This is a genomic window from Chryseobacterium kimseyorum (assembly GCF_025971945.1).
GTDB classification, from domain to species: domain Bacteria; phylum Bacteroidota; class Bacteroidia; order Flavobacteriales; family Weeksellaceae; genus Chryseobacterium; species Chryseobacterium kimseyorum.
In genome coordinates, this window is record NZ_JAPDHW010000011.1 from 1 (window position 1) to 57,671 (window position 57,671).

Sequence of the window (57,671 nt, forward strand, 5' to 3'; positions counted from 1 at the left end):
AAGAGAAGCATAAGCTTCTCTTTTTTAATAGTATTTAAGATAAATATTAACCTTCAAAATTCATTGTTAATGGTAATCTAAATCTGTAACGTACAGATTGACCATTGATTTTTGCAGGGGTCCATTTATTTTTAATTGACTTAATAGTTCTAACCGCTTCAGAATTAAAATCTGAGTTCTTACCGTTAGCTTTAATGTCTGTAATTGATCCATCTCTTTCTACTACGAAAGTGATTTCTGTTTTTACAGTACCTTCATCACCGTTCATCGCTGAACCGTCGAAGTTACCAGAAACTTTATTTCTGAATGCATTAATACCTCCAGGGAATTCTGCTGTCTGCTCAACCTCACTATAAACCTGAGTATCACTTACCTGAGGCTTAACTTCAGCTGTAGAAGCCTTAGTACCTGTAGATGGTGGCGGTGGTGGTGGAGTATATGCAGGAGCTTTCACCCCTTCCTGAGCTACTAAACCAGTTTGAGTTTCCAACTGCTTAGAAATTGGCGGCGGTGGAGTTTCAATTTTTGGAGCTTTCACCGGTTCCGGAACTACGTTCTGAATAACCTCAATCTTCTCTTCCTCTTTTGGAGGAGGTGGCGGTGGTGGTTCATCTGGCTTCACCTCTTCTATAATGGGATCATCTTCCAAAATTTCCACTAGATCTGCGCTAACCTCTTGTGGAGGTGGTTCATTCATCTTTTGGATAGTAAGATATATAAAAGGGCTTAAAGCAGCTAGTAAGAATAATGATGTACCAATGATAAAAGACTTGGTCAGTAATCTAGGATACTGAGTTCTGATATCATATGCACCATAACTTTTATTTCTATTTTCAAATACAATTTCATCTAATGAAAGATTCTGACTGTATACATTTTCATCTGCCATTGTAATTCAAATTTAATGGTTAAATTACTTTGTTGCAGGAGCAGCACCAGCTGGATTTCCTACTTTTCTGTCATAAATAGCTTTTTCCCAAGGCTTAAGATCAGTAACACCGTACTGTTCACTTTTGGTAATTGCCATTTCGTCAAGAATGTCTACAAAGTTCTTATACACTGCATCGTCAGTCGGTTTGATAATTACTGTAAATTTAGTTTTATCAGCCGCACCTCTCTTTGCTTGCTCAATGATCTTTCTTATTCCTTCTCTGTCAAAGCTAGTTTCATTAAGATTCTGATCAGTTAAAGATGTATTATCCTGCTGATGCCAAAAAATCTTATTGTCTTTACCTAATAATAAAGAGATTGAATTGGAAAGTTTAATTTCTGTTGGTGGTGGTTTCGGAGTATTTTCTTTCGGTTTCGCCGGAAGACCCAAATCCATAACATTCGGTTTAGAGAATGTGGTTGTGAACATAAAGAAGGTAATCAATAGAAAACCCAAGTCCACCATCGGAGTCATATCGACTCTGGTACTCTGTTTCTTGGAACGTACCTTGCCGCCTTTGGCGCCTTTTTCCTGTACTTGTACTTCTGCCATTTCTAAATGATATTATTCATTAGGTTTACCTTCTTGTGACGTTATCAACCAAAATTTAAGAAAATCGATATCTCTTAAACCCTCAAATAAACTTTTAACTTTAGGGTATCCAGTGGTAACGTCACCCTTAACTGCTAATTTGTAGTCAGGATTAACGCTTAAACTTTGTTCTACCCAGTCAACTAATTGTTTATTAGTACTATCCATAGGAATCCCAGTAGGACTCTTGAAATTCTTCTGCGCATCTTCCGGCAAATCAAGATAGCTTTTCAGCTGATTCATAGGAACCCCAATTGCCTGAACTCTTTGAAACGCAACTTTTTGTTTATTGTCAAAAGTAACACCGTACTTTTTTCCCATTTTATCTAAAAGCTGTACTCTCTCTGAACCGTTATCAACAGGCTGGAAATAAAATTTTCCGTCTGGTGTAGCGTTGATAGTCATTAAACTAGCATCAGGAAGTAATTTTTCTGAGATCGAAGATGGCGGCTTAATCTGCTCCACGTCAGGTTTTTTAAACTGAGTGGTCAATATAAAGAACGTAAGTAGTAGGAATGCAACGTCACACATTGCCGTCATATCCGTAACTACTCCATGTCTTTTTGGTTTGACTCTCGCCATTATTTTATTTATTTTTAATTAAACTTCTATTTTACAATGCAAATATCTTGCTACAAAATTCTTAGTTGAATTCTGCGAAAGACTGCTGGATGCTCATAGCGATCTCATCGATCTTGTAAGTCAATCCGTCAATTTTAGATGTAAAGAAGTTGTAAAGCATAATCGCAATTGCAGAAGTACCAATACCTAAAGCTGTGTTGATCAATGCTTCAGAGATACCTGTAGAAAGTGCAGCAGCATCAGGAGTACCACCTCCAGAACCTAATGCAAAGAACGCTTTGATCATCCCGATTACCGTTCCAAGTAGTGCGATCAATGTAGCAACTGTACCTAGAGTAGAAAGAATCATCATGTTTTTCTCAAGCATTGGCATTTCAAGAGTAGTAGCCTCTTCGATAGCTTTGTTCAAAGCAACCATTTTTTGCTCTTTGTTTAAAGTAGTGTCATTAGAAAGTGCCTTGTAAGTTGTAAGACCTTCTTTTACTACATTACCTACAGAACCTTCCTGTCTGTCACACTCTTCTAAAGCTTCGTCAACTCTGTTTTGGTTTAGTAAGCTTCTTACTTTTACTACGAAATTATCTAAGTTACCTTTTCCAGCAGCTTTGCTAAGAATAAAATATCTTTCGAAAGAGAAAACGATTACAGTGATCATGAAAGTAATCAAGATCGGTACAATGATTCCCCCTTTGTAGATAATTCCCAAAAACGACTCTGGGTGAATGTCTTTTCCTTCAACACTTGAAAAAGCAACAGAACCACTTCCTAGTTTGTCTGCATCTTTAAAGTTACCTGGGCTACCAAGAACAAATAAATAAATACAAATCCCTATAACTAATAGAATAGGAATAATTACAGCTGGATTAAGACCCCCTGCTTTTTTAGCAACTACTTGCTCATCATTTTTTGAAACATTCATTTCCATATTTAACTAAATTATATTGTTTAAAAATTTTAAAGTTGTAAAATAAAGGCAAAATTACTTAAAATGCAATAGTCTTAAATAAACATTTTGTCTTTTTTTGATAAAGAAAATTTACTACGATTCCGATATTGTAATTATATCTAAAAATTTTACTGATTTTTATCATAAACCGAAAATACTTTAAAAAATCATAAAAATTAACGGTTATTTTTTTTGAAATTACCAATGTTAAATTTAAATTAAATTACAATATTTACGATCTTTTTTGGTACTACAATAATCTTTTTAGGAGTATTACCATCCAAAATTTCTTTCATTTTCTCATTTTGAAGCACTAAAACCTCTACCTCCTGTGCAGAAAGTTGAGCCGAAAGAGAAATTTTAAATTTCATCTTACCATTCACACTTACCGGATAGTTAATTTCGTCTTCAATCAAATATTCTTCGTTAAGTTCCGGGAAGTTTTCAAATTCAATCGACTCGCTGTGACCAAGCAAATTCCATACCTCTTCACAGATGTGTGGAGCATACGGGGAAATGATAACGGCCAAAGGTTCTAAAATATTGCGTTTGTTGCATTTTATTTTCTGTAACTCGTTGACAGCAATCATAAATGATGAAACTGAAGTATTGAAAGAAAAATTTTCAATATCATAAACCACCTTCTTTATTAAGGTATGCAATATTTTGTATTCATCTTTTGTAGGCTCTTCATCAGAAACTTCGAAAACATCTCCATTGAAATATAAATTCCAGAATTTTTTCAGGAAACCGTAAACGCCACTTAGTCCCTGCGTATTCCAAGGCTTGGATTGTTCTAATGGCCCTAAGAACATTTCATACAATCTCAGACCGTCTGCTCCATACTCTTCGCAAATATCATCCGGGTTGACAACATTGTATTTTGACTTGGACATTTTTTCTACTTCACGGCCTGTGATGTATTTTCCATCTTCCAAAATAAATTCAGCGTCAGCATAATCCGGTCTCCAGGATTTGAAAGCTTCCGTATCTAATTCGTCAGATGTTCCTTTTAATAATGATACATCAACGTGAATAGCCTGCGTCTGATATTCCTTTGCCAAATTTTTAGAAACATATTGATTGGTTCCTTCTACTCTGTATGCAAAAGCACTCATCCCCAAAATCATTCCCTGGTTAATCAGCTTCTGGAAAGGCTCATCATTTTTTATGTATCCTCTGTCTTTTAAAAACATATTCCAAAAACGGGAATACAATAAGTGACCTGTTGCGTGCTCGCTACCACCGATGTATAAATCAACCTGTCCCCAATAATCTGATAATTCTTTTTTCGAAAAAACCTCATCGTTATTCGGATCCATGTATCTGAGGAAATACCATGAGCTTCCCGCCCAACCCGGCATTGTAGATAATTCTAAAGGAAATACAGTTTGATCATCAATTAAATCTGTAGCCACCACTTTTTGGTTTGCTTCATCCCACGCAAAAGTTTTTGAATTCCCCAGTGGCGGATCTCCATCTTCAGTCGGTAAATATTTTTCAACTTCAGGAAGTTCCAAAGGCAAGGCAGAAGATGGCAAAGTATAAGGCATTCCATCCTTATAATATACAGGAACCGGCTCGCCCCAATATCTCTGTCTCGAGAAAATAGCGTCACGCTGTCTGTAATTTGTTGTTCCGTGACCAATTTCTCTGTTTTCGATTTCAGAAATTATTTTTGATTTTGCATCATTGTAATTTAAACCATCTAAAAATTCAGAATTTACACAGACAGAATCTTTAGAATCAAAGGATTTCTCCTGAATGTCTTCTTCAGTTTCTACAACCTTTATAATTTCTAAATTAAATTTCTTTGCAAAACGGTGATCACGCTCGTCGTGTGCAGGAACAGCCATCACAGCTCCTGTCCCATAACCCATCAATACGTAATCTGAAATATAGATCGGCATCTTTTTTCCGCTAAACGGATTGACTGCATAAGTTCCGGTAAAAGCACCACTCACGTTTTTCACGTCAGCCATTCTATCACGTTCAGTTTTCTTTGAAGTTTCTTCAATATAAGAATCAACCTCAGCTTTCTGTTCCGGTGTTGTAATATTTTCTACCAAAGGATTTTCAGGAGCCAACACCATAAATGTTGCACCGAAAATAGTATCAGGTCTTGTTGTGAAAACCTCGATAATTTCTTCGTGATTTTCTACATTAAACTTAACCTGCGCTCCCTGAGATTTTCCAATCCAATATTCCTGAGAATCTTTTAAGGGTTGCGGCCAGTCTAATGTTTTAAGACCTTGTAATAATCTTTCAGAGTACGCAGAAATTCTCATGCTCCACTGCATCATTTTCTTCTGAAAAACAGGAAAACCTCCTCTTTCAGATTTCCCGTCTTTGATTTCGTCGTTAGCTAAAACGGTCCCTAAAGCAGGACACCAGTTCACCGTAGTTTCTGCTCTGTAAGAGAGACGGTAATTTAGTAAGATATCTTCTTTATCAATTTCTGAAGCAGTCTTCCATTCTTCTGCTGTGAAATTTAATTCATCGTTCTGATTGGCATGCAGACCTTCTGTCCCCTTTTCTTCAAAATGTTTGATTAAAGTTTCAATGGATTCTGCTTTGTTCGTATCTTTATTATACCAGGAATGAAATAATTCGATAAAGATCCACTGAGTCCACTTGTAATACGATGCGTCAGAGGTTCTCACTTCTCTGCTCCAGTCGAATGAGAAACCAATTTTTCTTAACTGCTCTTCGTATCTGGTAATATTCTGTTCGGTTGTCACTGCAGGATGCTGACCTGTTTGTATTGCATATTGCTCAGCCGGCAAACCAAAACTGTCATAGCCTACAGGATGCAGAACATTAAAGCCCTGATGTCTTTTATATCTCGCATAGATATCTGATGCAATATATCCTAATGGATGTCCTACATGTAGCCCTGCTCCCGAAGGATACGGAAACATGTCGAGCACGTAAAATTTAGGTTTATCTGTTTTATCGGAAGTCTTATAGGTCTGATTGTCTTCCCAATATTTCTGCCACTTTTTTTCTATCTGCTGATGGTCGTAGAACATTCTTTTAAGTATATATTATAATGATTTCACAAATTTAGTGTTTTTTATAAAAAAAATCTGGACTTAAATAACAGTCCAGAAGTAAATTTAACGTAAAAAATTAGAATTTCGATATCACGAGAATCATTTATAATTCTCAATCACGGTTTATTTTGAAATAATTACTTTGGAGGATAATATTTGACCATCATTATTAATATTTAAAATATAGTTTCCATTGGTAAGATTTCCAACATAGATATTGGCTTTTCCATTTAGAAATAATTTAGATTCAGAATATATTCTTCTGCCGGAAACATCAAATACAATAATTTCAGCTGTTTTATTAAAGTTTGAAATCTCAATGTTTATATAATCTGTGGCAGGATTTGGATAAATCTTAATCTGTTTTACAGATGCCGTTTCTGAAGTCCCCAAAGCAGCACAAACTGTTGAAGCAACACTGGTAGATTTTACCAAATTAACCTTGGTACCCGGAGTTACAAAACTTTGCAGTTCTGCAGAGGCAATCAACCCAGAATCTGCACCAAGCCAATCCTGCATTAGTGAGGCAAAGATCTGTCGGTAATCATATCTTCTCTGGCTTTGATTGTAGTAATAGCTTGTCGCATTTGTAAACAGTGGATGATCTCCCATAATACCGCCCGCAATATTTGTCCCAACAATAAAAAATGGTGCGAGATCTCCATGATCTGTTCCCAGGCTGGCGTTTTCTCTTACCTGTCTTCCAAATTCACTGAAAGAAACTGTCAGTATTTTATTGCCAATTCCAAGTGCTTCAATATCGGTCTGAAAGGCTGAAATTGAATTGGAAATATCTCCCAATAAATTAGCATGATTTCCCAACTGTGTACTTCCTGACTGAATTTGATTGACGTGCGTATCAAATCCTCCTAAATTTACCTGAAAAATCTTCGTTTTACTGCCACCTTTTATTAATCTGGCTACTACTTTCAGCTGTTTCCCCAAACTTGAATTTGGATAAGTGACTGTAGAGTTATTTCCCGCGTTAAAGACCTGCATCACACGATTGTAATAACTGTCCATACTTGTAGCAACGCCTTTTATGTAGTTCAGAAGATCATTATACTCCGAATTGGTAGGAATCGTGAGCGTATTAAAAAGTGTAGTCTGAAAACCTGTCAGATTATATTCAATATTCTTTTCTACTGTATGTTCGTAAAAAAGACAGGGATTTAAATTCCCCAGCTGAATTGCGAGCGGATCCGGACTTTGGGTTGTAGGATTGCCTGCAAGACCCGGATAAAGTCCGCCCAAGTATCTTCCAAAGATTCCATCTAAAAGATCCTGATTATTTGATCCGTCTTTCCCGGAAAACATTAAATTTTCTGATCTGAAATGTGAATAGTTAGGATTAGGATAGCCAACACCATTCATTAAAGTCAGCTTCCCGGAATCGTAAAGCGACTTAAAACCTGTCATTGACGGATGTAAACCCACCTGCTTGGTAGAAGCAACCGTGTTATCCAAATTAATATATGAGCCCGAACCGATATTGGCTATCTTAATATTGGGTCGAAGATTGGCATACGTATCATATTGACTTACGGGAATCACAGTATTTAATCCATCATTAGCTCCGGCCATCCGAAGAATTACCAATACTCTGTCATTGACTGCATCACAATTAACATTGAAATCCAGAAACTGATTTAAAAATCTTGTTGGCATTCCGTTGAGCAAAAAAGGTGTACCCACTCCTGCCAAAGACGCCATCTGTAAAAATTTTCTTCTGTTCATAATTACATTACTTGAAATTCTGGAGATTTTATAAGCGCTTTAACCAAACGATCAATTGGAATTTTTACATTGGCAGCCGTACCGGTATTAACGAAATTATTCCACTCACTGAGCCAGTTTGTAAGACTGAGACCTCCCAAAAACACAGTTTTAAAATGGTTTAATCGGTCTGCGGGAGGAGAATCTACAAAAAGGAGTTCACAAAAATTTAAAACCAGGACATCACCATTACCAGGATTTTGAAAATACCCGCTGTCTTTTACAAAATTAGGCAGATTTAATTTAAATAGAAATCCGTTTTGTGTATTGCCATTAATCAAAACATCGATAGAATTGTTGTATCTGATTCTCAGGGAAGATGTCGTAATCCAATTTTTATCATAATGTGGACTGCTTGAATATGCAGCGTACCCATTGACAGTCTGTGGTCTGAAGACCGGCATTCCCGTATTTTGAGAATAGTTGGCAAAAATTGCCAGATATCCGTGAAGCGCTTTTGGATTCGCAGCGTATGTAGGCATTGATAAATTTAACAGCGAAAACATATGGAAATAAAGTTCCAATGGATTTCTCACCAGAGAGCCAATCGTCTGATCCGCATAGATGGCATCTTCTTCATCATAAAAATGTTTACTGCACAGCAGTGTTTTTATAACAGGCAAAATTTGATAATTATTATTTTTTAATTGAGTTGCCAACGGTACAATAATATTATTCTCAATATCAGCTGTAATATTTCTTCCGACAAAATATCTGTACATTCTTCTGCAATACGCTTTAGCTGTTTCATCCTGATTGAAAACCATATTGATGAAATTCTGAAACTCTGTTTGGATAGCATCTACCGTCGTGCCGCCATTGATAACCGTGTTGAAAGCCGAACTGAAAGTTTTATTGGTTAAATCGTGTGTATTTACATTGATAAAACCCTGTGGAATCTTTGTAACGGGATCTACGTTATTAATTCTCGCCGTCTTATTAAGCTGTATTGATGAAGTAAGCGTAAAACCCGTAAGCACTTTAGCCGCCTGCTGCACATCAACCTCTGTATAATTTGTATAATTGCCGGTCGCAATTTGAGGACCTTTCAGAATGGTAAACAATTCTAAAAATTCACGGGCATAGTTTTGGTTTGGGCTGTTCTTCTGATTAACATTATTATTCAGGTAAGTAAGCATTCTTGGGTTGAGCGTAATCCGCATTGCAAGATCTTTTAAACTGCCATTGGCGTGATATCTTAAAAGTTCTTTGTAATCAAAATTTGTAAAAAAACTGGCATCATTATCTGTTACAAAAAGCAAGTGCAGCCAGTAAACAATCTTATACTGTGCAGATGGACTTTTCAGCGCCTGATACATCCACCAGTAATTATCATAAAGCACAGAATTTGCAGTATTTAAAGAATCGGTAATTGTAGGAACATAAAATGTAGGCACAATGGTTTCTCCATTATCGTTAAGAGGACTCGCGGGCGTAGGAGCATCAAAAATAAAAAGTTCTGTAATTGCCTGTTCAGGAGTTTTGAGCGCATACTCATTAATTCTTGCCTTCGTAATGTTGTACGTCATTCTGCGCAGGAGATGATAAGCATTCAGCGAACCTAAAGCTGTGGTTTTCGGTGTTAAACTGGACATGTGAATTGTATTACTCTATATCAAAATTAATGAATAATTTATAAGAAATACAGTTTTTACATAGCATAATTTCATACAATTATTAAAATATAATGGAAATACTGAATACCATTACGTTTTTTAATTACATAAATTTAATTCAGTAAAATATGCCGTCGCACTTATTTTATATAGCTAAAGCCATATCTTTACCATTGTCATGATACAATTTGAGTTTATTAAAAACAAAAAACTCCAGCAAGGCTGGAGTTTATAAAAATATATTTTAAATTATTTTCAACTTATGGGGCAACTCTTTTGAAAGTATAGGTTGTTGCTTTGTACAAATCCGGATCTGTATCATCCTCAATTTTTAAGTTTAACGTCTCAGCAGTAAGATCAACTATTTTCCCTTTTTCAGTTACTACGGTTCCCTGATACTTAATTTCGAAATTTTTCTCAGTTTTATTATAACTGTAGCTGAAGTTACGCTCAGAAATTGTTGAGCAAGTCAAAGGTGAACCTGCTTCGTCTTTATTTGTTCTTTTACCTGAATTATTTTCATTAAAAACCCAACGAGATTCCTGCTGACAAGTTGTGTATGTAATTTCGTCAGAAATCCCGACACCGTCAAGATCCACCTCAGTTCTTACTTCGGCTACGGGCTTCCACGTTCCTACAATCGGAAACTCCTGTACAGTCTCTTCGTCATCGTTACATGCGGTAGTAGCTACCATTAATGATAAACCTGCAAATAATAATGCTAATTTCTTCATAGATCAAATTTTTCAAGGCATAAAATTATGATTTTTTATTAAAATTCCACTATTTTTTTTGAATTTTGGAATCATAATTTACATTTTCTTAAAAATACCGCTTTTAAAGACCATTTCCAAAGCCTTATATTTGCAAAAAATACTGAATGCCTGAAGTTTCCATCATTACGCCGTGCTACAATTCTTCAAAATTTTTGGAAGAAACAATACTTTCTGTGCAAAATCAGACCTTTAAAGATTGGGAATGGCTGATAACCGATGACAAGTCTTCTGACAATTCGGTGGAAATTATTCAGAAACTGAATGATCCAAGAATTAAACTGACAGTTGCCGAAAAAAACGGAGGTGCAGGACACGCAAGAAATATTTCTTTAAAAAATGCCACCGGAAGATTTATTACATTTTTGGATGCAGATGATTTTTGGGAACCTGATTTTTTGGAGGAGATGGTTAATTTTATGAAAAAAGAAAATGCGGAAATTGCATACTCCAATTATGCACGATGCGATGAAAATTTAGTTCCTAAAATTGATGATTTTAAGGCAGATAAAGTTGTAACCTTTGATAATCTATTAAAAACCTGCAGATTATCTCTACTTTCATCAATGTACGATTCTAAGAGAGTTGGCGTAGAATATTTTCCTGAAGGAAGTAAAAGAGAAGATCATGTGATGTGGCTGAATTTGCTTAAGAAAATATCTGTGGGCAAACCACTTCCAAAGATGATGGCAAAATACCGAATGCATGCAACAAGCGTTTCACGAAAGAAGCAGAACATCGTAAAAGATCAGTATTTAGTCTACAAGGATTTCATGAAATTTTCAACCGTAAAATCTCTTTACTATACCGCCAACTGGGCGATCAATGGTTTTTTAAAATACTCTAAAATATTTAACTGATGGAATATTCAAAAGAATTTAAAGCTGCACTCAGCAATTTTTCGGCAATTGAAAAAGACCGTCTTATTTTCCGTTTGCTGAAAAAGGACAAATTACTGTCTAAAAAACTGTATTTTGAGCTGATAGACACTGAAACGACAGACCAAAAGCGAACTCAGATGGAAGAACAGATTGAGGAAAGAGTGCTTCTGGCTTCGAAATATATTGGAAATCCTAAATATTTTTTAGTTCTGATCAGAAAAATAAGTGCGGAAATAACAGAGCATGTGAAGATTACAACCGATAAATTTGGAGATATTTATCTGCAGCTGTTTTTGGTCAATCAAATTCTAGAAAACAACGACAAGCTTAACCATCAGAGATTTGACAATATTTATAAGCTTTATATTTATCTGATTAATAAACTTTTGAAAGCCATCATATCCATAAAAAAAATTGACGAAGATTACTGGATGGAACTGAATGAAATTTTAGAAAGTATAGAAACCAAAATCCACGAGAACAGGTATCTTGAAAAACTGTGTATCAATAACAGTTTTGACTTTGTTTGGCTTACGATTGATAAAATTCCGGACCACTTAGATTTAATGGTGAAAGATATTAAAAGCCAGGGATTTCTAAAGTGATAGAATTTTCTTTACGATTAATTCTGAAGAGTTAGGTTGTTCAGTTACAAAATTCCCAGCGTTGGCCGACATCGATGCTAATTCCTCTTCATTATTTAAAAGATTTAAAACAAATTCTGCAGCTTCATTTTCATGCTCAAAAGATTTTCCACCTCCGGCTGTAATTAAATTATCTGCTTCAGGGTTTTTCCGGTACTGATTTCCAAAAACTACGGGAGCACCAAATGTTGCTGCCTCGAGAATATTATGCAAGCCTGAATCGTGAAATCCACCGCCAACGACTGCAATGTCAGCATAAGAATAGAGTTTTGAAAGCAAACCAATGCTGTCGATGATAAGAGTGCGGGAGTTTGAGAGTTTGAGAGTTTGAGAATTTTTCAGGTCGCTGTAAAGAATTGCCTTTGGGAATATTTCTTTTAAATTATCTACTCTTTTTAAATCGTGAGGAGCGAGGATTAATTTTACCTTCTTATTTTTATCTGAAATTATCCTTGCTAATTTCTCTTCTGCCTGCCATGAACTTCCGAAGACAACAGTTTGCGCGTCACCAATAAATTCTTCAATGAAATCAATATGATTATCGCGAGCCTTCAACTGTTTTACACGGTCAAATCTTGTATCGCCCGTTACCGAAGCATTAACTAAACCTATGCTTTTAGCCAGCAGATAAGACTCTCTTGTCTGATGAAAAAACCAGTCGACATTCTTTTTCAACTGCTTTACAAACCATTTTCCGTAAGAGGTAAAGAAGGATTGGTTTTCATAAAACAATGCTGAAATAACAAACGTTTTTACCTTATTGTTTTTCAGTTCCTCTAGTAGATGATACCAATAGTCATACTTCACCGTAAAAAACAGTTCAACGTTTACATAAGAAATAAATTCTCTTACATTTCTCTTAGTATCAAAAGGAAGATAAAAGATTGCATCAGCAATATTTTTCTTCTTAATCACATTTTCATAACCTGAAGGTGAAAAAAAAGTGACCAAAATTTTATGAGTTGGGAACTCATTTTTAAGTTTTTCCAAAACAGGGAGACCCTGCTCGTATTCGCCCAAACTTGCAGCATGCATCCAAATAACTTTATCTGAAGCCGTGAAGGAAGATTTCACACGACTGAAAGATTCTCTTCGTCCTTCAATGCCTTTTTTAGTTTTATCATTAAATAACGAAAAAACTTTCATTCCGAAAATGAGAATGTGGATGAAAAGATTATATAGAAATGACATTTTAAAAATTATTTAAACTGAGCGCTGATAATAAAAACAGCTATTAGACTTCCAATGATGGACAATAATATGGTTGAAAAAGGAACCCTTGCTTTCGCATTTTCATCAAAAGCATATCTGAAAGTAAAATCCTGACTGTTCAGGAAAATGAGTATAACCAAAACCAGCAACCATCTTACAAAGAAATTCATGATAAAAAACTGCACATCACGGTTGGCATCTGTAATCTCGAAAGGAAAATTTGCAGATTCAGGAGAACGTATTAAAAAGAAGATTCCTATATAAAAAACTGAAACTAAAACTGGTGTGAAGAGATACCATTTTTTATTTCCAAAATTGTCGGCTTTGCCTTCGATATCAAAATGGGTGGGAATAATCTGCGGTAAAGCTTTGTAATTTTTCAAAGTAAACCACCAAAGAAAGATAATCAATCCAAGATTGAGAAGATCAAACACGACAAATAATGCATCTCCCATTGAATAAGCTATTTGAATTTATAAAACGTTTTTAATCACTCTCAATTTATGCGTATGCTTGTTCATTTCTTTATTAAAAATTCCCGTAGAATCCAGCGTATCGATTCTCACCTTTCCTGATGCGTGAATGATCTTTTGGTTTTCAAGCATAATTCCAACGTGAATAATTTTCCCTTCAGAATTTTCAAAAAAAGCAAGATCACCCGGCTGGCTTTCTTCTACAAAACTTAAAACTTCTCCCACTTCCGCCTGCTGATAAGTATCCCGTGGCATTTTCACATTGTGAATTTTATACACCAACTGTACAAAACCAGAACAGTCTACCGCAAAAAAACTTTTTCCGCCCCATAAATAAGGAACATTCCGAAATTCTTTAGCAGTCAAAGCTATACTTTCACGTAAGTCATGACTTCTCCGGGAAGCCACTGCAGGATATTCAACTTCAGAACCCATCGAAAGCAAAGCACGTCCGTCATTGGTCATTATCGACGAAAAATCTTCTGTAATCAAAGTTACTTTCCTGTTTGCCAAATGTTCTTCCGTAACATGTTTGATCTGTTTGGTATCCATCCAGCCTTCATATCCATCGTAGTGCATTTTTATTTTGGTCCAGTTTTTATTGACTTCCAAAATATCTGCACTTTCGCCAAACAATATTTCAGTAACAATTTCTGCTCTGTCAGAATTTTCCGCACGCACGGGCGCCACTGTCACCACACAAATTCCTTTGTCCATTTATTTATATTAAAAGATTGGATGATTTAAAAATTTAAAAATTAAAGACATAAATCTTTAATGATTTACTATTTAAATCTTTTAATTATTTCTTTCTAAGAAGATTTACTCCGTCACGCAAAGGTAAAATAAGATTTTCAAAATCGTCATCTTTCGCTGCCAAATCATTAAGCTCTTTGATCACCTGTGTAGATTTTTGTTTCGGATTTTCTTCTAAAACTTTGCCATACCAAAGCACGTTATCAAACATTACCACAGAACCTGATTTTGTTTTTGGCTTAATGAGTCTAAAATACTCTGCATAATTTTCTTTATCGGCATCTATAAAAACAAGATCGAAAACCTCATCGGTTTCTTTTAAAAATTCTTTCGCATCTTGAAGTTTAAAATGAATCTGATTAGAAAACTCACTTTCGGCAAAATATTTTTTGGGCAGATAGGCTAAATCTTCATTCACATCCAAAGTTGTCAGCTTCCCGTCCTTCGACAAACCTTCTGCCATACATAGTGCAGCATAACCGGTAAAAGTTCCAATTTCCAAAATATTTTTAGGCTGTAAAATCTTTGAAATAATGGTCAGCAGTCTACCCTGCTGATACCCTGAAATCATGTGAGGCTGAGTGGTTTTCTGAAAAGTTTCTCTTCTCAGCTTCCTCAGAATCTCTGGCTCGGCAGATGCGTGATTCTCCAGGTATCTGTCCATTTCAGCATTTTCTTCTTCAAAAAAGCTCATATTGATAATTTTTAACGGTTCAAATTTACTTAAATATAAACAATTTATCCTGAATGTTAAAATCAAAAAATCAGTATAAATACGGATGTTTTGTAACGGTTTATAGTGTTAGATTTGTATGAGCAAGAAATCTTGTACATGATGACGAAAAAAGATTTATTAAAATTGGAGGTAAAAGACAAGTTGATGAAACAAAGTGACCCTTCACACAAAAAACAATTCCCAAAGAGAGAGCGCAGTTCACTTTTAAAAGCAATCTTCAAAAAACTTAAAAGAGAAGACGTAATCTAAAAAAAGAATCCCGATAAAAATTTTTATCGGGATTCTTTATGCTTTATTGTGAGCAATTATTTCTTTGGAGCAATATCCATCAGTTTCATAAACTCATCCAGCTTAGGCATAATGATGATTTCTGTTCTTCTGTTTTCAGATCTCCCGGAAACACTCATGTTGGTTGCTTTCGGATTGTATTCTGAACGACCACCTGCTGTAATTCTTGCCGGGTCAACACCAAACTGACTTTGCAGCACTTTCGCAACTGAAGTTCCTCTTAATGCAGAAAGATCCCAGTTATCTCTCGGTAGATTTGCAGAGCTTAAAGGCGAGTTGTCTGTATTACCCTCGATCAAGACAGAATATTTGTCGTAATCGTTGATCACTTTAGCTACTTTCCCAAGAACTTCCTGAGCCGCAGGAAGCACATTGTAATCTCCCACTTTGTATAACATTTTATCAGAAAGTGAGATCATTACCACACCTTTCAATACTTTTACCTGAACATCATCGTCAGTTACGTTATCCAAAGATCTCTTCAACTTGTTTGATAATGCTAAATTTAAGCTGTCGTTCTTCGCATTGGAAGAAATCAACTGCTTAATGTACATATTTGAAGAGTTGATCTCTCCCACCAATTTATCAATGTTTGCAGAGCTTTTTCCTGTATTAGAAAGACACGCATCCAAAGATGATTTCAAAGCATCATGCTGACTTTTTAATAGGTTATTTTCTGCGGTCAACGTAGAGTTCTGACCTTTAAGATCCTGAATTTCTCTCTGTCTTTCGCCAATATTTTCGATACACTGTTTGTAGTTGCCGCTCAATGCGTCATACTGCTTTTTACTTACACAAGATGTTACACCCAACACCATTGCAGAAACTGCTAAAATTTTAAAAATCTTCATAAATAATCTTTTTTAGACGAGCCAAATTTAGGAAAATTCATTTTAATTATATGGTTTATCTTTGTACAAAAGAAATTCTGAGCCTCATGCTGGAAAAATCAAGCTTTAAAAAACAAGTCGAAAATCTCATTTCATTTTCAGAAAATCAGACTTTCCTTTTAGCGGTCAGCGGAGGTGCAGATTCCATGACATTAGCTTTTATTTTCAATGATTTAGGTTTAAATTTTCAAATTGCACACGTTAATTATAAACTTCGTGCAGAAAATTCTGATGCAGACCAAAAAGTGGTAGCGGATTTTTGTTTTAAAAATGAGATTAAATTTCATTTATATGAAGTTTCAGAAAGAGATAAAAAGCCTGAAAATTCTATTCAACTTTGGGCAAGAGAACTTCGATATAATTTTTTTAAACGAATCCAGGAAAAAGAAAATCTGGAATTTTTGGCGACCGCCCACCATCTGAACGATCAACTTGAAACTTTTATCATTAATTTATCTAAAGCTTCCGGAATTAAAGGCTTGAGTGGAATCCCTGCCAATGATCACAAAATACTTCGCCCGCTTCTCCATTTTTCTAAGGAAGAAATCTACAATTTCGCTGCAAAGAATCAGATTGAATTTCGGGAAGATCTCTCCAATAAGAAAAGTGATTATTTAAGGAACAAGATTAGAAATGAGGTGGTTCCGAAACTTTTGGAAACGAATGAGCATTTTCTTGATAATTTTAAAAAGTCAATACATTATTTAAATCAAACCAAGGATTTTGTTCAGCAACAGATTGAAGATATTGAACACCGAATTACAATTTCAAACGGAGAATGTAAAATTTTAGATAAAAGCAAACTCAATCTGGCAAGTGATTTTGTGAAATTTGAAATCTTAAAAAAATATGGATTTGAAAAAGAAGCAGAAATTAAAAAGATCTTCACATCTGAAACCGGAAGTGCTTTTTTTTCTAAAAAATTCCAGCTGACCATCAACCGAAATGAATTGATTTTAAATACATTAGATCAAAACACAGACACACAGGATAAAATTCTTTTAATCGATAAAATTGACGTGGCTGAAAACCAAACGATCATTAATCTCGAAAGTACAATTGAAAGCATCGAAGGAATCAATAAAACTGTACGTTGGGATTTTGATGCAGAAAAAATTACGTTCCCATTGCAGCTCCGACGAAAAGAGGAAGGTGATGTTTTTTATCCCACCGGTTTTTCGGGAAAAAAGAAAGTTTCGAAGTTTTTTAAGGACGAAAAATTGTCTATTTTAGCCAAGCAAAAAATCTGGCTTCTGACAGACGGAAACAACCGTGTTTTAGGCATTCTTCCTTTCAGACAAGATCGACGCTACGCAAAAGATGAGAGAACGAAAAGTATTCTCACAATTTTTAATGAAAAGTAAAATGAAATTCAAAAACTGGTTTTTACTCATTCTCCTGTTCTTATTTACGGGAATCAATGCACAAATCAAAAATCCTGTAAAATTCAAATTCACGGTCAACGACTTAGGCAACAATCAATATGAAGCTGTTCTGAATGCAACTTTAGAAAGCGGTTGGCATATCTATTCTCGAGACATTCCTGAAGATACCGGAATTCCGACTGAATACGTTGTTTCAGGAAAAAACATAGAACTGATTGGCAAATTTCAGGAAGTCGGGAAAAAGCACGAAGAGTTTTCTGAAGCTTTCGGCGGAACGATTATTTACTATTCTAATGCAGCTGGATTTAAACAGAAATTCAAATTAAAAGACGGTGCAAAACCTGGAGAAGTAGTTGCTGAAATCACTTATCAGACTTGTGACGACAGAGTTTGCCTAGCTCCGAACACATTGGAATTTACTCAGAAAATTACACCTAAAGGAGTTGCAGAAGATGTTGCAGCACCCACTGAAGAAGTAAAAGATTCTGTAAAAACATCGGAAACTGTAGTAGCAAGCCCAACTAAGAGCGAAGTTGCCACAACAGAAACTTCGAAACTCGACCCGAAGCAGCTTAAAATAGAATCTATAGATTTCAAAAAACCTTTGACGGACTGCGGAACAGCAGTTGTAGAAGCATCTGAAAATTATTGGACTTATTTATTATTAGGCTTTATCGGTGGATTAATCGCGCTGCTTACCCCTTGTGTATTCCCAATGATTCCTTTGACGGTTTCTTTCTTTACCAAAGGAAACAAAAACAAAGCGAAAGGAAAAAGAGACGCTTTGATGTACGGTTTTTTCATCTTAATGATTTTTGTACTGTTAAGTGTTCCTTTTCATTTAATAGACGGAATTGCAGGAAATATTTTCAACGAAATCTCAACAAGTGTCTGGCTGAACATCGTATTCTTCATTATATTCATCTTCTTCGCAGGAAGTTTCTTCGGATACTATGATATCTCGTTACCAAGTTCTATTGCCAACAAATCTTCTAAAGCAGAAGAGGCAGGAGGAATTATCGGTATTTTCTTTATGGCTCTTACTTTAGTCATTGTTTCGTTCTCATGTACAGGTCCTATTTTGGGGAGTTTATTGGGTGGTTCATTATCCGGTTCTTCTCATATCCCAACGCTTTTAACTTTGGCCTTAACAGGTTTTGGTTTGGCCTGGGCAATTATTTTCGGATTGTTGGCATTATTTCCACAGGCATTACAAAGCCTGCCAAAATCTGGTGGCTGGATGAATACTGTGAAAGTTGTTCTTGGTTTTATCGAACTGGCTTTAGCTTTAAAATTCTTATCAAAAGCAGATTTAGTATCTAAAACATTTTTAATTAAACGTGAACTTTTTATTGCGATCTGGATCGTTGTAGGCATTGGTTTAGCTTTATATTTATTTGGATTAATAAGATTTCCTCATGATGATAAGAAGCCGAAAATATCGCTTACAAGAAAGATTTTAGGAGTTTTGGGAATTGGTTTTGTGATTTATCTTATTCAGGGATTAATTCCTGCAGAAAGACCAAAAATGCAGTTGTTGAGCGGAATTTTGCCTCCATTGAATGTAAGTTATTTCCACGACGAAAAAGACGGTATTCTGGGAATGAAGCCAGAGCATGACTTTTTTAATGCCATTGAATTAGCTAAAAAGGAAAACAAACCTGTTTTAATTGACTTCACAGGTTATGGTTGTGAAAACTGTAGAAAGATGGAAGAATTTGTCTGGAGCGAACCGGATATCTTACCGATTCTACAGAACGACATTGTTCTTGCCTCATTATACGTAGATGACAAAGAAGAGCTACCTGAGGATCAGAAAACCAAAATTGATTTGGGTGAAGGCCAGGTAAAAAGAGTAAAAACAATTGGTGACCGATGGAGTTTATTCCAACAGGTAAACTTTAATAATAATTCGCAGCCACATTATGTTTTGATCACGCCTGATGGAGAAGTTATCAATACTCCTGTTTCCGGATACATGCCGAAAGAAGATTTCAAAAACTTTCTGGAGTGTGGCGTTAATTACTACAAAAAGAATAAATAAGCTCAGATATGCATAATAGAAACTCACATCTTCTGATGTGAGTTTTTTTTGCTTTATAGTATTTCATTAAGCATTATGCAGAACATTTATTTTAAGTAAACAATTATCAACAATTTTATCAATTAGGTATATAATTTGTATTATTTAACGGAAATAAAGAACAATACGACAATCTTTATTGAAATCTTTTTAACATTAAAAAATACTATTATGGCTGAAATGATTGTACAGGAGAAAAAAGGAGCAAGACAGAAGAAAAATCCTATACGAGTTGACATGACTCCTATGGTGGATCTGGGATTTTTACTAATAACCTTCTTTATGTTTACCACCAATTTTACTAAACCTAATGTGATGGATCTTGGTTTACCGGCAAAAGATCCGAATCCAAACCCCATCAATATACCCTATATTGACCATTTAAATCAGGTCACATTTATTTTAGGAAAAGATAACAGAGTTTTTTATCACCAAAGTAATGAGAAAGAACTGACCGCAAATAATTTAAAAGAAACAGATTTCAGCGGAGTGCAAATTTCAAAAATCATATCAGAAGCATACAGTAAAGCACCAAAAAAAGATATCTTCACTGTGATTATCAAGCCAACCGATGATGCCAATTACAAAAATTTCGTCGACGTGCTAGACAACATAGCAATCTCCAAAAAGGAACGCTACGGAATTACAGATATCAAGCCATGGGAAAAGAAAGTTTACGAAAACGTTACAAAATAAACAGAAGAGCATTTTTATAATGCTCTTTTTTTATTTAAATTTGAGAATATAATTTATGTATTGATGAAAAAAACTTTAATCATAGCCATTGCAGGAATTCTCACTTTTTCATGTTCTAAAAAAGAATCTCAAAAAACTTCTGAAAAAGCTGACAGCACCAAAATCACAGATTCCATCAACGCTGAAAGAACACAAATCAATGACAGCATCAAAGCTTTAAACAGCAAAAACCGCTTCAAAGATTTCAGCGGAAGTCACAAATTTGTTTATCAGAATGACAGTTCACCTAAATATTCAGGCCTGGTAAATTTCACCAAAATTGAAGGAGAGAGAGATAATTACAACGTGTCTGGAAATATAAAGTCGGGTAAAAATTCTGTTAATATGAAGGGATTTGTACAGGTTGTTACCGCTAAACACATTAATTTCACTGGAGAAATCACTCAAAGCATTGCTGACAACGACAACGGTAAAATTTATACAAGAAAAGGCACCAAAACGTTCATGTCAAAAGATGGCGGAAAAACGTACAGACTTCAGGATATGGTAAATGGTTCGTGTTTTGTAGATTATATCGACATTCATTTTTAAATCTAAATTATGCTCAACTTCGAAAGGAAAGGAAACGGAAAAGAAACTTTGGTTTTACTTCATGGCTTCATGGAAAATCTCAGCATCTGGAGCGATATGGAATCACATCTTTCCAAAGATTTCACCTTAGTGAAGATTGATCTTCCCGGTCACGGAAAATCTGATATCTTAGCTGAAGTTCACACCATGGAGCTGATGGCAGATGAAGTGAAAAAAGTAGTTGATCATGAAAAATTAGATAAAATACATCTTCTCGGTCATTCAATGGGTGGCTACACTTCGTTGGCTTTTGCGGAAAAATTCCCTGAAAATCTGAAAAGTTTAACACTATTTTTTTCAACGTATTTTGCAGATGACGAAGAGAAAAAAGAGCAGAGAATAAAAAGTTACAGAATCATCAAGGATGCTTTCGCGCATTATGCACGCGCTGGAGTTCCTAATTTGTTCAATCAGAATGAAAGAGATGTATTGGAGGGGAAGATAGAAACCGCATTAGAAACCGCACTTTCGACTAATAATCTTGGCGCTTTAGCCTGCGTAAAAGGTATGGTGGCCAGAACCGATAAAAAACACATTCTTGAAAATTTAGATGTGAAAATTTTAGTTCTCGCAGGTAAGCATGACAATGCTGTAAAAACAGATAAAACCATCAATAATCTTCCCGACAGAACCAACATAAAATCTTACGTTCTCGATTGCGGACACAATGGTCACTGGGAAAAACCGAGCATTTGCGCCGAAATTATCAACACCGAATTGCTTCATCATCTTCCGAAAAAATTCCTTCTGTAATGGGATTATTCTCTTTCAAAAAAAAGAAACCGGTTATCGGGCTCACATTATCGGGCGGCGGAATGCGTGGGATCGCCCACATTGCCGTTCTCAAAGCATTGGAAGAGTATGACCTTAAGCCACAGATTATTTCAGGCACAAGTGCAGGTTCTATCGTTGCTGCATTTTACTCTATTGGCACTTCGCCCGATGAGATGATGGAAATCGTGAAGAAAACCACTTTTTTCTCACGCTCTTATTTAAAACTTTCTAAGAACGGAATTTTCAGCTCGAAATTTATTCTGAAATTATTGATGGATTATTTTCCTGAAGATGATTTTAAAGTTTTAAAAATTCCTGTTTACGTTGCAGCGACAGAGATGACTCATGGCATTGTCGATTTCTTCTCAGAAGGGGAATTATTCGGTCCGCTTCTGGCGTCGTCGAGCGTTCCTTTTGTACTGCCTCCTGTAAAAATGGGCGAAAAAATTTATGTAGACGGCGGAGTTTTAGACAATTTACCTATAGAACCAATTATCGACAAATGCGATTTTCTGATTGGTTCACATGTAAATTCCATAAGTTATGACAGTCTTCAGAATATGAGTCTGATGAAAGAATTTGACCGTATTTTACACTTAGCCATTGCCAAATCTGTTTATTCTAAAGCTCAGTCCTGCGATATATTTTTAGATCCTCCGAAAATGACAAAATTCAGTCTGTTTAACAAGAGATTTCTGGATGACATGTTTACCGAAGTGTACGACTACACCTGTAAAGAACTTGAAGAAAAAGGATATTCTAAGTTGTAGATTGATTGACTATAAATTTTCGTCAGCTACTCTTGCTTTAAAAGTCTCAATTGTCTCAGGCAGAGATTCCATAGATTTTCCGCCGGCCGCGTTGATATGACCACCGCCGCTGAAATACTTTCTCGAGAATTGGTTAACATCTACATCGTCTTTACTTCTGAAAGAGATTTTAATAAAATCTTCATATAAATCTTCCATAAAGAAAGCGGACATTTTTACACCGACAATACTCAGTCCGTAATTCACAAAACCTTCAGTATCCCCTTTCTGGAAACCGTATTCCTGAAGTTCTTTTCTCGTTAAAGATAAAACAGCAACTTTACCGTCATTGACAACTTCAATCCTTCCTAAAACAAGTGCCAGCAAATGCAGACGTGAAACAGTATTGGTATCCCAAGTGTTTGAAGTGATTACAGAAGGGTCCGCGCCCTTTTCAATAAGATTAGCTACAATCCTGTGCGTATCAGCACTCGTAGATCGGAAACGGAAACCTCCAGTATCTGTCATAATCCCTGTATAAAGACATTCTGCAATCTCTCTGTTTACCAAATCTTCATCATCCATAGCTTCAATAAAATGATAAATCATCTGACAGGTTGCCGGAATAATGGTATCTGAATAGACAAAATCAAAATCTTCCGGTTGCTGGTGGTGATCGATAAGAATCTTTTTCGCTTTCGCTCTCATCAGCCAATCACCCAAAAGCCCGATTCTTGCAGGAGAATTAAAATCTAAACAGAAAATCACATCTGCATCATTGATCATTTCAAAAGCTACTTTTCTTTTGTATTCGCCAATGATGTTTTTCTTCGCTTCAGGCATCCATTTCAAAAACTTAGGGAAATCGTTTGGCGTTATCACTTCGGCTTCAATTCCTTTCGCGCGCAGATAATGCTTAAGACCTAAACTTGAACCAATGGCATCGCCATCCGGATTGTAATGGGTAAGGATTACAATTTTATTCTCCGGGATAAGCAGTTGATTGATTTCTAAAAGTTCGGCAGGTGTAAACATTATTTCACGTATTTAAATGGTCTGTAAAGGTAAATTATTTTGCTGATAAAACCCTATTTTTTATGTTTTGGCTCGTAGATCAGACGCAAAAAAGAACTGAATCTATCATTCTCTCTTTTAATAGGAATTCCTGTCACAATACCCACCATAACGTTATCAGTAATACCTACTCTCATCTGAGGCCGGATGGTCATATCAAAATCTGAGGCAGCAATACTTTTATTAAATTCCACTCCTATAAAATTTCGTGTGCCGGTAATCATATAATGAAAATTGGTATTGATCTGCCAAGAGGTATCGGTATGATGACTATCAAAATGAGACACCACTACCGGCCCTGTATAGATAAGCGAGTGGAAATTGCTTCCCCATCTTTTTGCTGCCACTAAAAACGGATTAAAGACATTTCCCGTAAAGAACTTTCCTTTCCCATAATGATCAAACTCTGTAATTTCAAATTCATGGATATATCCTAAAGCAAGACTGGTATTGTACTGCTCTGAAACAAGAAAAGTGTATTGCGCCGCAAGCTTAATCCCATTCAGTTTACTGCCGGGACTGTCGGATGAAGAATACATTGTAAAAGGCAACTCAACTTCCAATCCTAATCGATCAATGGGTGCCCATTCATATTCTACTAAAGCTTCATAGCGGTCAAACTTATTATTATCGACCAATCCAAGTCCAATATTCCATTCTTTCTCTCCTTTTCTGGCACCTAAATCACGTATCAGATCGATATAAAGTGGCTCTGCATGCAAAATCTTGAGCGGAGTCTGAACATTTTCTACTTCGTGAATATACAGGCTGTCTTTCTCTTCATTATTTTCTTTTTCGGTCTGTGCATTGACTCGAAATAAAATCAATAGGATAAGTAATAGTGATAATTTTCTGTTCATCGTGTTAAATTCAAATTATAGACATAAACTACTTTGCAAAAATAATAAAAATCACTACATCTATAATCTCTCCTATCATGATCAAATTGTTTAGATATTTTTTTAAAATTAATTTGTAGCTTTCAATAAATTACATATATTTGCAACCTGAAAATTAATAGATAATTACGACTAAAATATATAGTAATGAGTAAAAGAACGTTCCAGCCATCAGAAAGAAAGAAAAGAAACAAACACGGTTTCAGAGAGAGAATGTCTACGCCAAACGGAAGAAGAGTTTTGGCAGCGAGAAGAGCTAAAGGTAGAAAAAGCCTTACAGTTAGTTCTGCAAGAGCTAAGAGATAATTCTTAACTTTACAATATACAGATTATGCTTGAAAATAAGTTTTTTCAAGCATTTTTTGTTGTTAAATTTTCCTAAATTTTAGGTTTATAAAGCTTCTTTTTTCTATTTTTAAAATCTGAAAAAAAATTTTAGGAAAAGCCTCTAAAAATTGAATTTATGCCACATACAAATATATCCGGAGACAATATCATCAATCTGCAGCATGCAAAAATTACCCAGAAAAATTTCACCGTGCTTACTGATGTTAACTTAAACATCAAAAAAGGCAGATTCTGCTATCTTATCGGGAAAACCGGTTCCGGAAAAAGCTCACTTTTGAAAACTTTATACGGACACATTCCTTTAGTGGCAGGAGTCGGAGAAGTAGTAGGTTTTGATCTGGCAAAATTAAAATCATCAGACGTTCCGAATTTAAGAAGAAAACTAGGAATTGTTTTCCAGGATTTCCAGTTGCTATCTGACAGAACCGTTGAAAAGAACCTGAAATTTGTTTTGGAAGCCACAGGATGGAAGGACAAACCAAAAATGGACGAGCGCATCAATGAAGTACTTTCCAGCGTAAATATGAAGGGAAAGAAACACAAAATGCCTCATGAACTTTCCGGAGGTGAACAGCAACGTATTGCCATTGCAAGAGCACTGTTGAATCATCCTGATTTAATCCTTGCCGATGAGCCGACAGGAAATCTTGACCCTGAAACTTCTAATGAAATTATGACCCTGTTAAAGCAGGTTGCTGCTGAAAACGGAGCTGCCGTGGTGATGGCGACCCATGATTACCATATGATTCAGAACTTCCCAGGTGAAGCGATCAGATGTGAAGACGGTAAAGTTTCTGTACTTGATACAGCGGAACTTTTTGAATAAAATCACCCTTTAAAAACATGAAACTCCTTGGTGAGTTCAAGATATTGGTCCGAGTATTTTCTCGGACTTTTTTCTATCACAAAATCTGATTCATTCAAATCTTTTTCAATTGGAGAAAACTCCAGAACCAATCTTTTTATCTTTGAATTTTCAATGCCGTAAATATTGATTTTCCTCTTAAGATACAATTGATTATGCTTTGCAATTTCTACAAAACCTTCTCCTGCTTCGAAAGGAATAATCACAGAAAATATTCCATTTTCAGAAAGCAATTTTGAAGATTTCGAGATTAACTGTTGGAAATTTAACTCAATGGTTTGCCTGGCAATGATATCTTTACCCGATGGGTTTTCTTCGAAATATGGTGGATTTGAAACAATTACATCAAATGTACGGTCAGTTTCAAAAGATTTAAAATCAGCAAGAATATTTTGTAATCTTGAATTAAATGGAGAATTTTCAAAATTAAGTCTGGTAAGATTATCAGCTTCTGCATTGATATCAATACCCAGAAAATTTGCCTTCAGATTTCTCTGAGCCAGCATTAATGAGATCAGACCAGTTCCTGTTCCGACTTCAAGAACATTTTTAGCAGAATCAATATTTGCCAAAGCACCCAGCAAAACTCCGTCTGTTCCCACTCGGAAAACGCCGGACGATTGCTGAATTTCAAACTGTTTAAACTTAAAAGATTTCACTAAAGATTTGTAGGAAGTGTAATGATAAATGTTGATCCTTTTCCAACCTCAGATTTCACGGTGATTTGACCTTTGTAGTCTTCTACCATTTTCCTGACCATGGATAAACCTAAGCCCATTCCACTGTTTTTAGAAGTAAAATTTGGTTCAAATATTCTCTCGTACATATTTTCTGCAATGCCAATACCATTATCCTGTACTGAAATAATCACCTTCCTTTGGTGTTGCTCAATATCAACGTTAATCAGAAGTTTTCTGGTATCACTTTGAGCCTGTTTGGCGTTTGTGACAAGATTTGTAATAATTCTGGAAAGGTAAATCCTGTCCATATTAATCATTATATTGCTTTTGTTGGAATGTACAAATATCTGATCATCATTGAAAACTCTTAGAATATCATCAATTTCTGTATTCAGATTGATAACTTCATTATTTTTCTCGGGAAGTTTAGCAAATTCAGAGAAAGCAGAAGCAACAGTAGCAATTAAATCGATCTGATCGACCATAGTTTTGGTAAGCTGTTTTACTTTTTCGTTGACGTTGGGATCTTCCGGATTAAATTTCCTCTCAAAATTCTGAATCGTCAACTTCATTGGTGTCAAAGGGTTTTTCACCTCATGCGCCACCTGTTTTGCCATTTCGCGCCATGCTTCTTCAGATGCCTTGAAACGCAGTCTTTCTTTCTGATCCTGAATCTGGAGAATCATCCTGTTATAAGCTCTGGCCAAAGCATTCAGCTCATCATTTTTGTAATATTTGATCGGCCGCATCTCATTTTCAAAAAGCGTAATTCTGGTAATCATATCAGAGAACTTGGTGATATTTTTTGCCAGATTTGTAGAGGTTACCCAACTTAGCCAAATGCTGAAAACAATGAGCAGAATATCAACGATCAAAATATAAATTACATATTTGTGAAGCACATCAAGATAGGCAGATTCGTTGTGATATAATGGAATATAGATAATTCCGACCGGCTCCAGCATATTGTTTTTCAACAATAGATAGGAAGAAGTGAAGACCGCATCTTTTGATTTATCAACTTCCCGAAAATCATACCGAGCCTCAGTAGAAAGCAGTTTATTAACGATTTTCAGCGGAATTTTCTTTTGCTTAACTAAATTTTCATCTTTGTTGGAAAGTAAATAATTTCCTTTAAGATCATAAATGATAATATCGTGCTGGTTGATATCAGCAATTTCAAAAATTCTGTTTTTAAGAACTGCAGGCAGATCTTCTGTATGAACGGTCGACTGGCTGACTGCATAATCGAGAAATCTCATTACCGCATTGGTTTTCTCCTGCATGTCAATTTTACTCTGCTGCAGAGAATTGTTTCTGAGAACAATGTAAGGCACCAATGACGAAGCGGCAACACTCAAAAGACATACGAATAGGAAACCAAAAAAAACCCGGTTTCTTAAACTATATCCTTTATACTTATTAAACGCCATTCTGCCTGTTAATTAATTTAGCAATGTATTTACCAACAATATCAAATTCAAGGTTGACTTTATCCCCGATTTTAACATTTTTCATATTGGTATATTCCCATGTGTAAGGAATAATCGCAACAGAAAACTGAAAATCTCCGCTTTTAGCAACGGTAAGACTGATTCCGTTAACCGTAATTGAACCTTGCGGAACGGTTACGAAACCCCCTTCTGAATTATACTGTACAGTAACAAAATAACTGCCATCTTTGTTCTCAATGTCAATTATCTCACCGGTTTGATCTACATGCCCCTGAACAATGTGTCCGTCGAGCCTCCCGTTCATCATCATACAACGCTCCAGATTCACAACGCTCCCAACTTCCCACTTTCCTAAATTGGTTTTTTCTAAAGTCTCATTGATCGCAGTAACGATGTATTGACTCCCGCTAATCTCAACAACCGTAAGGCAACAGCCGTTGTGAGCAAGACTCTGATCTATCTTTAATTCCTGAGTAAAAGGACAGCTTAAAGTAAAATTAATATTACTGCCTTTCTCTTCAATTTTTTCAATAACTCCTACTGCTTCAATAATTCCTGTGAACATATTATTTTTTGCTAAATTTGTAAAATTATAATCTTCAAAGATAATCAAAATGAGCCCAAAAAACCATAAAGTACGAGTAGGAATTTCAATTGGCGACTTCAACGGCATCGGCCCGGAGATCATCATGAAATCTCTGAAAGACAAAACTATTACCGACTTTTTTACCCCCATTATTTTCGGCTCAGGGAAATTATTCACTTATCAGAAGAATATTTTTAAGCTCAATTTAAATTTCAACTACATCACAGAAACTTCACAGGCTCAAAATGGAAAGCTGAATATGCTGAATCTGGTAAAAGACAATTCTAATGTTGAACTGGGAAAACCTTCAGAAGAATCTACCAAAATGGCCATTGATTCTCTTGAAGCTGCAACTGAAGCTCTAATGAAAGGAGAAATTGATGTTTTGGTTACTGCACCCATCAATAAAGATGAAATGGTAAAGATGGGCTTCAAACATGCAGGTCACACAGGTTATTTCGAAGAAAAGTTCAACAAAAAAGGATTGATGTTTTTGGTAACTGATGGATTAAAGGTTGCGGTATCTACCCACCACATACCGATTTCTCAGGTTGCAGAAAACATTTCAAAAGAAAAAATCAAGAAACAGATCAAGGCTTTAAACCAAACGCTAATTGAAGATTTTTCTATTTCTAAACCAAAGATTGCGGTTTTAGGTCTTAATCCTCACTCGGGAGATGGTGGTGTAATCGGAAATGAAGAAATAGAAATCATTTCTCCAGCTATTAAAGAACTTTCAGATCAGGGAATATTGGCTTTTGGGCCATTTCCTGCAGACAGTTTTTTCCAACCGAGTAAGTACCAGAGTTTTGATGCAGTTTTAGCCATGTATCATGATCAGGGCTTAGCTCCGTTTAAAACATTAGCCTATGAAGAAGGTGTAAATTACACGGCAGGACTTCCTTTCATCAGAACTTCACCAGACCACGGTGTTGCTTATGATATTGCAGGGAAAAATATCGCTGACGAGCAGAGTTTTATGGAAGCAATTTTCATGGCAATAAAGATTTTTAAAAACAGAAGTGATTACAAAGAAATGATGAGCAACAGACTCCAGCCAAGAAGAATGCCTTCAGACAACGGAATAGATGAAGATCTTCCTGTAGAAAGCGGAATGTAATCTTAAAGATAATTTAAAATTAATTTTGTTATACATTTTATTTGTAATATTAAAATAAATGCATATTTTTGCACACTCATTTTATGGACAAGTTAAGAAACTACGATATAAGCTTTTCCGGACTGAAAATCGGGAAGCACGAGTTCAGGTTTGAGATAGATAAAGAGTTCTTTCAATTATTCGACACTGAACAGGAATTTACAAATCCTAAGATTGTGGTGGAAGTTTATTTAAATAAACACACTACATTTTTAGAATTTGAAGTAAAAGTAGATGGAAAAGTAGAACTGGTTTGTGATATCACAAACGACAACTTCGACTACCCTATTGAAAACCAAATCGGTATTTTAGTGAAATTCGGAGAAGAATATGATGACAGTGAGGAAGATGTAGTAACAATTCTCACCAATGATCATGCCTTCAATGTAGCACATTTGATTTATGAAAATGTGGCACTATCAATACCCATGAAGAAGATATCACCCAATATAAGTGATGAAGATTTGGCAATTCTTGAAAAATTCAGTCCGAAAGAAATTGAGGAAAAAGAAGAAGAGGAAGTTGACCCGAGATGGGAAGCTCTGAAGAAATTAAAAGATAAAAATTAAAAATAATAATAATATGATGAGATGATGCAAAGATCTCATCGCTCATCAAATTAAAAAAGTTATTACAAAATGGCACATCCAAAGAGAAGACAGTCGTCTACAAGAAGAGATAAGAGAAGAACTCATTACAAAGCAGTAGTTCCTCAATTGGCAAAAGATGCAACTACAGGAGAAATGCACTTATACCACAGAGCACACTGGCATGAAGGAAAATTATACTACAGAGGAAAAGTAGTATTGGAAAAAACAGTAGAAACTACTACAGAAGAAAATTAAGAGCTTTTTACCCTAAAAACCTCTATTTAATACAAAAACCACTCATTTTTAATAAAAATGAGTGGTTTTTTGTTGCTTTTTGTCTTTTTTTGGTATCTTTGACGACAAATCAAATATCAATTTTATGGACATTAAAGACATACAAAATCTTATCAAGTTTGTATCTAAAGCTGAAGTTTCAGAAGTAAAATACAAGACTAAAGATTTCGAAATTACTATTAAAACACCGCTTGGAGGTAATGAGGTAAGCTATGTTACCCAACCGGCAATGTACCAGCAGGCTCCACAGCAAGCGGCTCCGGGTCATGCACCTGCTGCTGTTTCAGGATCTACAGAAAAAGCTGAAGTAGCATCTGATGATAGTAAATATGTAACAATTAAATCTCCAATGATCGGAACTTTCTACAGAAAACCATCTCCAGATAAAGACGTTTTTGTAAATGTAGGAGATGAAGTATCAAACGGCAAAGTAGTCTGTGTAATCGAAGCAATGAAGTTATTCAACCAGATCGAGTCTGAAGTAAGCGGTAAAATCGTTAAGATCTTAGTTGACGACGCTACTCCTGTAGAATACGACCAACCATTATTCTTAGTAGATCCATCTTAATTATAATTGATTAATGATGATTGATAATTGAAGAAAAAATCAATTTCAAACTTTCAAATTTCAAATTTCAAATTAAATTAAGATGTTCAAAAAAATATTAATTGCCAATCGTGGCGAAATTGCAATGCGTATTTTGCGTACTTGTAAAGAAATGGGAATTAAAACTGTTGCGGTATACTCTACTGCCGACAAAGACAGTCTTCACGTAAGATTTGCTGACGAAGCCGTATGTATCGGCCCACCAATGAGCAAAGATTCTTACCTGAGAATTCCAAACATCATTGCTGCAGCAGAAATTACCAATGCAGACGCAATTCACCCTGGTTACGGTTTCTTATCTGAAAACGCTAACTTCTCAAGAATCTGCCAGAAAAACGGTATCAAATTTATTGGTGCAAGTCCTGAGCAAATTGAGAGAATGGGAGACAAAGCAAACGCTAAAGCAACCATGAAAGCAGCTAATGTACCATGTGTACCAGGTTCTGACGGTTTGATTGAATCTTATGAGCACGCTGTAAAAACTGCTGAAGAAACAGGATATCCTGTTATGATCAAAGCTACTGCCGGTGGTGGTGGTAAAGGAATGAGAGCGGTATGGAAAGCTGAAGATTTAAAAGAACACTGGGAATCTGCCATTCAGGAAGCAGTTGCAGCCTTCGGAAACGGAGGAATGTACATGGAAAAACTGATTGAAGAGCCAAGACATATAGAGATTCAGGTTGCAGGTGACCAGTTTGGTAAAGCTTGCCACCTTTCTGAAAGAGACTGTTCTGTACAGAGAAGAAACCAAAAGTTAACCGAGGAAACGCCTTCACCATTCATGACTGACGAACTACGTGAGAAAATGGGTGAAGCAGCCGTGAAAGCAGCAGAATTTATCGGTTATGAAGGTGTAGGAACCATTGAATTCCTTGTAGACAAGCACAGAAATTTCTATTTCATGGAAATGAATACAAGAATTCAGGTAGAGCACCCGATTACTGAGCAGGTTATTGATTATGATTTGATCAGAGAACAGATTCTTTTGGCAGCGGGAACTCCTATTTCAGGAATTAACCATTATCCGAAATTACATTCAATTGAGTGTAGAATCAACGCTGAAGATCCTTACGCAGATTTCAGACCGTCACCGGGAAAAATTACAGGATTAAATATTCCTGGAGGACACGGAATCAGAGTAGATACACACGTTTATTCAGGATATACGATTCCTTCAAACTACGATTCAATGATTGCAAAACTGATCACAACGGCACAAACCCGTGAAGAAGCGATTGCAAAAATGAAGCGTGCTCTGGAAGAATTCTATGTAGAAGGTGTGAAAACAACCATTCCTTTCCACAGACAATTGATGGAAGATGAAGCTTATCTTTCAGGAAACTACACAACAAAATTCATGGAGAGTTTTGTAATGGACAAAAAATATGATAATCATTAAGATTACATTTGAATAAAACTAAAACCGCCCCAAAACTGAGGCGGTTTTTCTTATTTTAAACCTGAGGATCTTCCGGTGGTTCTTCACCTGAAGGCGTATTGTAAATGATATAATCATTATACTTTGCGACGTCGCTACTTTCCCATATATCCTGACCGGTTTGTGTGTACTTAGTGAGGAGCAGATAAATTTTATTGCCATCTTCTACCCTGTCTTCCTGCTGAATATCTCTTTCACCGATTTTCAGCTTCTGGTCTATCAACAATACATTAAACTCATCGTTCAGTTCGGTAATTTTGTTTAAATGGGAAACCTGAAGACCCTCACCAGCCAGGTCATTTAGATTTGCAGTTCCCACTCTCACTACACGCTTTGCCGTGACAAGAAGATCAGCATCGTTCTGTTTAGCCAGAGAGTCTGATCCATAGTTGGCATATCTCGCAGATCCTGCTCCATACTTCTGAGCCACACGAGTCATTACACTTCGAATGGCAGTACGCAGTTCTTCTGCCTTGAGGTCTTTCTGTTCGGTGATTTGCACCTGCTCATTAGACTTCTCAATGTCGGTAACGAGATTAGAAAAGGCAGTGATCCTGGCTTCGAGTTCTGCAAATTTGGTTTCATCAAGACCGAAAGATGCAAATGCCTCAGCATCTCTTCTCATAAAGGCTATCTTTTCATTTCCAACATCAATGAGTTTGGCGTCTGAAAAATTGTACAGCCTTGTAACTTCATTTTTTTTATACTTAAAATTTTTATGTCTTACTAAAATAAAAAAAATTCATTACAACGATAATTTTGATGGCTTTTTTTCTTGATTTAACCAGTAATAAAGAATTAAAACATCCCGAAAACCCTTATCAGCACTCAGAAAATCACAAAACGTGCTCAGTAGTTTTCATTCCTCATTCCGAAGCTCTTGCGCGTCATTCCGAAGACTCAGCGCGTCATTCCGAAGCCTTCGGGAGGGCATCTTTTTGGCTGCGGACAATAGATTTTTGTTTACGGAATAATTCCTGAGTCTTTTCAAATGTTGAGGCTTTCAATCTGATTTTAATTAATTTAAAGAAGAGAAAATGATGATAAGCCGTTATTCTGATTTTAAAAACATTTGTAATAACAGCTATGTTTTAATTGTTATTTTTGGGTTATTAATATACTCTTTGTGTGCTTTGAAAAAAGGATTGCTCTTTTTGAAGAAAGCCATACGAAAGGATTCGTGTGGCAACGGGGGGAGGACACAAGCGAGACGCTTGCGCCAGCGGGGGAAATTACCATTGCATTCATAGTTTTTAAACATTAAAAATGAATAAGATAAAATTTATAAATGATCCAAAATTTGGCAAACATGAAGGCGTTACAGATGATAAATATATATTACTAGGTCTTTTCGTTGGACAATTTCGTTTTCTGGACAATATACAAGAAGTAATAGATGATTTAGAAAATGTGAAAAATGGTATAAAAACATGGGAAGAGATAATTGCACCATTAGGAAACAATTGGGATATTGGTTATGGCAATGGAAGTTTAGATGTAGAAAATGATATTGCTTATTTTTTAGCTAACGATGAAACTAACCAAAGCTTCAAAATGCCTTTGCAGGAAATTATCGACTTAATGAAAGATTGGAAAATATTTATGAGCTAAAAAATAATACGAATCCTTTCATGTCTTCGCATCTACAAGCCAAACATGTCAGATTAAGTTTTAAATTTATCTGAAAAAAGATATAAAAACCAAAACTCAATTATACTTCACCAAATATCTTCCGAATTATTTATCAATTGTTTACAACCGTACTGAATCTTCATTTTAAACAGAAATTAATTATTGATGCAAGTTATTTAGAATCCTTAAATTTGTGCAAAAGCAAAAAGAATATGTCAACAGCAGAACAAACAAAAGATTCACAATACTTCATCGAGCTCGAAGAAAAACATGGCGCACATAACTACCATCCGCTTCCTGTGGTTTTAGACAGAGGTGAAGGTGTATTTGTTTGGGACGTTGAAGGCAAAAAATATTACGATTTCCTTTCAGCTTATTCCGCTGTAAATCAAGGGCATTCTCATCCAAAAATTGTAGAAGCTTTGGTGAATCAGGCTAAAAAATTAGCTTTAACTTCGAGAGCATTTTACAACTCAAGCTTGGGAGAGTATGAGAAAAAGATCACGACTCTTTTCGGTTTTGATAAAGTTTTACCGATGAATTCAGGAGCTGAAGCGGTGGAAACTGCTGTGAAATTAGCCAGAAAATGGAGTTATGAAGTGAAAGGAATTTCAGAAAACGCAGCTAAAATTGTGGTTTGTGAAAATAACTTCCATGGAAGAACCACAACGATTGTTTCTTTCTCAAATGATCCTGATGCGAATAAAAACTACGGACCTTTCACTCCGGGATTTGTAAAAATTCCATATAATGATCTTACAGCTTTGGAAGAAGTTCTGAAAAATGATGCTCAAAATATTGCGGCATTTTTGGTAGAGCCCATTCAGGGAGAAGCCGGAGTTTACGTTCCGGATGAAAATTTTCTGAAGAATGCTTCTGAACTGTGTAAGAAGTACAATGTTCTTTTCATTGCAGACGAAGTACAGACCGGAATTGCAAGAACAGGTAGATTAATTGCCTGTCATCACGAAAACGTTCAGCCGGACATTTTAATTCTTGGTAAAGCAATTTCAGGAGGAATGTATCCCGTTTCTGCAGTTTTGGCCAACGATGAGATTATGAATGTGATCAAACCTGGACAGCATGGTTCTACTTTCGGTGGAAACCCGATTGCATGCGCAGTAGCGGTTGCAGCTTTGAATGTGGTGGAAGACGAAAAATTATCTGAAAGAGCAGAAGAACTGGGGCAGCTTTTCAGATCTGAAATTGAAAAAGTAATTGAAAAATCTGATCTGATTACCAAAGTAAGAGGAAAAGGATTATTGAATGCAATTCTAATCAATGATACTCCTGAAAGTTCAACAGCATGGAATCTGTGTTTACAGTTAAAAGAAAACGGACTTTTAGCAAAACCAACCCACGGAAACATCATCAGACTGGCACCACCATTGGTGATCACCGAAGAACAGTTATTAGACTGTGTAAACATTATTGAGAAAACAGTTTTAGAATATAAAAAATAAATCACCAGAAATTTAAAAAAATAACACTCAAAATCAGGGTGTTATTTTTTTATTTAATAAATTGAACAAACGATTGTTTAACTTTTAATATAAATAGCTATCTAATCATTTTACTAATGAAGAGAGTTATGGAGAATCCTAAAATAAGCGCCTTGCTGATTGTATATAATGAGGAGAAAAATATTGAAGATGCTATAAAATCAGTTGAATTTGCAGACGAAATTATTGTTCTGGATTCTTTCAGCACCGATAAAACTTTAGAAATCATCGGATCAAAATTTCCTGCAGTGAAGATGTTTCAAAATAAATTTGAAGATTTTACACAGCAAAGAAATAAGTGTATTTCCTATGCACAAAATGAATGGATTCTGTTTCTGGATGCAGATGAAAGAGTGACACCCCAACTTAAAACCGAAATCTTAAATGAAATCAAAAAACCTGTAACGAAAAAGGCTTATTTTTTTAAGAGAAAATTCTTTTTTATGGGTGAGCAGGTGAATTTTTCGGGAACTCAGAATGATAAAAATATCAGGCTTTTTAAAAAAGAGGTCGCGCACTATGACGAAAGTAAGCGCGTACATGAAGGCCTTAGCAACGTAGGAAACCCGGGAACACTTCAAAATTATCTTCTTCATTTTTCATTTGATTCTTATGACGCCTATTACAAAAAGGTGATTCATTACTCAAAGCTGAAGGCCAGGGATCTTTATGAGAAACAAATACCGTATCAACTTTTAAAGCAACTTTCGAAAAGCTTTTTTAATTTCTTTAAAATGTATTTTCTCAAACTTGGGTTTTTAGATGGCAGAAAAGGCTTCACTCTCTCCTACCTAAGTGCGCTGAGCTCATTTAAAACCTACGAATTTTTAAAGGAAGAATATGCATAACGATTATTTTTTAAGACAATCTTATTTCTGAAAATAAACTGTATTTTTGCAGCAGTAAGTCATAGTTTAATGAAGCTTTCTGTAGCAATTATCACCTTTAATGAAGACAGGATTATCGGAAAAACGCTGAATGCCGTTCACGATCTTGCCGATGAAATAATCATAGTCGACAGTTTTTCTAAAGACTGTACACAAGAGATATGCGCACGATTTCCAAAAGTAAAATTTATTCAGCAAAGATTTCTGGGTTTTGGAAAACAGAAAAATTTTGCTATCGAGAAATGTCAGTCTGAATGGATTTTATTCTTAGATTCTGATGAAGTTTTGGATGAGGAAGCAAAAAAATCCATTAGAAAAATTATTGGTGACGATCAGCCAGAATATAATGTTTATGAGATTGAATTCAACAATATATTTTTGGGAGAAACTCTAAAATATGGCGGCTGGGGAAATATCAAACGAGAAAGGCTTTTCAGAAAAGGTTTTGGACAGTATTCTGAAGATATCGTACACGAAGAATTTATTACCTCTGAAAAAAAAGGAAGACTCGCGGGAAAAATCAATCATTACACTTACAAGGACATCTACCATCACATCGAAAAGTCTAACAAATACACTTCGATGATGGCTGAGAAAATGTATAAAAACGGCAAAAAATCAAGTGTTCTTAAAATCTTATTCAGACCTTTATACCAGTTTATCAAATCTTACTTTTTGAGATTAGGTTTTTTAGATGGTCTTGTTGGATATTATGCTGCGACAACTGCTGCTTTTTACACTTTCTTAAAGTATAAAAAACTTCACGAAATTCATAAATTCGGCACTAAAGAATGTTAGATTTTGTTAAAAGAATCCTTGGTCTTTCTAAAAAAGAAAGCATCAGAATATTGATGTATCATCAGGTTTTACCACAATCTATCGCTTTTAAAAATGATCTGATTGTCACTGCAGAAAATCTTGATGATCAATTGAAATTTATCAAAAGTAATTATCAGACAGTTTTTTTCAGGGATCTGGAAAACAGCAAATCGTTAAAGAATAAAATCATTTTAACCTTTGATGACGGATATTATAATAATTTAGAATATTTGATTCCTTTGCTCGAAAAACATCAGTTGAAGGCTACAATTTTTATCCCGACAGAATTTATTCAGAACAGTAAACATGGAAATAACAAGCTGTACATGAATTTTGAAGAACTGCAATCCCTTGATCCTTCATTAGTTGAAATCGCTTTGCACAGCCATTCCCATCAAAATTTCTCACAGTTATCGCTTGAGGAATCTGAAAAAGATCTCTTAAAAAACATGGAACTTTTAGATGAGAATAAAATCACCTATTCAAAGGTTCTCGCTTATCCTTACGGACGGTTTCCGAAAGAAAAAGTGAGCAAAAAAGAGTTTTTTTCTATGCTTGACAGAATTGGAATTGTCTATGCTCTGAGAATCGGAAATAAGATAGAATGCTATCCGTTTAAAAATAAATATGAAATTAACCGTATCGATATAAAATATGGTGATACGTTAAAAACTTTCAAATGGAAGCTTAAGTTTGGAAAAACAAAACTTTAATCCAACAACTGCTTATACAGCTGCTCATAAGATTCTGCCATTTGCGCGTAGCTGAATTTTAAAGCTCTTTCTTTTAATTTCATTGCGTAATTCTGTTTATCAGCATAAAACTTTGCAATTCCTTCTTCGTAAATTTTCTTCATCGAATCAGCAGAAAAATCATCAAAATAAAAAGCTAAATCTCCACCAATCTCGGGCAGACTGGTTAAGTTACTTAGGAAAACAGGTTTCCCGAAATACATGGCTTCCACCGGAGGAATTCCGAAACCTTCCGCGAGTGAAGGATGGCAGTATGATTCGCAATTTTGAAGCAGAAAATACTTTTCATTATTGTCTATATTCTCAAGAATATGAACTCTTTTTTCAAGCCCTAAATCTTTGATTTTCTGCAGAAACTTCTCTTTGTAATTCGATTTGGCGGAAGAGGTTATCAAAACTAAATCCCGGTCACTTCCATCAATTAAATTCAGTAAAACTTCCTGATTCTTTTTGGGAAAAAGTACACCAATATTAAGAATGTATTTTTTCTCAATGAATTCATATTTCATATCTGAACTGAATTTTTCATTGGAGGGAAAGATTAACCCGTTATAAATGACTTCAATTTTCACATTGTTTTTTAAACTAAACAAATTTCTGTTCTGTAAAAAATCATTTTTAACAAATTCTGAAATACATACGATGGCGTCTGCATTTCCAATATTTTTCTGTACTTTTTTTTTAGACTTTGTTATTTTATTATGAGTGCTGCTGTCGTGAAGAAAATTTAAATCATGAAGTGTCACCACTTTCTTCTGATTCGGTTTTTTAGCATGAAAATAATCTGATAACTGATGCGTTACATGAATCAATGAAAAAGATGACGTATTCACTTTTAATTTTTTCTGCCAAAACTTCCAGTCGATGATCTTAAAATTGTTTTTAAGTGCTGGAATATTTTTTTCGGGACCATACAGTGTGTAATTGAAATGGCATAATTTTTCGTCCAATCCTCTAATTAGGGAGATACACACATTGGCTATTCCCGATCTGGGATATTTTAACCGTTCTACATCGATGAGGATATTCTTTTTCATTAATAACGGGGGCTTTTCTCCAAAATTAGAAATTTAACTTTAAAATCTTTACTTTTGTTATATGAAAATTTGTTTAATCAGTTTTGATTTTTGGCATTATGATGAACATATCGTAGATAAACTCAAAGAAAAAGGCATAGAAGCAAACCATATTAACATTGGAGCTTTCACGCACAAAAATTTTGGAGCAAGGGTGAAGAACGCGATGAGCAAAGTTTTTGTCGGGAAAAATCTTAAACACGAAAAAAGACAGAATTTCATAATAGAATCACTGCAAAAACTGGGAAAGCAGGATCAGATTTTAGTGATTAATCCGGAATCTATTGAAGACAAAGTTCATCAGGAAATCCGAAAATACGCTGACCGAAATATTGCGTATCTCTACGACAGCATGGCGAGAAATCCTGCAGAACATATTCTTCATTACTTTGATACTGTTTTTTCTTTTGACCATGAAGATGTGAAGAATTATGGTTTTGAAAAAATAACAAACTATAATTATCTAAAACACATTCCTGCAGAAACTCAAAATCCAGATTTAGATCTTTTTTTCATCACTTCATACGACAGAAACAGACTGGCAACTCTACATATTCTGGCAGACCGCATTCAACATCTTAAATTGAAGTTTAATGTTATCATAGCCGGAAAGAAGAGCTGGAAAAATCAGTGTAAACAAATTTTTGATAAAAAGTATATCCGTATTTTTACATTCAGAAGAAAAAACATACCTCAGCAGTCGCTTCCATCGTTATATAAAAATACAAAAGTAATTTTAGATCTGATGCGGGCTAATCAGACAGGGCTCAGCTTTCGTGTGTTTGAGGCGATGGCACTTGAAAGGAAAATCATTACTGATAATGAAAACATCAGGAAGTATGATTTTTTTGACGCCGAAAATATTTTGATTTTGAATAATGATTTCAGCAACATCGAGAAGTCTTTTTTTGAAAAACCTTACAAAAAAATTTCTGATGAAATTTATTACAAATACACTTTAGACAATTGGGTTAATACGGTTTTTAATTTAAACTAAATGACAAAAATTTCTGTTGCATTATGCACTTATAATGGCGAAAAATATATTCGTCAACAAATTGATTCTATTCTTTCTCAGTCTTTGAAAATAGATGAAATTGTAGTGTGCGATGACGGATCTACGGATAAAACTCAAACTATCTTATCTGAATACAAAAATAAATTTCCCGATATTTTCAATATCAATATTAACCATCAAAATTTACGCAGTGTAAAAAACTTTGAAAAAGCTATTTCTCTCTGTAAAGGTGAAATTATATTTTTAAGCGATCAGGACGATGTGTGGAAAGAGAACAAAGTGAAAGTTTTCTATGATTTTTTTGAAAACAACAAAAGCATTGATGTTGTATGCTCAAACGGATTTATTATTGATGAAAATAATTTACAGAAAAATTTATATACTGTGTGGGATGTTCCCACCTTTTTAGGTCAGAACCACAAAGAAATTGACTATTTCAAAATATTCTTAACCATTGGTAATTTTGCTACCGGAGCATCAATGGCAATCAGAAAATCTTTTACCCATCAGGTTATACCTTTTCCAGATATTGAAGGTTTACACCATGATGAATGGATTGCATTGGTTTCTTCTGAACAGAAAAGGTTCGCTTTTCTAAATGACAAGCTCTTTTCATACCGTATTCACAGCGAGCAACAGGTTGGAGGAATCAGTTACTCTAAAGATGAATCTTCCAAAGAAAAACTTATTCGCCGATTTGATCACGCTAAAAACCCCCAAATATTCAGAGATTTCAAAATCAAGCTGAGAACGCTAAATGATAAAGAGAGAAAATTTACAACTTATCTTGAAAAAGATTCTAGTAAGGAGGCAGAAAGATTTTTGAAAGAAATCCGGGATGAAAAATCCAATTTATACAAAAAACTGAGATCTGATCATTTTTTAATTTTTTTATTCTTTAAATATCTCTACCGATGAACAAGATTCTCATCATCATGCACAATTATGCAGGACTTGCAGACCTCATCAAGAAAAATCTGGAATACCTGAATTTTGATAATGTAGATTTTTTACTGTATTCTGAAGAGAAATTCAGATATAAAAATAGCCTACAAAAACTAAATAATCTTTATAGAAAAACATTTTTAGGAGATAAAAAATACAAGGAAAAACTGCGCGCTTCTTTCATAGAAAATACCTTAACTGAAAAAGCACATCGGTTACTGCAATATGAAACCATCCTGGTAATGACTGCCGATTTCTTCTCTGAAGATTTTTTAAGCATCATCAGAACTAAAACTAAAAATTTAGTTGGTAATCATTGGGACGGACTTAAAAGGACGCCGAATGTTTATTCCAAATTAAAATTCTTTGACAAGTTTTTTGTATTCGATAAAGATGATGTTGATGAAAAAAATAATATTTTCTTTTTGACCAATTTCTTCTTTAATTTTGAAGAGGATAAGTATGAACCGGAAATTAAAAATGATGTTTTTTATATCGGAACGTTTGTTGAAGAACGATTCAAAGCTTTAAAAAACATTTCAAAAATATTAAGTCAGAATAAAATATCCCAAAAAATACTTCTTTTTAGTTGGGATAAAAAAGATAATGACGGAGAAATAAATTTCACCAATCGATTTCTGACTTATGATGAAAATATTGATTTTGTAAAAAGCTCAAAAGCACTTTTAGATTTAAAACTAAAAGAACATAACGGATTGTCATTCAGGTTTTTTGAAGCTATGAAATACAGTAAAAAATTGATCACAGATAATCCGGATGTGAAAAATTACGATTTTTACAGATCGGAAAATATATTCATTATCGGTGAAAATGACGGAAAAGAACTGACAAATTTTGTAGAAAATCCGTATCAGGAAATTCCTTCAGATATTAAAAATAAATACAGTTTTGAAAACTGGTTTAAAACACTTACTTCTTAAGACATGAACGAGAAAATTTCCATCATTATTCCTTACTATAACGGTGAAGATTACATTCGTGAAACCCTGAAAAGTGTTTACGAGCAAACCTATCAAAATTTTGAAGTCATCATCGTAAATGATGGCTCGGAACGAACTGCTTTGGATGTAATTGAAAAAAGTGCAGTCTTCAAAAATTTAAAAATCATTCATCAGGATAATAAAGGTCAATCCTCTGCGAGAAACAATGGCGTACAGTCAGCTATTGGAAAGTATATTCTCTTTTTGGACTGTGATGATCTGATTGAAAAAACATTTTTAGAAAAAACTCACAGTATTCTTTCGAAAAAGCCGGAAGTGAGAGTCTGTTATACCAAAGGCAAGTTCTTTGAAAAGACTGATAGAGAATGGGTTTTACAGCCTTTCAACACATTTGACTTTTTAATTGAGAACTGCATTCCGATTACCGCTCTTATTTACAAGGAAGACTTTGAAAAAGCGGGGGGTTTTGATACTCAATTGAATTATTATGAAGACTGGGATTTTTGGATTTCATTAATTGAAATGGGCATTAAAGTTCATAAAATAGATGAATTTTTATTTTTTTACAGAATTAGAAATACAACAGATTCTCTTACCAATACCAGTATTGACAACAGTTCAAGACTTTCTGATAATTTCTTTGAAATCTATAAAAAACATTATACTTTCTACAAACAAAACGGACTGGATTTTCACAGTATTATGAGTTTAATCCGTGAGAATAAAAAGTATAAAGCCAAATATTACGATGAATGGTACAGAAAACTGATCTATAAATTTTTCAAGCCTAAAAAGTATCAGAAAATTTATAAGAACTAATTTTAGAATCCTAAATAAGTCAGCATTTTCTTGATATTGTCTTCCTGAGTTTCTATAGAGAATTTTGATAGTGGCAAGAGACTGTTCTCATGTAAAGTCTGCCAAAGACTTTCGTTATCATAGAGCTCAAGAATCTTATCTGCAAAATTTTGAGGATTTTCATCTGAGATTAAGGCTGTTTTCTCATCTTCAAGGCTCATTCCTTCCGCACCGATTCCTGTAGTAATTACAGGCAACTTAAATTCTAAGGCCTGCCCTATTTTTCCTTTTACTCCAGCTCCATAACGAAGCGGCGCCACAAACACTCTGGCATTTTCGAACCAAAAATCGACTGTTTTCTGGTAGCCTAATATCTGAAACTTATCAGAATGGTATTTTTGTTTTAGATCCTCAGGAAAATCTGGTCCTAAAATGAAAATTTTAATCTTACTGTTCTTTGCCCAAACCAAAGGCATTATTTGATCATGTAAAAACTTTACCGCATCAATATTGGGTAAATGGTTGTAACCACCAATGAAAAGCAATCCTTCTCTTTTGGAAAAACTCAAAGGCACATAATCTACTGGTTTGTGAATATTACTTACTGTAAAGATTTTGTCTTTTCTCACACCATTTGCAGAAACTGTATCCATCTCTTCATCGCTGATAGAGATTACCGCATCAGAAATATTCATTCCAGCATATTCCTTTTTTTTGAAGAAAGCGATTTCTTTTTTTCTTTCGTTGGTGATGACATCAATGTAGTTATTTTCGCGCTCCATTCTAAGATAATGAAGATCCACCATATCGTAAATGATTTTCTGACCATTTAATTTTTCTTTAATTAACTGATACCAATGGTCAAAACCTATCGGTCTGAAAATCCAAATAACATCAACGTAAGACAAGGCATTTAAAACCTGATGTTCTACTTTTACAATTTTGTCTTTTGTCGTAACATAATCTACACAGACCTCAACTCCAATTCCATTAAAAAATTTGACATAGTGATGATCTGTAGACTCATCAAAATGCTTCACTGCAAGGATAATGCGGTGTCCGTTCTTTTGAAGAATTTTTACAATTTCAAAAAATCTTCTTGATCCGGAATCCTGATCCGGTTTCGGCATATTTTCTTCGAGAAAAAGAAAGTTGGGCTTGCGGTAATGATTTTCGCAACTGATTTTTGGGTTATCTGAATATTTCGTTTTTATAATGTTGGAATTCCAGTGATCAAAAAAAATCTTTTTATCGCCATCATTTTCCGCTTTGTATAAATTATCAAAAGAAATAATTTCCGAAAGTGGATGATAATAGGTATCTAATTGTTCATCATTTTTCATCTTTAAACAGAAGTCTGCTTTAGCAAAATATAGCGACGAGAACGATTCACTCAGCAAATTTATACTGCCATTTTTGTTTTTTTTATGAAACAAGAGACTGCCTTCACAAAAATCAACTTTTCTTAAATAATTAAATTCTGGGGAATCAATTGATTCAGATTGACCAATTGGAGATATTTCAGAGTCTTTAAAAACTAAATTTCCAGCCGCAACTATATTGTGTTCTGTAGAAACTAACTTGGAACCTACGGCGCCAACATTGTCTCTGATTTCAAAAACATTTAGCAACGTTGACAAATAATTTTCCTGAACCAAAGCATGTGATTCTAAAAGATAAATAAATTTTCCTTTACCCTTCTTAATTGCATTATTTACATTTGTTACAGTGCTATCTTTGGTATCACTTACGAAAATCGCTTCTGTTTTTTCTAAATATCCGTGAGCTTCATCAATATCCCCATTATAAAGAACAATGATTTCTTTTGAAATATGTCGGTCGTATTTTTCAATTTGATAGAGGCCATTAAGCAATAATTTCAAATCATTAACCGTAGAAATGATAATTGTTACTTCAGGATTACCCTCTGTTTGAAAATTAAATTGATGGTTTTTAAAAAAGTCAAGATTCTGCAGATTAATGGTCAGTTTTCTTCTATTTTTAATAAACTGATAATCCTTGATTTTATTTTTAAAAAATCTTTTAATTCCCATTTTAAATTTATTATTTTGTCTAAGTCTTTTGCGAAAACGAATTTAAGCATTTATTTCCTCAACTTTGAAAAGACTCTCATTCTAAACAAAAGTCATTAATGAATTTTTTCAATAAGAACTTATTATTTTTCTTCCCCGAAAGTCCTTTCTCCAAAAGAGCCGGCAATGTTTTGCGTACCTATACGAATCTGAAACAGCTTAAATCTTTAGGCTTAAATATTGATCTTGTCGGAGTGGAAGATTATTACAAAAGTTTTGGAGATTCGGCTGAAGACATTGATTCAGCAATCATTGATGATGTTTTTGTTCTGAAAACCACACCACCAAAGCAAAAACTAAGCTTTGACTATTGGAGATATAAAATTCAGAGAAGATTTAGCAAAGACAATACAAATCAATATCTTACTCCGTATTTAGAAGATCATTTCGCAGCGGTTCTTGATAAGAAAAAATATGATTATATCTTCATCAATTATGAATTCTGGACAGATCTTATTCGTAAGCAAGATTTAAAAGGGGCAAAAACAATAATTGATACGCACGATTGGATAACACTCAACGAATTTTACAATAATAAAACGCTTGACGTGGGGAAAAGATTTGGCGAAGAGATAGCAAATCTTTCATTTTATGATAAAGTAGTTACCATTTCCCGGGATGAATATTTTATTTTCAAAAGTTTTCTGGGAGATAAAGTGATTAATATACCGCCAAGCTTTCCTGAAAATTTTGAAGACACAAAGATTGATAAAAAATTTGACCTTATATTTGTAGGTAGCGACAATCCTTTTAATGTAGTATCTATTAAATGGTTTATAGAAAAAGTACAACCGCTTCTCTCTAAAGAGATAAGAATTTGTATTATAGGAAGGATCTGTAAACACATTCCGGATCATGAAAATATTGAAAAGGTTTTTTTTGCAGACGATTTAAAAACCTATTATCATGCAAGCAAAATTGCCATCTGTCCGATGCTTAAAGGAACCGGTATAAAAATTAAAGTAGTGGAAGCCATGTCTTTTGGAATACCGGTCGTAGGAACTGAAAAAGCGGTCGATGGTTTTTTAGACAAAAAAAACAACGGTTGCATGGTGGATGACAACGAACAAAAGTTAGCAGAAATCATTACCAATTTAATTAATAATGAATCTGACTACCTACAGCTAAAACACGAGGCTCAAGAGTTTTTCAAAAATAATTTTTCTGAGAGAAAATCCATTGAATTATGGAAAAAGGCTTTACATATTTAGAGTTAGAGTCAATTTTCCGAGTAAGATAAAATTCCTACGATTTACTTATCTTTTCATAAATCGCCACAAGATCATCGGCACTTTTTTTCCAGGAAAATAGCTTTGAACGTTCGAGTCCCTTCTGAGCATAAGTTTGTCTTAAAGAATCATCGGTATATAATTCGTGCATCGTTTTGCGTAATGATACTTCATCTGTAGGATCCAGCATAATTCCTGCATCTCCCACAACCTCCGGTAGAGATGATGTATTGGAAGTTACTGTTGCTACTCCGCATTGCATAGCTTCCAACGGTGGCAAGCCGAAACCTTCATATAAAGACATGTAATAAAATGAGTGTGCATGGCTGTATAAACTCGCTAAATCTTCGTCTGGAACTCTGCCGGTAAATAATATTTTATCCTTTAGTGCATTCGCATTATTATATTCTTCAAAAATTTTATCGTAATCCCATCCTTTTGTTCCAACAAGGACCAAACTTAAATTATCAATTTCATTTTCTTTAATAAATTTTAAAAAAGATCGAATAACAAAGTCTGTATTTTTGCGAGGCTCCAATGTACCTACGCTCAGAAAATATTTGTCTGGAAGATTATACTTTTCTTTGATAGACTTAAATTTATCGTTATTGTCGCACACATAAAAAAGTGATTTAGAAGCAGCCAATAAGCTTACGAAGACATGATCAGGATTAATCTGAGGAGCATATCGTAATAAATCTTTTTTCGTATTTTCTGATACACAAATCGCATAGTCATCTTTACCGATACTTGCGATAATTTTCTCTATAAAACGTGAAGTATAGTGTAAGTTCGGGAACAAAACGGGAATCAAATCATGGATGGTGACCACCTTTTTTAAATTTGAATATTTTCTGACTTTCTGATTGACAGGATAATAAAACGAATGATAAATATCTGCTTTTTCAAAAGCATTATTAAAAAAGGTGTTTTTAAATTCACTCACACCTATTTTTTCATACAAATACTTGAACAATTTTTCTTTTCTGAGAGGCAAAAACTTTCTTTTGGCTCTCTGATTGGCTCCATTTATTTTTATAGAGTTTTCACCAAAAAAAACATCCAATTCTTCTGTAGATGTTTGATGGTTGAATAAACTTAAATGAGAATAAGATGTTTCTATTGCGTCATGTTGACTTAATTCTCTGAAAAGTTCATAAGTAACGCGGAAAATTCCTGTGCGGTTATCTTTATAGAAATCAGCAATGACATCAGCGTCTAAGATTACTTTCATCTAGGTATCATAATTTGCTTTTAACTTATAAACTAATCTTTTTTTGGTACCATTTCAAATCACGATTCCAATTGGATTGAAGAACAACGCCCATATAATTCTCCTTAATTGATTCTCTGGTATGTCCTTCCTTTATAAAATCCTGAAATTGTTTTTTATAATGAAATACTTTAAACAACGGTTCTTTAGGAAAGAGAGGAATAACATTGCTTTTCAGAAGCCATTCTCCGTACCAAGTGAACTCACTTGGAAATTCATTAATTAGATCGGGATAATTTATACTATTTAAATCTAAATAATTCTCCTGAAAATCTTTCCAAACTTTATTTGACCATATTGTCGGTGAAGGCCCGTAATCATAGCAAATTCCTTCACGACCGAGCTTATCCATTATCCGTCCGCTTATATCTTCAAAATATTGTTTGGGATCATCTTTAAAGTGTTTACGATTGGCACTGAGCCATGAAAACATTTCCTTCTGCTGATGGATAATAGTGTAAGGATTATCACCCTGAATAAAATCAGAGATATTAAAATCCTTGATAAAATAGGAGTCAGAATCTAGACAAACATAGTTTTCCGTAACATTCAGCCTGTGCAGCTGAGATTTTATGATTTGTTGATATTGCCAGGGATCACTTTTTTTAATGTCAATAATATCACTGTCTTTTATAAGGTCTAAAAGATCAGTTTGCAGGTTCTGCTTAAAAAAACTAATATCTTCGTTATTTACAGAAATCAGAAGCTTTATTCCATCTTTATTATGTTGATTAATTGAATCAATCAGTTTACTGCAAGATTCAAAATCAGCTCTGTAAGTTTTAACGAATAATATTAATTTTTCCATTTTACTTAAGCTCTCTCATATTCATCATCCAGTCTCACAATATCATCCTCACCAAAGTAAGTACCTGTCTGTACCTCGATGAAAACTACTGGCTTTTCAGATAAATTCATGATTCTGTGTTTGGCTCCTAGAGGAATGAAAATACTTTCACCATAGGAAAGTTTGATTTCTTTATCATCCAGAACAATTGTCGCATCACCTTCGATAATCGTCCATTGTTCCTGTCTTTTATGATGATACTGATAGGATAATTTTTGCCCAGGGTTCACTTCAATTCTTTTCAGTTTGTAATTGGGCTCGTCTGCCAAAACATAATATTTCCCCCAAGGTCTTTCACCAATTTCCAGCATAATGTGTGTATTATTATTTTATACAAATGTAAAGATTATGATTACAAAAGCCAATAAGCTGGCGACAAAAACGTCTTGAAAACATATAATTTCAGTAAATTTGCACCAAAATTTTATTTAAAATGGGGAAAGTAAGAGTCCGTTTTGCACCAAGTCCTACGGGACCGCTGCATTTAGGAGGTGTAAGAACTGCATTATATGATTATCTTTTTGCAAAAAATCAAGGTGGTGAATTTATACTGAGAATTGAAGACACCGATACCGCAAGATATGTAGAAGGAGCTGAAGAATACATAGAGGAAGCTCTAGAATGGTGTGGAATCATCCCTGACGAAAGCCCTAAAAGAGGTGGTAAATTCGCTCCCTACAGACAATCTGAAAGAAGAGATATCTATGACAGATACACTGAGCAAATATTAAAAACAGACTACGCTTACATCGCCTTTGATACTGCTGAAGAATTAGATGCCGTCCGTGCAGAATTTGAAGCAAAAGGTGAAGTTTTCTCTTACAATAACGTTTCCAGAAATATCTTAAAAAACAGCGTTGCACTTTCTAAAGAGGAAGTACAGCAACTTTTGGATGCTAAAACTCCTTATGTTGTAAGATTCAAAATGCCGATCGACAGAACCCTTGGACTTGTAGACATGATCCGTGGAAATTCTGCGGTAAATACCAATACTTTAGATGATAAAGTTTTGGTAAAAAACGATGGAATGCCTACGTATCATTTTGCCAACATTATAGATGATCATGAGATGGAGATTTCTCACGTCATCCGAGGTGAAGAATGGTTGCCATCGTTAGGTCTTCACACGTTATTATACGAAGCAATGGGTTGGGAAGCGCCTGAGTTTGCCCATTTATCATTGATTCTAAAACCTGATGTTTCCACATTAATCAGTAAAGAAAATATTGACAGTATTACAAAATCTTTTACAGAGGAGTTTGTAACAAAAAACAGTCAATTTTCTTTTGATGAGGCAGCAACGCTGATAAAATCATTATTTTCAGAAGTGAAAAGCCCGAGATTCAAATCGATGCTGAATGAAAATGAGAAAGACAATGAAATTACCGCTTCTGTAAAACAGTTTTTAAAGAAAGGACTTTCAGGAAAATTAAGCAAAAGAGACGGTGATAAATTCGGATTCCCTGTATTTCCACTCAATTTCACAGATCCTGCGACAGGAAATATTTCTAAAGGTTACAGAGAAAGCGGTTACCTGCCCGAAGCGTTTATGAATATGGTTGCACTTTTGGGCTGGACTCCGGCAGATGATAAAGAAATTTTGTCTTTGGAAGAAATGGCTAAAGAATTTGACTTAAATAAAGTTCACAAGGCTGGAGCAAGATTCAGTAAAGAAAAAGCAGAATGGTTTAATCATCAGTATATTCAGTTAAAATCGGACAAAGAGTTATTAAATATTCTAAAAGAGTCAGATTTACACTTAAACATGGAAGATGAAAAATTACTAAAGATTATTCATCTGATGAAAGAAAGAGCGACTTTTCCAACAGATATTTACGAAAACGGAAAATTCTTTTTTGAAGCCCCAAGTTCTTACGATGAAAAAGCCTCTAAGAAAGCTTGGAATGACGAAACATCAAATCTTCTGACTGAATTTGCTGAAAGTTTGAATTCGATAAATGATTTCAGTTCTGAAAATATCAAACAGAACCTACACGATTTTGCAGAAAACAAAGGAATAGGAATGGGAAAAGTAATGATGCCGTTGCGTTTAGCTTTAGTAGGAGAATTAAAAGGTCCAGATGTTCCGGATATTTTGGAACTCGTTGGAAAAGAAGAAAGTATTGCAAGAATAAGCAATGCTGTAAATAATTTTAAATAAAATTTCATAATTTTTCATACATTTGAAAGATTTAATTTACTTCAAGAATGGAATATTTAAGTTTCGAACTTCCTATAAAAGAACTGATGGATCAGTATCAAACCTGTTCATTGGTAGGAGAAGAAAGTGGTGTTGATGTAAAATTAGCATGCAGCCAGATCGAGGATAAGATTATAGATACCAAAAAACAGATCTATGGAAATCTTACCCCTTGGCAAAGAGTACAGTTATCACGTCATCCGGATCGTCCTTACACTATCGACTATATTAAAGGAATGGTAGATAAAGGAAGTTTCCTTGAACTGCACGGTGACAGAAACTTTGCAGATGATCCTGCGATGATCGGAGGTCTTGCGACTTTAGACGGTCAAAGAGTAATGATTATCGGTACTCAGAAAGGAAGAACAACCAAAGAAAGACAACACAGAAGATTCGGAATGCCGAATCCTGAAGGATACAGAAAAGCCTTAAGACTAATGAAGTTAGCCGAGAAGTTTAAAATTCCTGTAATCACTTTAGTGGATACACCGGGAGCTTATCCTGGACTGGAAGCTGAAGAAAGAGGTCAGGGTGAAGCGATCGCAAGAAATATTTTTGAAATGACGATGCTTAAAACTCCTATTTTCACTTACATTATCGGTGAAGGAGCGAGTGGCGGAGCGTTAGGAATTGGTGTCGGTAACAAAGTTTACATGTTGGAAAACACCTGGTACACAGTAATCGCACCGGAGAGCTGCTCTTCAATCTTATGGAGAAACTGGGATCACAAAGAAGATGCAGCCAATGCATTAAATCTGACTCCAAAAGATGCTTTAAGAGAAAAATTCATCGATGGAATTATCGAAGAACCTCTTGGTGGAGCTCATTATGATCCGGAAACTACCTACCTGAATCTGAAAACTTCGATTTTGCAAAACATCAAAGCGTTCTCAAAATTCACAGGCAAAGAACTGGAAACCCAAAGACAGGACAAATTTATTGCCATGGGGCAATTTAAAGGATAAACAAAAAAAGGTTGTTTAGAATTTCTAAACAACCTTTTTTTGTTTCATTAAAATTAAATCAGTCAGCTACATCAAGCTGTATCTCGATATCTTTAGTAATCTTTTTCAGCGAAGAATATTTGGCATCGCAGACCATTGTTGTCAGAACGTATTCACCTTTATCGATCAAGACAAAATTCTGTCCTTTTGCAGGAACATCAAGGTTATAATATTTTTTTCCACTTATTTTGACGATCAGTCTACAGTTTGATCTGTTTTTGATATTAATGTAAGCTTCCTTGTCGCTAGGATCGTCATTGAAAATATGGGTGAGCATTGCAGCGGTTTTCCTATTTTTATCGCTGACTTCAGATTTTTTATTCGTATTACCAACACTTGCATAAGTCACATTTCTCTGGGGACTAGCAGTATTGCTGGTATTTACCGGTATAGTTTTACCTTTATTAAGTTCACTGTTGCTTACAATTTTCTCAATTTTATCTTTGCTCAAAGGCTTTATGGTCGGTTTAGCCTCAGGCGAATTATCTGCCATGATAATGGTTATCAATCTTTTCTTAAAGAAATCTGTTCTGGCGTGACCGGGATTTTGTTTTAGAAAACCTGCGATAATTCTGGGTTCGTTGGATGTTTCAGCTTCTGTTTCGGTGTAGATAATGACCGTTTCTTTCTCGGCGACTACTTTTGCTTTGCCTTTTTTCTTCTTTTGAGAGAAGCCAAGACAGAATATGGAGAGGAATAAGATTAGAAATAATTTTTTCATTGAGTAAAAACCTTTAAAAATTTATTAAATAATACTATAACGTGAAAAGTCATTTTTTAGTTTATCATTAAAATCATTATCTTTGCACATCTTTAAAATAAACTATTAAAGTTAATCATAATTTTAAATAAAAAAATAATAATATTATGTCTTATTCACCAGCTGCTGCAGACGTAGCAAAATTGAGAAACCAAACAGGTGCAGGTATGATGGACTGCAAGAAAGCTTTAGTTGAAGCAGAAGGAGACTTCGAAAAAGCAGTAGATATCCTTAGAAAAAAAGGACAAAAAGTAGCTGCTAACAGAGCTGACAGAGATTCTTCTGAAGGTGCTGTAATCGCTAGAGTAAATGAAGATAACACTTTGGGTACGATTATCTCTTTGAACTGTGAGACTGACTTCGTTGCTAAAAACGAGGCGTTCATCGAGCTAGCTTACGAAATTGCTGAAATGGCAATCTTCGCTGCTACTAAAGAAGAATTATTGGCTACAGATTTCCACGGAATGACTGTTGCTGAAAAATTAATCGAGCAAACTGGAGTTATCGGTGAGAAAATCGAGATCGGTGCATTCGAAAGAATTGAAGGTCCTTTCTTGGGAGCTTACATCCACGCTGGAAACAAAATTGCTGCAATCACTGCACTTTCTGCAAAAGTAGACGGTTCTGACGAAGCTGCTAAAGCTGTTTCTATGCAGGCTGCTGCGATGAACCCTATCGCTCTTGACGAAACTAAAGTTTCTCAGGAAACAATCGATAAAGAATTGGAAATCGAAAGACACAAACTTACTGAAGAAGGTAAGCCTGCAAACATTATCGATAATATCTTGAAAGGTAAAATGCAGAGATTCTACAAAGACAATACTTTGGTACACCAAGATTTCATCAAAGACAGTTCAATTTCTGTTGCTGATTATGTAAAATCTGTAAACGGTGACTTGAAAGTTACAGGATTTGTAAGAGTAAGCTTAGCTTAATCAATCTTTCAAAACAAACATATCCCGATGAGTTTCCTCATCGGGATTTTTTATGTGAAAATTTAGACATCTTCCTACTATTCGATAAATTTCACAACAAATCCTCCACATAGTACCAATAATAAATCAAAGCTCCAAGAAATATGCAAATAATTGATTTTTAATAAGTAATTTTGTTTCACTATAGACTAATCGTGAAAAAAATTTTACTGAGTATCTGTACTTTGAGGACCGCATACTGCCTATGTTATAAGCGCAGATGGCTGTCAACCCATCATCAAAGAGTTCCTCATTCTCAATCTTGTGAATGCAATTACTCCAAACGGGGACGGCCATAATGATGTCTTAAACTATTCTGATCTCAGATTAAAGCAGGATGTTTCGATAGAAGTTGTAGATCGCTACGGAGCACCCGTCTACAGATCTTCAGAAAAAAATTATATCTGGGATGGAAAATCCGGTGGAAGAACCCTCTCAACAGGGACATATTGGTACATTCTGAAATGGACAGAACCCGACACAAAATTGCCAGTTTCACATTCTGGATGGCTATTAATTAAGAATAGAGAATAAATTTTAAATTTTCTTTAGCATTTATTAACAATATATTAAATATTATTTTAATTTTGTACAAATCCTAATTCCATAATTTATGAAAAGATTTCTACTCAGCTTAGTATTAGTTTTTCTAACATCTATTTCTGTCTTCGGACAGAGAGATACAGATCACTGGATTGCTCCTTATTACGATTCCTACGGTGGCTATAGCAATAGACTTTATTTGTCTACTGACTCTGTTACACCATTTGTGGTTACTATATATAGTAATAACGCATCAATTGGGACGGTGACAATCAGCAAAGGCAGCCCACAAACATTTGATGTCCCTAATACAACTATATCTGCAAATTTAGCCGCAGATGCTTTTAATGTAATTACTAAAGGATTATATTTAAAAGGGTTAAAACCATTTTACTGTACTTTAAGATTTGCACAAGGTTCACATGGTGAAATTATTACTAGTAAAGGAAAAGCAGGTATTGGTAAAGAATTTTATGTTGCAAGTACACCTACATCTTCTGCGAGTATGAGTACCTTAAATAATTTCACTGCAGGTATTATGGCAACGGAAGATAATACTGTTGTTACAGTGACATGGAATACGGCAGGACTTACTTTTATTGGAGGAGCGCCAACAGGAACAACCCATACTTTCACATTAAATAAAGGTCAATCTTTTATCTTTGCCGGTCAACAAAATAACACACCAAATCTTGCCGGTTTTATTGGTGCGAAAATCGTTGCAGACAAGCCGGTTACGCTGACCAATGGAAATAGTAATGGCAACTTTGGTATTGTTGGTAGTGGTGGATCTGATGGAATTATGGATCAATCTGTACCAGTAGAAAGATTAGGAAATACTTTTGCGATGGTAAAAACAAGATCTGAGGCTCCCGCACAAAATATGGAAGGAGGTATTGTTATTGCCACAGAAAATAATACTCAGGTTTTTATAAATGGTTCGACGACTGCAATTGCAACTTTAAATGCTGGGCAATGGTATAGAATCGATGAAACTAATTATGCTCCACAAGGGACTTTGGGTCATGCAAACATGCTGATTTCTACTTCTAAAAATGTTTATCTATATCAATTTGTATCTGTTGGTACTACAAACGCAACGTGCGGATTTAATTACATACCACCTTTAAACTGTTTTTTACCGAGAAAAATAGATGAGATTGGTAAAATTAATGAGATGCCTAATATTAATTCAGCTATCACTTTAAAACTGAATATATTAACCGAGGCAGGTGCTGTTGTAACGTACAGCAGTAATGGAGGTGCAGCTACTACACCTACTGCAGCTCAGGGTCCATATCCTCTTACCGGGAATTCATCATGGGTAACCTATGCAGTTGAAGGAATTACAGGAAATGTAACTGTAGTATCTAATAAAGCTGTAACTGCAGGAATTAATGGTGGATATAGTACTGCCGGATACGGAGGATATTTCGCCGGTTTCTCCTCAATTCCCGTAATTGCTAAACAAACAGGTGACTGTGTTCCTGGAATTATTTTGGAAGTAGATGACAGTTACGAGACTTACCAATGGAATTTAAATGGTGCTCCTATAACGGGAGCAACTTCTAACACCTATACTCCGGCAGTAGGTGGAGATTATACTGTAAAAGTTACGATGGGAAGCTGTCCTCCTGTTACTACTCCTATTTACAAAGTATTTACATGTTTGCAGCAGACTGCTCAAACAATTTATATTTGTGGCACAAAAGTAATCACACCTGCATTTACTAATTCTTCTCAATCTCCAGTAGCTAATAGTGTTGTGATTGTTACTCAGCCAGCCCATGGTACAGCAACAATAAATCCTTCAACAGGCGTTATAACTTACATTCCACAAGCTGGATACTTAGGGCCAGATGTAATTGTATATAAATTCTGTGGCAATGCTCCAGTATTTGTAGATTGTGAACAAGTTACTTTAAACTTAAATTTAGTACCGTTTGTTCTAACAGACAGAACAATTTATGCATGTCAATATGCAGGAAAAGGATATTTTGATCTAACTACTGCTAACGTGACAGATAATTCTGTACCTACAACCAAAAAATTCTATCCGACACTTGCTGATCTTAATGCAAACACAAATCAGATCAGTAATCCTACCAATTTCTTTTCAGGAGCGGGTTCTGTTTATGTAAGAGTAACTACATCGGAAGGTTGTGTTGGAAATGCCAAAATCACACTTGACTTCTTCCCTACTCCAGTAGTGAATGAAGCAACACTAACTGTCTGCTTTATTGAAAACAACGAAGCTAAAGGTCAGTTTGATTTGACCACCGCCGTAATTACCAATGAAACCCCGGTTACTAAAAAATATTACCCAACGTTTACTGATGCAAGCAACGGAACCAACGAAATCATGAGCCCTCTGCCTACGGTTTATATCTCAGAGAATGGTTTTGTTTATGCAAGAGTGTATAACTCAAATAACTGCTATGCCATCGCTAAAATAAATCTGAAAGTAACGCCTCCTAAGAGATCGACTACACTTGTTGATAAATTTATCTGTATTGATGACAGAACGACCTTAGATGCAGGATCAGGTTTCCAGTCTTACCAATGGAGCACGGGAGCGACAACTCAGACGATTCAGGGAGTGCCTGTTGGCAGCTACTGGGTAATTCTTCAGAATGAGGGATGTTACATTAAGCAAACTGTGAATGTTAAGAAAGCTAACGAACCGGTGATCACCTCTATCGAAATTTCTAATAACACAGCAACCATTAATGTAGAAGCTGGAACGGCACCGTACAAATACGCAGTAGATACACCTACAAACTGGCAGGATTCAAACATTTTTACTAATCTTTCAAGAGGTCAGCATACATTTTACGTTAAAGATGCTTTAGACTGTACACCAGTTTCTGTAGAATTAACTGTACCTAATTTGGTTAATGCAATCACACCAAACGGAGACAATGTAAATGATGTTTTGGATTACAGTGAATTAGCTTACAAAGGAAACCTTACATTTGTAATCTATGACAGATACGGTAATAAATTATTTACCGGTGACCGATCTAACAACTACAAATGGGACGGAAAAGCTTCAGGAAAAGGGATTCTTACCGGAACATACTGGTACCATATTAACTGGATCGAGCCTAATGTGCAGAAGACTCCTATAAAATACACAGGGTGGATTCTAGTAAAAAATAGAGAATAAATAAATTATTAGCATAAAAAAAAAGCCACAACAACGAGTTGTGGCTTTTTTGGGCTGTAATATTAACGATATATTAAAAATTTTCTGAAAACATATTCTTTTTTACATTATTTTTGTAAAAATCCTAATTCTACGCTTATGAAACAATTTCTACTCATTTTATTATTAATGATTACGGGCATCAATGTTTCTGCTCAAAGAGATACAGAGCATTGGATCGCACCTTTTTATGCAACCACACCCGTTACAGCACAGTCACTTTATCTTTCTACAGATTCGATAACCCCTTTTGTGGTAACAATAAACAGCAACAACATTGCATTGGGGACGGTAACAATTAGCAAAGGAAGTCCTCAGATTTTTGTAGTTCCTGCAAATAATATAGCAGCTACAAATGCGGGAGAAGCTTTTACTGTAATTAACAAAGGATTATATATTAAGGCGGAAAAACCTTTTTACTGTACCCTTCGATTGGTAAATTCAATTCAACATGCTGAAGTGGTAACCAGCAAAGGTAAAGCTGGTATTGGTAAAGAATTTTTTGTTGCAAATACTCCATCTGTTACGACTCGTACCACTGACAATTTTACTGCAGCAGTTTTAGCCACTGAAGATAATACAACAGTTACTGCCACTTGGAGTGCGATTACTCCGATAACTTTCTTTGGAGCAACACCATCAACCAACACCCATACTTTCACATTAAATAAAGGTCAATCTTTTATC

At 35.0% G+C, this 57,671-nt stretch carries 56 protein-coding genes (1 of these 56 running past the window's edge); 31 read left to right on the forward strand and 25 right to left on the reverse strand.

The window, feature by feature from the left end:
* Window positions 1–46: 46 nt before the first annotated feature.
* The 8 genes from OMO38_RS14890 to OMO38_RS14925 all read right to left on the reverse strand — a co-directional run bounded on the left by OMO38_RS14890 (window position 47) and on the right by OMO38_RS14925 (window position 10,232).
* Window positions 47–889: an energy transducer TonB gene (locus tag OMO38_RS14890; RefSeq protein ID WP_264750984.1), complete on the reverse strand. Its 843-nt coding sequence runs from the start codon at window positions 887–889 to the stop codon at window positions 47–49.
* 24 nt (window positions 890–913) lie between these two features.
* On the reverse strand, window positions 914–1,483 hold the full coding sequence (locus tag OMO38_RS14895) for an ExbD/TolR family protein (protein WP_264750985.1): 570 nt from the start codon (window positions 1,481–1,483) through the stop codon (window positions 914–916).
* A 12-nt stretch (window positions 1,484–1,495) separates the two neighbouring features.
* Window positions 1,496–2,104, reverse strand: coding sequence for an ExbD/TolR family protein (locus tag OMO38_RS14900; RefSeq protein WP_264750986.1), 609 nt, complete (start codon window positions 2,102–2,104; stop codon window positions 1,496–1,498).
* A gap of 61 nt (window positions 2,105–2,165) precedes the next feature.
* Window positions 2,166–3,029, reverse strand: coding sequence for a MotA/TolQ/ExbB proton channel family protein (locus tag OMO38_RS14905; RefSeq protein WP_263003821.1), 864 nt, complete (start codon window positions 3,027–3,029; stop codon window positions 2,166–2,168).
* A 239-nt stretch (window positions 3,030–3,268) separates the two neighbouring features.
* Window positions 3,269–6,082, reverse strand: a complete 2,814-nt coding sequence (leuS, locus tag OMO38_RS14910) for a leucine--tRNA ligase (RefSeq protein ID WP_264750987.1) — start codon at window positions 6,080–6,082, stop codon at window positions 3,269–3,271.
* Between the two features lie 147 nt (window positions 6,083–6,229).
* Window positions 6,230–7,843, reverse strand: a complete 1,614-nt coding sequence (locus tag OMO38_RS14915) for a DUF1501 domain-containing protein (protein ID WP_264750988.1) — start codon at window positions 7,841–7,843, stop codon at window positions 6,230–6,232.
* A 2-nt stretch (window positions 7,844–7,845) separates the two neighbouring features.
* The gene (locus tag OMO38_RS14920) at window positions 7,846–9,477 is read right to left on the reverse strand and encodes a DUF1800 domain-containing protein (protein ID WP_264750989.1); all 1,632 of its coding nucleotides are present in this window, start codon (window positions 9,475–9,477) and stop codon (window positions 7,846–7,848) included.
* A gap of 281 nt (window positions 9,478–9,758) precedes the next feature.
* Window positions 9,759–10,232 (reverse strand): lipocalin-like domain-containing protein, encoded by a 474-nt coding sequence (locus tag OMO38_RS14925; RefSeq protein WP_264750990.1) that lies wholly within the window; start codon window positions 10,230–10,232, stop codon window positions 9,759–9,761.
* Window positions 10,233–10,378: 146 nt separating this feature from the next.
* Between OMO38_RS14925 and OMO38_RS14930 the strand changes: the two genes are divergently transcribed.
* A complete protein-coding gene (locus OMO38_RS14930) occupies window positions 10,379–11,131 on the forward strand; it encodes a glycosyltransferase family 2 protein (RefSeq protein WP_264750991.1) in 753 nt (250 codons plus the stop codon).
* A complete protein-coding gene (locus OMO38_RS14935; RefSeq protein ID WP_264750992.1) occupies window positions 11,131–11,757 on the forward strand; it encodes a deoxyuridine 5'-triphosphate nucleotidohydrolase in 627 nt (208 codons plus the stop codon). The genes OMO38_RS14930 and OMO38_RS14935 overlap by 1 nt, the downstream gene beginning before the upstream one ends.
* Here the strand turns inward: OMO38_RS14935 and OMO38_RS14940 are convergent.
* The 5 genes from OMO38_RS14940 to OMO38_RS14960 form a co-directional block, all read right to left on the reverse strand.
* The gene (locus tag OMO38_RS14940; RefSeq protein WP_264750993.1) at window positions 11,749–12,987 is read right to left on the reverse strand and encodes a 3-deoxy-D-manno-octulosonic acid transferase; all 1,239 of its coding nucleotides are present in this window, start codon (window positions 12,985–12,987) and stop codon (window positions 11,749–11,751) included. The genes OMO38_RS14935 and OMO38_RS14940 overlap by 9 nt on opposite strands.
* A gap of 8 nt (window positions 12,988–12,995) precedes the next feature.
* Window positions 12,996–13,463, reverse strand: a complete 468-nt coding sequence (locus tag OMO38_RS14945) for a DUF1648 domain-containing protein (RefSeq protein WP_264750994.1) — start codon at window positions 13,461–13,463, stop codon at window positions 12,996–12,998.
* 18 nt (window positions 13,464–13,481) lie between these two features.
* Window positions 13,482–14,198 carry a C40 family peptidase gene (locus tag OMO38_RS14950; RefSeq protein ID WP_264750995.1) on the reverse strand — a complete coding sequence of 239 codons (717 nt, stop codon included), beginning with the start codon at window positions 14,196–14,198 and terminating at the stop codon, window positions 13,482–13,484.
* Window positions 14,199–14,283: 85 nt separating this feature from the next.
* The gene (locus tag OMO38_RS14955) at window positions 14,284–14,931 is read right to left on the reverse strand and encodes an O-methyltransferase (RefSeq protein ID WP_264750996.1); all 648 of its coding nucleotides are present in this window, start codon (window positions 14,929–14,931) and stop codon (window positions 14,284–14,286) included.
* Between the two features lie 347 nt (window positions 14,932–15,278).
* Window positions 15,279–16,112: an OmpA family protein gene (locus OMO38_RS14960; protein ID WP_264750997.1), complete on the reverse strand. Its 834-nt coding sequence runs from the start codon at window positions 16,110–16,112 to the stop codon at window positions 15,279–15,281.
* An 86-nt stretch (window positions 16,113–16,198) separates the two neighbouring features.
* Here OMO38_RS14960 and tilS point away from each other — a divergent pair, with 86 nt between their 5' ends.
* From tilS to OMO38_RS14990, 6 genes are all read left to right on the forward strand, one after another.
* Window positions 16,199–17,515: a tRNA lysidine(34) synthetase TilS gene (gene tilS, locus OMO38_RS14965; RefSeq protein ID WP_264750998.1), complete on the forward strand. Its 1,317-nt coding sequence runs from the start codon at window positions 16,199–16,201 to the stop codon at window positions 17,513–17,515.
* A 1-nt stretch (window position 17,516) separates the two neighbouring features.
* Window positions 17,517–19,580 (forward strand): protein-disulfide reductase DsbD family protein, encoded by a 2,064-nt coding sequence (locus OMO38_RS14970; RefSeq protein WP_264750999.1) that lies wholly within the window; start codon window positions 17,517–17,519, stop codon window positions 19,578–19,580.
* A gap of 210 nt (window positions 19,581–19,790) precedes the next feature.
* Window positions 19,791–20,315, forward strand: a complete 525-nt coding sequence (locus OMO38_RS14975; protein ID WP_264751000.1) for a biopolymer transporter ExbD — start codon at window positions 19,791–19,793, stop codon at window positions 20,313–20,315.
* A gap of 63 nt (window positions 20,316–20,378) precedes the next feature.
* Complete coding sequence (locus OMO38_RS14980; protein WP_264751001.1) at window positions 20,379–20,906, forward strand: hypothetical protein; 528 nt, start codon at window positions 20,379–20,381, stop codon at window positions 20,904–20,906.
* A 9-nt stretch (window positions 20,907–20,915) separates the two neighbouring features.
* Window positions 20,916–21,698 (forward strand): alpha/beta fold hydrolase, encoded by a 783-nt coding sequence (locus tag OMO38_RS14985; RefSeq protein ID WP_264751002.1) that lies wholly within the window; start codon window positions 20,916–20,918, stop codon window positions 21,696–21,698.
* A complete protein-coding gene (locus tag OMO38_RS14990) occupies window positions 21,698–22,489 on the forward strand; it encodes a patatin-like phospholipase family protein (RefSeq protein WP_264751003.1) in 792 nt (263 codons plus the stop codon). Before OMO38_RS14985 ends, OMO38_RS14990 begins: the two co-directional genes overlap by 1 nt.
* Window positions 22,490–22,498: 9 nt before the next feature.
* Here OMO38_RS14990 and OMO38_RS14995 read toward each other — a convergent pair whose 3' ends face one another.
* Window positions 22,499–23,503: a DHH family phosphoesterase gene (locus OMO38_RS14995; RefSeq protein WP_264751004.1), complete on the reverse strand. Its 1,005-nt coding sequence runs from the start codon at window positions 23,501–23,503 to the stop codon at window positions 22,499–22,501.
* Window positions 23,504–23,556: 53 nt separating this feature from the next.
* The gene (locus OMO38_RS15000; protein ID WP_264751005.1) at window positions 23,557–24,402 is read right to left on the reverse strand and encodes an HAEPLYID family protein; all 846 of its coding nucleotides are present in this window, start codon (window positions 24,400–24,402) and stop codon (window positions 23,557–23,559) included.
* A gap of 186 nt (window positions 24,403–24,588) precedes the next feature.
* Here OMO38_RS15000 and rpmH point away from each other — a divergent pair, with 186 nt between their 5' ends.
* Window positions 24,589–24,747: a 50S ribosomal protein L34 gene (rpmH, locus tag OMO38_RS15005; RefSeq protein WP_034679005.1), complete on the forward strand. Its 159-nt coding sequence runs from the start codon at window positions 24,589–24,591 to the stop codon at window positions 24,745–24,747.
* 157 nt (window positions 24,748–24,904) lie between these two features.
* Window positions 24,905–25,615: a cell division ATP-binding protein FtsE gene (locus OMO38_RS15010; protein ID WP_264751006.1), complete on the forward strand. Its 711-nt coding sequence runs from the start codon at window positions 24,905–24,907 to the stop codon at window positions 25,613–25,615.
* Window positions 25,616–25,617: 2 nt separating this feature from the next.
* On the opposite strand, the gene OMO38_RS15015 is transcribed toward OMO38_RS15010, so the two are convergent.
* From OMO38_RS15015 to OMO38_RS15025, 3 genes are read right to left on the reverse strand one after another with little or no spacing between them, the layout of a single operon-like run.
* The gene (locus OMO38_RS15015; protein WP_264751007.1) at window positions 25,618–26,313 is read right to left on the reverse strand and encodes a tRNA1(Val) (adenine(37)-N6)-methyltransferase; all 696 of its coding nucleotides are present in this window, start codon (window positions 26,311–26,313) and stop codon (window positions 25,618–25,620) included.
* Window positions 26,313–27,767 carry a sensor histidine kinase gene (locus OMO38_RS15020; RefSeq protein ID WP_264751008.1) on the reverse strand — a complete coding sequence of 485 codons (1,455 nt, stop codon included), beginning with the start codon at window positions 27,765–27,767 and terminating at the stop codon, window positions 26,313–26,315. The genes OMO38_RS15015 and OMO38_RS15020 overlap by 1 nt, the downstream gene beginning before the upstream one ends.
* Window positions 27,757–28,353, reverse strand: a complete 597-nt coding sequence (locus OMO38_RS15025; RefSeq protein WP_264751009.1) for a riboflavin synthase — start codon at window positions 28,351–28,353, stop codon at window positions 27,757–27,759. The genes OMO38_RS15020 and OMO38_RS15025 overlap by 11 nt, the downstream gene beginning before the upstream one ends.
* Window positions 28,354–28,402: 49 nt before the next feature.
* Between OMO38_RS15025 and pdxA the strand changes: the two genes are divergently transcribed.
* The 5 genes from pdxA to accC all read left to right on the forward strand — a co-directional run bounded on the left by pdxA (window position 28,403) and on the right by accC (window position 32,423).
* On the forward strand, window positions 28,403–29,494 hold the full coding sequence (gene pdxA / locus OMO38_RS15030) for a 4-hydroxythreonine-4-phosphate dehydrogenase PdxA (RefSeq protein WP_264751010.1): 1,092 nt from the start codon (window positions 28,403–28,405) through the stop codon (window positions 29,492–29,494).
* A gap of 83 nt (window positions 29,495–29,577) precedes the next feature.
* Window positions 29,578–30,102: a YceD family protein gene (locus OMO38_RS15035; RefSeq protein WP_264751011.1), complete on the forward strand. Its 525-nt coding sequence runs from the start codon at window positions 29,578–29,580 to the stop codon at window positions 30,100–30,102.
* Window positions 30,103–30,171: 69 nt separating this feature from the next.
* Complete coding sequence (rpmF, locus tag OMO38_RS15040; RefSeq protein WP_047445089.1) at window positions 30,172–30,378, forward strand: 50S ribosomal protein L32; 207 nt, start codon at window positions 30,172–30,174, stop codon at window positions 30,376–30,378.
* 124 nt (window positions 30,379–30,502) lie between these two features.
* Entirely contained in the window at window positions 30,503–30,985 is a 483-nt protein-coding gene (accB, locus tag OMO38_RS15045) for an acetyl-CoA carboxylase biotin carboxyl carrier protein (protein WP_264751012.1), read from the forward strand.
* Between the two features lie 82 nt (window positions 30,986–31,067).
* On the forward strand, window positions 31,068–32,423 hold the full coding sequence (gene accC, locus OMO38_RS15050) for an acetyl-CoA carboxylase biotin carboxylase subunit (protein WP_047445091.1): 1,356 nt from the start codon (window positions 31,068–31,070) through the stop codon (window positions 32,421–32,423).
* Window positions 32,424–32,478: 55 nt separating this feature from the next.
* On the opposite strand, the gene OMO38_RS15055 is transcribed toward accC, so the two are convergent.
* Window positions 32,479–33,087: a hypothetical protein gene (locus OMO38_RS15055; protein WP_264751013.1), complete on the reverse strand. Its 609-nt coding sequence runs from the start codon at window positions 33,085–33,087 to the stop codon at window positions 32,479–32,481.
* 641 nt (window positions 33,088–33,728) lie between these two features.
* Here OMO38_RS15055 and OMO38_RS15060 point away from each other — a divergent pair.
* The 5 genes from OMO38_RS15060 to OMO38_RS15080 all read left to right on the forward strand — a co-directional run bounded on the left by OMO38_RS15060 (window position 33,729) and on the right by OMO38_RS15080 (window position 38,015).
* Entirely contained in the window at window positions 33,729–34,073 is a 345-nt protein-coding gene (locus OMO38_RS15060; RefSeq protein ID WP_264751014.1) for a hypothetical protein, read from the forward strand.
* Window positions 34,074–34,306: 233 nt separating this feature from the next.
* Window positions 34,307–35,557 carry an ornithine--oxo-acid transaminase gene (gene rocD, locus OMO38_RS15065; protein WP_264751015.1) on the forward strand — a complete coding sequence of 417 codons (1,251 nt, stop codon included), beginning with the start codon at window positions 34,307–34,309 and terminating at the stop codon, window positions 35,555–35,557.
* A 116-nt stretch (window positions 35,558–35,673) separates the two neighbouring features.
* Window positions 35,674–36,444 carry a glycosyltransferase family 2 protein gene (locus OMO38_RS15070; protein ID WP_264751016.1) on the forward strand — a complete coding sequence of 257 codons (771 nt, stop codon included), beginning with the start codon at window positions 35,674–35,676 and terminating at the stop codon, window positions 36,442–36,444.
* Window positions 36,445–36,513: 69 nt separating this feature from the next.
* Window positions 36,514–37,281 (forward strand): glycosyltransferase family 2 protein, encoded by a 768-nt coding sequence (locus OMO38_RS15075; protein WP_264751017.1) that lies wholly within the window; start codon window positions 36,514–36,516, stop codon window positions 37,279–37,281.
* Complete coding sequence (locus OMO38_RS15080; protein ID WP_264751018.1) at window positions 37,275–38,015, forward strand: polysaccharide deacetylase family protein; 741 nt, start codon at window positions 37,275–37,277, stop codon at window positions 38,013–38,015. Before OMO38_RS15075 ends, OMO38_RS15080 begins: the two co-directional genes overlap by 7 nt.
* On the opposite strand, the gene OMO38_RS15085 is transcribed toward OMO38_RS15080, so the two are convergent.
* Entirely contained in the window at window positions 38,012–39,091 is a 1,080-nt protein-coding gene (locus OMO38_RS15085) for a glycosyltransferase family 4 protein (RefSeq protein WP_264751019.1), read from the reverse strand. The genes OMO38_RS15080 and OMO38_RS15085 overlap by 4 nt on opposite strands.
* A 61-nt stretch (window positions 39,092–39,152) precedes the next feature.
* Between OMO38_RS15085 and OMO38_RS15090 the strand changes: the two genes are divergently transcribed.
* Genes OMO38_RS15090 through OMO38_RS15105 form a run of 4 tightly spaced genes read left to right on the forward strand, consistent with a single transcriptional unit; the run spans window position 39,153 to window position 42,874 of the window.
* Window positions 39,153–40,127 carry a glycosyltransferase family protein gene (locus OMO38_RS15090; RefSeq protein ID WP_264751020.1) on the forward strand — a complete coding sequence of 325 codons (975 nt, stop codon included), beginning with the start codon at window positions 39,153–39,155 and terminating at the stop codon, window positions 40,125–40,127.
* A complete protein-coding gene (locus OMO38_RS15095; RefSeq protein ID WP_264751021.1) occupies window positions 40,128–41,066 on the forward strand; it encodes a glycosyltransferase family 2 protein in 939 nt (312 codons plus the stop codon).
* Window positions 41,063–42,034 (forward strand): hypothetical protein, encoded by a 972-nt coding sequence (locus OMO38_RS15100; RefSeq protein ID WP_264751022.1) that lies wholly within the window; start codon window positions 41,063–41,065, stop codon window positions 42,032–42,034. The genes OMO38_RS15095 and OMO38_RS15100 overlap by 4 nt, the downstream gene beginning before the upstream one ends.
* A 3-nt stretch (window positions 42,035–42,037) precedes the next feature.
* The gene (locus tag OMO38_RS15105) at window positions 42,038–42,874 is read left to right on the forward strand and encodes a glycosyltransferase (protein WP_264751023.1); all 837 of its coding nucleotides are present in this window, start codon (window positions 42,038–42,040) and stop codon (window positions 42,872–42,874) included.
* A 2-nt stretch (window positions 42,875–42,876) separates the two neighbouring features.
* Here the strand turns inward: OMO38_RS15105 and OMO38_RS15110 are convergent, their stop codons facing one another.
* The gene (locus OMO38_RS15110; protein ID WP_264751024.1) at window positions 42,877–44,907 is read right to left on the reverse strand and encodes a glycosyltransferase; all 2,031 of its coding nucleotides are present in this window, start codon (window positions 44,905–44,907) and stop codon (window positions 42,877–42,879) included.
* 98 nt (window positions 44,908–45,005) lie between these two features.
* Here OMO38_RS15110 and OMO38_RS15115 point away from each other — a divergent pair, with 98 nt between their 5' ends.
* Complete coding sequence (locus tag OMO38_RS15115) at window positions 45,006–46,157, forward strand: glycosyltransferase (RefSeq protein WP_264751025.1); 1,152 nt, start codon at window positions 45,006–45,008, stop codon at window positions 46,155–46,157.
* A 34-nt stretch (window positions 46,158–46,191) separates the two neighbouring features.
* Here OMO38_RS15115 and OMO38_RS15120 read toward each other — a convergent pair whose 3' ends face one another.
* From OMO38_RS15120 to OMO38_RS15130, 3 genes are read right to left on the reverse strand one after another with little or no spacing between them, the layout of a single operon-like run.
* Complete coding sequence (locus OMO38_RS15120; RefSeq protein ID WP_264751026.1) at window positions 46,192–47,409, reverse strand: glycosyltransferase family 4 protein; 1,218 nt, start codon at window positions 47,407–47,409, stop codon at window positions 46,192–46,194.
* A 25-nt stretch (window positions 47,410–47,434) separates the two neighbouring features.
* Entirely contained in the window at window positions 47,435–48,256 is an 822-nt protein-coding gene (locus OMO38_RS15125) for a DUF6492 family protein (RefSeq protein ID WP_264751027.1), read from the reverse strand.
* A gap of 5 nt (window positions 48,257–48,261) precedes the next feature.
* Window positions 48,262–48,603, reverse strand: a complete 342-nt coding sequence (locus OMO38_RS15130; RefSeq protein WP_264751075.1) for a phosphomannose isomerase type II C-terminal cupin domain — start codon at window positions 48,601–48,603, stop codon at window positions 48,262–48,264.
* 125 nt (window positions 48,604–48,728) lie between these two features.
* Here OMO38_RS15130 and gltX point away from each other — a divergent pair, with 125 nt between their 5' ends.
* Window positions 48,729–50,456 carry a glutamate--tRNA ligase gene (gltX, locus tag OMO38_RS15135; protein ID WP_264751028.1) on the forward strand — a complete coding sequence of 576 codons (1,728 nt, stop codon included), beginning with the start codon at window positions 48,729–48,731 and terminating at the stop codon, window positions 50,454–50,456.
* Window positions 50,457–50,503: 47 nt separating this feature from the next.
* Window positions 50,504–51,460, forward strand: coding sequence for an acetyl-CoA carboxylase carboxyltransferase subunit alpha (locus OMO38_RS15140; protein ID WP_242803636.1), 957 nt, complete (start codon window positions 50,504–50,506; stop codon window positions 51,458–51,460).
* 58 nt (window positions 51,461–51,518) lie between these two features.
* Here the strand turns inward: OMO38_RS15140 and OMO38_RS15145 are convergent, their stop codons facing one another.
* A complete protein-coding gene (locus OMO38_RS15145) occupies window positions 51,519–52,220 on the reverse strand; it encodes a DUF6759 domain-containing protein (RefSeq protein WP_264751029.1) in 702 nt (233 codons plus the stop codon).
* A gap of 146 nt (window positions 52,221–52,366) precedes the next feature.
* Here OMO38_RS15145 and tsf point away from each other — a divergent pair, with 146 nt between their 5' ends.
* The 4 genes from tsf to OMO38_RS15160 all read left to right on the forward strand — a co-directional run.
* A complete protein-coding gene (gene tsf / locus OMO38_RS15150) occupies window positions 52,367–53,194 on the forward strand; it encodes a translation elongation factor Ts (protein WP_264751030.1) in 828 nt (275 codons plus the stop codon).
* 303 nt (window positions 53,195–53,497) lie between these two features.
* Entirely contained in the window at window positions 53,498–53,767 is a 270-nt protein-coding gene (locus OMO38_RS20330) for a T9SS type B sorting domain-containing protein (RefSeq protein ID WP_406567329.1), read from the forward strand.
* Between the two features lie 79 nt (window positions 53,768–53,846).
* Window positions 53,847–56,945, forward strand: a complete 3,099-nt coding sequence (locus OMO38_RS15155) for a T9SS type B sorting domain-containing protein (protein WP_264751031.1) — start codon at window positions 53,847–53,849, stop codon at window positions 56,943–56,945.
* A gap of 138 nt (window positions 56,946–57,083) precedes the next feature.
* On the forward strand, window positions 57,084–57,671 hold the start of the coding sequence (locus tag OMO38_RS15160) for a T9SS type B sorting domain-containing protein (RefSeq protein WP_264751032.1). Its footprint extends 2,250 nt past the window's final position; the window shows 588 of its 2,838 coding nt (coding positions 1–588); its start codon is at window positions 57,084–57,086; the stop codon falls past the right edge of the window.

Excerpts from the sequence above, each read along its gene's own strand:
- OMO38_RS14890 (WP_264750984.1), bottom strand. The coding sequence starts at position 889 with ATGGCAGATGAAAATGTATACAGTCAGAATCTTTCATTAGATGAAATT.
- OMO38_RS14895 (WP_264750985.1), bottom strand. The coding sequence starts at position 1,483 with ATGGCAGAAGTACAAGTACAGGAAAAAGGCGCCAAAGGCGGCAAGGTA.
- OMO38_RS14900 (WP_264750986.1), bottom strand. The coding sequence starts at position 2,104 with ATGGCGAGAGTCAAACCAAAAAGACATGGAGTAGTTACGGATATGACG.
- OMO38_RS14905 (WP_263003821.1), bottom strand. The coding sequence starts at position 3,029 with ATGGAAATGAATGTTTCAAAAAATGATGAGCAAGTAGTTGCTAAAAAA.
- leuS (WP_264750987.1), bottom strand. The coding sequence starts at position 6,082 with ATGTTCTACGACCATCAGCAGATAGAAAAAAAGTGGCAGAAATATTGG.
- OMO38_RS14915 (WP_264750988.1), bottom strand. The coding sequence starts at position 7,843 with ATGAACAGAAGAAAATTTTTACAGATGGCGTCTTTGGCAGGAGTGGGT.
- OMO38_RS14920 (WP_264750989.1), bottom strand. The coding sequence starts at position 9,477 with ATGTCCAGTTTAACACCGAAAACCACAGCTTTAGGTTCGCTGAATGCT.
- OMO38_RS14925 (WP_264750990.1), bottom strand. The coding sequence starts at position 10,232 with ATGAAGAAATTAGCATTATTATTTGCAGGTTTATCATTAATGGTAGCT.
- OMO38_RS14930 (WP_264750991.1), top strand. The coding sequence starts at position 10,379 with ATGCCTGAAGTTTCCATCATTACGCCGTGCTACAATTCTTCAAAATTT.
- OMO38_RS14935 (WP_264750992.1), top strand. The coding sequence starts at position 11,131 with ATGGAATATTCAAAAGAATTTAAAGCTGCACTCAGCAATTTTTCGGCA.
- OMO38_RS14940 (WP_264750993.1), bottom strand. The coding sequence starts at position 12,987 with ATGTCATTTCTATATAATCTTTTCATCCACATTCTCATTTTCGGAATG.
- OMO38_RS14945 (WP_264750994.1), bottom strand. The coding sequence starts at position 13,463 with ATGGGAGATGCATTATTTGTCGTGTTTGATCTTCTCAATCTTGGATTG.
- OMO38_RS14950 (WP_264750995.1), bottom strand. The coding sequence starts at position 14,198 with ATGGACAAAGGAATTTGTGTGGTGACAGTGGCGCCCGTGCGTGCGGAA.
- OMO38_RS14955 (WP_264750996.1), bottom strand. The coding sequence starts at position 14,931 with ATGAGCTTTTTTGAAGAAGAAAATGCTGAAATGGACAGATACCTGGAG.
- OMO38_RS14960 (WP_264750997.1), bottom strand. The coding sequence starts at position 16,112 with ATGAAGATTTTTAAAATTTTAGCAGTTTCTGCAATGGTGTTGGGTGTA.
- tilS (WP_264750998.1), top strand. The coding sequence starts at position 16,199 with ATGCTGGAAAAATCAAGCTTTAAAAAACAAGTCGAAAATCTCATTTCA.
- OMO38_RS14970 (WP_264750999.1), top strand. The coding sequence starts at position 17,517 with ATGAAATTCAAAAACTGGTTTTTACTCATTCTCCTGTTCTTATTTACG.
- OMO38_RS14975 (WP_264751000.1), top strand. The coding sequence starts at position 19,791 with ATGGCTGAAATGATTGTACAGGAGAAAAAAGGAGCAAGACAGAAGAAA.
- OMO38_RS14980 (WP_264751001.1), top strand. The coding sequence starts at position 20,379 with ATGAAAAAAACTTTAATCATAGCCATTGCAGGAATTCTCACTTTTTCA.
- OMO38_RS14985 (WP_264751002.1), top strand. The coding sequence starts at position 20,916 with ATGCTCAACTTCGAAAGGAAAGGAAACGGAAAAGAAACTTTGGTTTTA.
- OMO38_RS14990 (WP_264751003.1), top strand. The coding sequence starts at position 21,698 with ATGGGATTATTCTCTTTCAAAAAAAAGAAACCGGTTATCGGGCTCACA.
- OMO38_RS14995 (WP_264751004.1), bottom strand. The coding sequence starts at position 23,503 with ATGTTTACACCTGCCGAACTTTTAGAAATCAATCAACTGCTTATCCCG.
- OMO38_RS15000 (WP_264751005.1), bottom strand. The coding sequence starts at position 24,402 with ATGAACAGAAAATTATCACTATTACTTATCCTATTGATTTTATTTCGA.
- rpmH (WP_034679005.1), top strand. The coding sequence starts at position 24,589 with ATGAGTAAAAGAACGTTCCAGCCATCAGAAAGAAAGAAAAGAAACAAA.
- OMO38_RS15010 (WP_264751006.1), top strand. The coding sequence starts at position 24,905 with ATGCCACATACAAATATATCCGGAGACAATATCATCAATCTGCAGCAT.
- OMO38_RS15020 (WP_264751008.1), bottom strand. The coding sequence starts at position 27,767 with ATGGCGTTTAATAAGTATAAAGGATATAGTTTAAGAAACCGGGTTTTT.
- OMO38_RS15025 (WP_264751009.1), bottom strand. The coding sequence starts at position 28,353 with ATGTTCACAGGAATTATTGAAGCAGTAGGAGTTATTGAAAAAATTGAA.
- pdxA (WP_264751010.1), top strand. The coding sequence starts at position 28,403 with ATGAGCCCAAAAAACCATAAAGTACGAGTAGGAATTTCAATTGGCGAC.
- OMO38_RS15035 (WP_264751011.1), top strand. The coding sequence starts at position 29,578 with ATGGACAAGTTAAGAAACTACGATATAAGCTTTTCCGGACTGAAAATC.
- rpmF (WP_047445089.1), top strand. The coding sequence starts at position 30,172 with ATGGCACATCCAAAGAGAAGACAGTCGTCTACAAGAAGAGATAAGAGA.
- accB (WP_264751012.1), top strand. The coding sequence starts at position 30,503 with ATGGACATTAAAGACATACAAAATCTTATCAAGTTTGTATCTAAAGCT.
- accC (WP_047445091.1), top strand. The coding sequence starts at position 31,068 with ATGTTCAAAAAAATATTAATTGCCAATCGTGGCGAAATTGCAATGCGT.
- OMO38_RS15055 (WP_264751013.1), bottom strand. The coding sequence starts at position 33,087 with ATGAGAAGAGATGCTGAGGCATTTGCATCTTTCGGTCTTGATGAAACC.
- OMO38_RS15060 (WP_264751014.1), top strand. The coding sequence starts at position 33,729 with ATGAATAAGATAAAATTTATAAATGATCCAAAATTTGGCAAACATGAA.
- rocD (WP_264751015.1), top strand. The coding sequence starts at position 34,307 with ATGTCAACAGCAGAACAAACAAAAGATTCACAATACTTCATCGAGCTC.
- OMO38_RS15070 (WP_264751016.1), top strand. The coding sequence starts at position 35,674 with ATGAAGAGAGTTATGGAGAATCCTAAAATAAGCGCCTTGCTGATTGTA.
- OMO38_RS15075 (WP_264751017.1), top strand. The coding sequence starts at position 36,514 with ATGAAGCTTTCTGTAGCAATTATCACCTTTAATGAAGACAGGATTATC.
- OMO38_RS15080 (WP_264751018.1), top strand. The coding sequence starts at position 37,275 with ATGTTAGATTTTGTTAAAAGAATCCTTGGTCTTTCTAAAAAAGAAAGC.
- OMO38_RS15085 (WP_264751019.1), bottom strand. The coding sequence starts at position 39,091 with ATGAAAAAGAATATCCTCATCGATGTAGAACGGTTAAAATATCCCAGA.
- OMO38_RS15090 (WP_264751020.1), top strand. The coding sequence starts at position 39,153 with ATGAAAATTTGTTTAATCAGTTTTGATTTTTGGCATTATGATGAACAT.
- OMO38_RS15095 (WP_264751021.1), top strand. The coding sequence starts at position 40,128 with ATGACAAAAATTTCTGTTGCATTATGCACTTATAATGGCGAAAAATAT.
- OMO38_RS15100 (WP_264751022.1), top strand. The coding sequence starts at position 41,063 with ATGAACAAGATTCTCATCATCATGCACAATTATGCAGGACTTGCAGAC.
- OMO38_RS15105 (WP_264751023.1), top strand. The coding sequence starts at position 42,038 with ATGAACGAGAAAATTTCCATCATTATTCCTTACTATAACGGTGAAGAT.
- OMO38_RS15110 (WP_264751024.1), bottom strand. The coding sequence starts at position 44,907 with ATGGGAATTAAAAGATTTTTTAAAAATAAAATCAAGGATTATCAGTTT.
- OMO38_RS15115 (WP_264751025.1), top strand. The coding sequence starts at position 45,006 with ATGAATTTTTTCAATAAGAACTTATTATTTTTCTTCCCCGAAAGTCCT.
- OMO38_RS15120 (WP_264751026.1), bottom strand. The coding sequence starts at position 47,409 with ATGAAAGTAATCTTAGACGCTGATGTCATTGCTGATTTCTATAAAGAT.
- OMO38_RS15125 (WP_264751027.1), bottom strand. The coding sequence starts at position 48,256 with ATGGAAAAATTAATATTATTCGTTAAAACTTACAGAGCTGATTTTGAA.
- gltX (WP_264751028.1), top strand. The coding sequence starts at position 48,729 with ATGGGGAAAGTAAGAGTCCGTTTTGCACCAAGTCCTACGGGACCGCTG.
- OMO38_RS15140 (WP_242803636.1), top strand. The coding sequence starts at position 50,504 with ATGGAATATTTAAGTTTCGAACTTCCTATAAAAGAACTGATGGATCAG.
- OMO38_RS15145 (WP_264751029.1), bottom strand. The coding sequence starts at position 52,220 with ATGAAAAAATTATTTCTAATCTTATTCCTCTCCATATTCTGTCTTGGC.
- tsf (WP_264751030.1), top strand. The coding sequence starts at position 52,367 with ATGTCTTATTCACCAGCTGCTGCAGACGTAGCAAAATTGAGAAACCAA.
- OMO38_RS15155 (WP_264751031.1), top strand. The coding sequence starts at position 53,847 with ATGAAAAGATTTCTACTCAGCTTAGTATTAGTTTTTCTAACATCTATT.